Raw genomic sequence first — 57,671 nt, forward strand, 5'->3', positions numbered from 1 at the left:
AGGCAACACCAATAACAATCACTAATCACAAGTGATTTGTGATTAATCACTTGTGATTTACAAGGTGTAACGATATAATTAAATGGAAAACGTGCAAAATATTTACATAAACAGGAGGGAGAAACTTGGAACTAGCATTTAGAGAAAGCTTAAAAAAGATGAGAGGTACCAAATCAAAAGAAAAATTCTCCCAAGAATTAGAAATGAGTAGATCAAATTATTCATTGATTGAATCAGGAAAATCAGATCCGACATTAAAAACATTGGAACGAATTGCAGAATTGACAAACTCAACCTTAGTTATTGACTTAATTCCTAATGAATTAGAACAAGTAGAGTTGCAAATAGAAGAAGAGAAGCAACAATTTCGTTAATATATTTAACGAAATTGTTGCTTATTTTTTTTAAAAGCGGTATACTAGATATAACGAAACAACGAACTGAATAAAGAATACAAAAAAAGAGCCACGACCAACTTATTTTCCGCCAAGAAAATAAGTTGCGAGCCTTAATTGATTACCACCAATCAATTAAAGAAGTCGAGACCCGAAATTTGGTAAAGTATTTAATTACTTTATTAATCAGATACTTAAATATCTGTAAACCCATTATATCGGGTTTTTGAGGGAATTTCAAGTCTTTAAGAAGATACCAGGCAATCAATTAAGAAAAACTTAGTTGATTGCCTTTTTTGTTGTGATTCAACTTTGATCGTAGCTTCTAACTAATTAATTTTCGTAAGAAAGGAGAACAGCTGAATGAATATCCCTTTTGTTGTAGAAACTGTGCTTCATGACGGCTTGTTAAAGTACAAATTTAAAAATAGTAAAATTCGCTCAATCACTACCAAGCCAGGTAAAAGCAAAGGGGCTATTTTTGCGTATCGCTCAAAAAAAAGCATGATTGGCGGACGTGGCGTTGTTCTGACTTCCGAAGAAGCGATTCACGAAAATCAAGATACATTTACGCATTGGACACCAAACGTTTATCGTTATGGTACGTATGCAGACGAAAACCGTTCATACACGAAAGGACATTCTGAAAACAATTTTTAAAAATTAGTATATTTTAAAATCCGCCCATACCGGCAGCATAAGGATCATCACAAGTACCATCGCTATACCAATGAGTAGATCCGATATAGTTACCAGCTGCTTCATATTGATCTAATTGACGAATGACATACTTACCACCACTATTATTGGAAGAAGAAATACTGCTAGAAAATCCACCAGAATTATTATCAGAGTAGTTACTACCGCTAGAATAATCGTTCTGCTGAGAACTCTGCTGTTGAGCTTGTGCTGTTACTTCCTCTAGAGCCTTCGCTTCAGCTTCAGCTTTTGCCTTGTTCACATCATCAATACGAGTTTGATAACGACTGATCTGTTCATTGATTTGATCAATGAACTTTTTAGAATCCTTTTTGGCATCTTCAAAAAAGAGCTTCTGATTATCTTTGTTAGAAATATCATTAAGAAGGCCATTGAGGCTATTAATATGCTGTTGGAGAGAGTCAGTATCTTCAGTAGAATTTACATCAAAGTCAACATGGTCAGCTAGAGAAGTATTCCACTCATTATTTTGAGCATTACGGCAGTCTTTAATTATGGAATCGTATTCATTAAGCAACTTCGTCCAATCAGGGGAAGTGCCATCAGCATACTTATAGCTGTCATCAGAGATTTCTTTATTCAATATCTCTTTATTATTTTGAGCATTTTAATGGCATCAAGACGTTGCTCAAAAGTTAGCAGCCTAGGATCAGCTTTAAAGGCAGCAACACTATCGCTAGCCTTTGAATACAAAACTTCAACCTGCTGATTATGTTCACTACATGCTTGTTCGTAATTGTAACCAGCATAACCACCGACACAACAAGCAATAAGCAGAGCAACAATACCGGCACCAATAATTACTCGCTTTTTATTCGAAGAATTCTCAACCTCTTCATTTTCCTGAGTTTTATCTTCAGGATTGTCAATCTTGTCATTGTTAAGATCGATCATTTTAACCCCTCAATATTAAATCTGCGAGCAGTTCATGTAACCATAAACTTACCGAATCCAACCGCCCACTTTAATGCCCGATTTATTAATCCCCGTCCCAGAAAAATCCTGAGTTGCGGTGAAATAAGGACTGTTTAGCGGGTAGAAGCGTCTTTCAATCCCTATTTCAACGCAGCTTAGTTGTTACATGTGAGCCAGGCGGGCGCAGAAGTGGCCGTCGTAGGAGTCGGCGTTTACGGGGACGCTTTGGAAAAGTCCGCGGTCGTTTTGACGTACGGAGACGAGCTTCTTGGCTTGTTCGAACTCGGGTAACTGCAGAATCTGCGCCTCGGAGAGGGGTGCCAAGCTAAAACCTGCGCCCTCGGGAGAAGCCAAAAACGCATCCACGACTTGCGTGTTCTCTTCATCAAAGACCGAGCAGGTGGCATAGATAAGCTCGCCGCCGGCAGCCACGCGGGCAGCAGCCTCCTTGAGCATCGTAAGCTGCAGTTTGGGCAGCTCAACCGTCACATCTTTTTCGGTCAGGCGCCAAGGGATCTCGGGATGACGACGCATGGTGCCGGTGCCAGAGCACGGCGCATCGATAAAGACCGTGTCGAACTTAACCGGCTTGCCAAGCATGGCATCAAACGACGTCAGTACTTCATCAAGCTCGCAGGCATCACCCGAAACCGTACGAACGCCCTGAATACCGGCCTTATGCAGGCGAGCGAGATTCAGATCGCACTTGCGATCATGCAAATCGAGCGCCGTATGCTGACGCTCATAGCCCGCACGCTTGGCCTGGCACATCATCACATAGGTCTTGGTGCCACGACCGGCACCAATCTCAAGGCAGCTTCCAGGGCGCGTGGCAGCTGTGGCGATGAGCTGGGCGTTAAGATCCGAGGCCACGGCAGCAGCGCGCTCAAATACGCCCGACGAAACGGTAACCTGGGCATCAACCGGGGCATGACAGCCCGGGAAGACAGGCGCGACGCGCTGCGAGATATACGGATCGGGATTAGTCGCAAAGGCGTTCTCATGCAGAGCCAGCGGCGCGGGCGCCAGATTGCCGGCAAAGTTGAGCGTACCCTCTGGCGTGTCGAAGGATGCCATAATGCGAGCGCACAGCCAGCGCGGCAGACCCATCAGACGCGACAGACGAACCAATCGTCGCTCAGACTCATTCACATCGGACGCCGTAGCAAAGTCCTCAACGTTATCCGCAACCTTATGCAGTACAGCATTGGCCAAGCCAGCGGCAGACTTAGCACCGCAGCGAACCAGCTCAACTCCCTGACTTACGGCAACGCGGCCAGGCGTATGCAGGTAGAGCATCTCGAAGGCAGAAATACGAAGCGCCATGCGAACGCGCGGCGCAACCTTTTTGGGCTTATCGAGAAACTGATCGAGCAGCTCGTCCAAAATACCCTGAGTGGCGGCCACACCCAGCGCCAAGCGGGCGGCAAAAGCGGAATCGCGCTGGTCAATAGCCTTGGCCGATGCGCGAGAGGACAGCACGTCGCGCGCATACATGCCGCGGCGATCAGCCTCCATCAGCACATCGAGCGCAAGCTTGCGCGCGGGAGACAGCTTGCTCATGACAATACACCCCACGAAAGATCGGCACCCTGCAAGCCAGCAGCCCAAGCAGAAGCGGCCATAGCACGCTTGCCATCAGGCTTAACCTTGAGCAACTCAACCGAGCCATCGGAAAGGCCAAGGTAAACACGCTTGGTCTTAACAAGAACCTGACCCTCGTCAAGTGACACATCAGCCGGCGCAGCATCGAGCACACGCACAGTCTTGCCGGCAATCACGCAACGGGCAGGCGCGGTATCGGACGAAGCAAGCACATGGCGCACGCAATCGAGCGCCGCCATTTGCGGATCCAAGCGCATCTCCTGCTTAGAAATCTTGGCAGCATGGGTAACGAGCGCCTCATCCTGTTCAGTCCACACGGCAGTGCCATCGGCAAGAGAGGGAAGCGTATCGGCAAGCAGTTTGCCGCCGAGCTCAGCGAGCTCCATAGTCAGCGCCTCGGCATGCTTACCGGCAACCGACGTGGAAGCCTGAGCACAATAAGCACCAGTATCCACGCCATGCCCAATGCGCATGATAGAAACGCCAGCAATCTCATCACCAGCAAGAATGGCACGTTGAATGGGAGCCGCGCCGCGCCAACGAGGCAGCAAGGACGCATGAACATTCACAATGCCGAGCGGCGCCATATGCAGTACCTCATCAGGCAAAATGCAACCATAGGCAGCCACACAGAAAATATCAGCCTGCGCAGCCTGGAGCGCCGCAACAACCTCGGGCGTCATACGACTGGCCTCAACAACCGGCAACCCCAGCTCAAGCGCCTTGGCCTTAACAGGAGAAGGCTCAAGCTTCTTACCACGCCCACGAACAGCATCGGGACGAGTAATAACAAGCGCAATCTCGTTCCCAGCCTCAACAAGCGAAGTCAGCGAAGGCACAGCAAAATCAGGCGTACCCATAAACACAATACGCATAATAATTTCTCCCCTCAAACAAAACCGAGACGGCTACAAACAACAGCGCCAGGACAAGTCGCAATCTCGACGCCAAAACAATTCAACACGTTCAAATATACCCAAAAACAAAGAAAGAGCCGCATAAAAGCAGCTCTTTCAGCAAAGCACCCATCAGCGAAGACGCCCATCCCTGGCCCGACGGCACCCGGGCGAGTCAAGCAGCGTCAACGTAGTCCCCGGGGCGCCCGCCTATATCGTCCCGCGCGCAGTTTCGCAGCGCAGCGAGAATGTTTGAGCACGGGATGATATAGGCGGGAGCCCCGGGGACGGACAAACCTACTCCGTCTCGCCCGGTCGAGCGCCGCGGGCCAGGGCGTCCTGGTACTCCTTGACGGCCTTGAGCCTCTGCATCGGCTTCAGTCGCTCGAACATGGTGTTGCCGTGCAGGTGATCGATCTCGTGCTGCAGGCACACGCAGAACAGGTCGCCCGAAGCCTCATAGCGAATCAGGTTGGCATCCAAGTCGTACGCCTCGACGGCGACATGGTCGGGACGCTCGATCTCGCAGCTAATCCCGGGGATAGACAGGCAGCCCTCGCTAAACGGCACCAAATGGTCACTCTGCTCAACAATGACAGGGTTGATGAGCACGTACGGGTCGTAGTCGTTCTTGTCGCTGTAGTCGCAGTCGATGGTGACGAGCTGAATAAGCTCGCCGATCTGCGGAGCAGCCAGGCCGCAGCCGCCGTTCTCGAACATCATCTTCTTCATCTTCTCGGCAAGCGCCTCGATCGCCGGGGTGATCTCCTCGATGACGGCGCACTCCTGGCGCAAACGAGGGTCGGGCGACAGTACGATTCCGTTGGCTTCCATGGCCATCCTTTCAGGTTGTTACATCAAATCATAGGCGTCGACGTCAACGCTCACGCTCACGCCGCGCACGGAGCCCACCTCTTTGAGGCAGGCGTCGATATCATCAGAGACATGGTACCCCACGGGCGACTTCACAAGCAGATGGAAGCGGTAACGGTCCTTGGCTCTCTCGATTACACACGAAGCCGGGCCCAGCACCTGCGGCACGGCACTCCCTGCCCGCAAAAAATCGGGCGCGGCGGCATGCCAGCGACGCTTGAGGAGCTTGGCGATGCGGCCGATGTAGTCTTGCGCGTCGTCTCGGTTCGCCGACCACACCAAAATGTTGACCAGACGCACGAACGGTGGATACAGGGCGTCGCGGCGCTGGTCCAGGTCGTAGTCGGTAAAGATCGAACGGTCGTGCTTAGCGACGGCGCGAATGACCGGATCCTCGGGCAGGTAGGTCTGGATGATCACCTCACCGGGACGATCGCCGCGACCGGCACGGCCGGCGACCTGCTCCAGTAAATCGTAGGCGCGCTCCCCTGCGCGGAAATCGGGCAGCTTGAGGGCGAAGTCGGCATTGACCACGCCCACGAGCGTGACCTCGGGAAAATCGAGACCTTTAGCGATCATCTGGGTACCCAGCAACACGGCGCAATCCGCCGCATCGAACTGCTCGAGCAGCTTTTTGTGCGCATCCTTGCCACACGTGGAATCGGCATCCATGCGAATGATGGCAACGTCCTCGGGAAGCAACTGGTGCAGAGCGTCCTCGATCTGCTGCGTGCCCAGGCCCATTTTTGCCAGGTAGCGACTGCCACATTTGGGGCAACGGCTCGTGGGCGCGGGATACGGCCGCACGCGCCAAGACGAACCGCATGTGTGACACTGCAGCGTGTGTGTGCGCTCGTGATACGTAAGCGCTGTGGAGCAGTGGTTGCAGGTGGGGACGCAGCCGCACTCGCGGCACATCAGGAATGGCGCAAAGCCACGGCGGTTATGCAGCAACACGGCCTTCTCGCGGCGCCCGACCACACGCTCCAATCCCTCCATCAAGGGTTTTGAGAACATGGAGCGGCTGCCGTGCGAGAACTCGCGACGCAGGTCAGCAATGCGGACCGTAGGCAGCACGGCGTGTCCGGGGCGCTCGGGCATCTCGACACGCGTCCAGGTGGCACCGTTATACATGCCGCGGCGGCAGCGGTCGAGGGCCTCGGCAGAAGGCGTGGCCGACCCCAGCACGAGCGGGCAGCGATAGCGGCGCGCCATCTCGGCTGCCACCTCGCGCGCATGGTAGCGCGGACTGGACCCCTGCTTGTAGCTGGTCTCGTGCTCCTCGTCAATGATGATGAGGCCCAGGTCGTCAAGCGGGCAAAAGAGCGCCGAACGTGCGCCGACGACCACGCGGGCCGCACCGCTGGCAACCATATCCCACTGGTCCAGGCGCTCGCCGGCCGAAAGCCGCGAATGGAACACGGCGACCGTCTCGCCAAAGCGCGAACGGAAGCGGCCGACGGTCTGGGCCGTCAGCGAAATCTCGGGCACCAGCACGCAGGCCGAGCGACCGGCTGCAAGCACGCGCTCAATGGCGGAGAGGTAAACCTCGGTTTTGCCGGAGCCGGTGACGCCGTCGACCAACACCACGTCGCCATGAGCGTCCAGACGGGCGCGCTCAATCTGCGCGAGCGCCTGTTGCTGGCCGTTGGTAAGGGAGACCGGCGCCTTGCCGCTTGCCGAGGACAGCGTGGTCTGCTCGCTGCAGCCACGCCACGCACGGCGTTCCTCCACCACCACGACGCCGCGTTTTTCGAGCGCCTTGATGGTTGCCGACATGCTGTTGTAAAGCAGGTTGAGGTCGCGCGTCGTAACGGGGCCGCACTGAAGCGCCTCGATGAGCTGGCGCTGGCGGACCGCGGTCTTGGGCGGCGTGTAGTCAAAGCCTTCGGGCGTAAGCATCACCCAGCGGTTTTGGATGGGTTTGACGGCGGGACGCTCAACCGACCATGCTCCGTCATCGCCCTTGACCACGCGCGGGCTGCCGCCCGGAGGCAAGAACAGGCGCAGGCACTCGGAAAGCGTCGCGACGTACTCGCGGCTCATCCAACGTGCGATACGGGCGGCCTCGGCGGTAAAGAGCGGCTTGCTGAGGATAGCCTCGATAGGCTTGACGCGCGCGGGGTCGAGAGCGTCGTTACCTTGCAGGTCGCCCAGCTCGGGCGCGATGTCGACGATGTAGCCCGCGGCCGCACGGTTGCCAAAATGAACTAGGACGGTGGAGCCGATCTGGGCATCGTTGGCAAGGGGCTCAGGGATGCCGTAAACAAACGGTTCGGACAGCGCACGGGTAGGGATGTCCAGGACCACACTCGCATGGGCGGCAACGGTCTCAGGCTGCGCCGGGGCGACGGCAGGGGCCGCGGACTTCGGAGCTTCCTCCGGTTCCGGCGAACCAAACAGCGACAGTTGCTCGGCCATGGTCTCTGTACCTCCCATCCCATACGTCTTTAGAAACAAGAGCCCCGCTCGGGTGAACGGGGCTCGGATACATGCGTTTACGCAGCTGCTACAGCGCCATCGTGCGGGCGCGGTCGATGCGCGCCAGGCAGTCGTCGCGGCCGACGAGCGCCATGGTCTCGCCCAGCGGAGGGCTCACCATGTTGCCGCAGACGGCGACGCGCACGGCCTGGAACACCACGCGCTTCTTGAGGTCCATCTGCTCGGGAAGCGGCTCAAGCGCGGCGTCGATGTTCGCGGCTGTCCACTCGTCCACGCCCTCGAGCGCGGCCTTGGCGGCGTCCAGAATTGAACCCATACCCTCCTTGGCCAGGCCCTTGTTAACGGATTTCTCGTCATACTCGAGCGTCTCGGCCGTAGCGAAGATGGGAGCGGCGACGGTCACGGCGTCGGCCGGCATCTTGGTGCGCGGCTTAACGATGGCAGCAAGCGCATCGATCCAATCCTCGCCGTACTCGACATTACCCTCGATAAGACCCGCCTCGTGCAGCTCGGGGACCATGATCTCATCGGCAAACTGAGCGTCGGACATGCCGTTGATGTACTCGGCATTAACCCAATCAAGCTTCTTGGGGTCGAAGGTCGCCGGGTTCTTGGAGATGCGGTCGAGCGAGAACTTGCTGGCCAGGACATCGCGCGGGATGATTGTGGTCTCGCCGTCGAGCGACCAGCCGAGCAGCGCCAGATAGTTGACGAAGGCGTCGGACAGGTAACCGGCGTCGCGGTACTCCTCCACCGAGGTGGCGCCGTGGCGCTTGGAGAGCTTCTTGCCGTCGGCGCCCAGGATCATGGAGATGTGGGCGAACGTGGGCACGGGCGCGCCGAGGGCCTCGTAGACCATGACCTGGCGCGGGGTGTTTGACAGGTGGTCGTCGCCGCGGATGACATGGGTGATCTTCATCATGGCATCGTCGACGACGGTCGCGAAGTTATACGTGGGCGTGCCGTCGGAGCGGAAGATGACGAAGTCGTCAAGCTCCTTGGCGTCGAAGGTCACCTCGCCGTGAACGGCGTCGTGGATAACGACGTCACCGCGGTCCTCGGGCACCTTGATGCGCAGGACGTAGGACTCGCCGGCCTCAATGCGACGACGGGCCTCCTCGGGATCGAGATCGCGGCAGCGGCGCTGATAGCCCTGGAAGGGATCCTTGCGCTCCTGCGCGGCCTTACGGTCGGCCTCGAGCTGCTCCTTGGTGCAGAAGCAGGGGTAGGCCTTGCCCTCGTCCCAAAGCTTCTGGGCGGCCTGCTTGTACAGGTCCAGGCGCTCGGTCTGGGCGTAGGGGCCAAAGTCGCCGCCCACCTCGGGACCCTCGTCCCAGTCCAGGCCCAGCCAACGCATGGCGCGCAAGATAATCTGCGTGTTCTCGTCGGTGGAGCGGGTGGGGTCGGTGTCGTCGATGCGCAGGATGAACGTGCCGCCGTTTGCACGGGCGAAAGCCCAGTTATAGATAGCGGTGCGGGCGCCGCCGATGTGCAGTTTGCCCGTCGGTGAGGGTGCAAAGCGGACGCGAACGTCTGATGCCATGGAAATCTCCTCGATTGCAGGATGGATGTCTAACCGCATCAGTATAAAGCATCAAAGCAACCTCCGCACAAAGGGCACCGACCCAGTCATTGGGGACTACTCATTGGGGACAGACTTAAATGACCAGTCGTTGTAGTCATTGGGGACATTCTTGGTTTAAGACTGGTCATTTAAGTCTGTCCCCAATGAGTAATTAAGTCTGTCCCCAATGAGTAGGTGCGGAAAGGGTGTGAATGTTTGATTTACGCGCTATGATGTGCCCTTGCATAGAGAGCCCGGCGGAATGGTAACGGTCGCTGGGACACGTTTTTGAAAGGACAATCATGTCAGAAGAACTTCGTTCCATCCCACCCCAACACGGGTCCTTTGTTTTTACGTCGGAGTCGGTGACCGAAGGTCATCCCGATAAGATCGCTGACCAGATTAGTGACGCCGTCCTCGACGCAATCCTCGCCAAAGAAATAGAGCTCCAGGAGCAGGGCTACATCGCCCCCAACGGCGTGCCTGCCAACGTGGAGAACGTCCGCTGCGCCTGCGAGACCCTCGTGACCACCGGCACTGTCATCGTCGCCGGCGAGATTCGCACCCAGGCCTACGTCGACGTACAGGAAATCGCCCGCGGTGTTATCCGCCGCATCGGCTACAACCGTGCCAAGTTCGGTTTTGACTGCGACACTTGCGGCGTTATGAGCCTCATCCACGAGCAGTCGCCCGATATCGCCCAGGGCGTTGACGAGTCCTTCGAGACCCAGACCGGCGCTACCACCGACCCGATCGACCTGATCGGTGCCGGCGACCAGGGCATGATGTTCGGTTGTGCCTCCAACGAGACCAAGACCCTCATGCCCATGCCACACTACCTGGCAAGCCGCCTGGCCGAGCGCCTGGCCGCCGTGCGTCACGACGGTACCCTCGCCTATCTGCGTCCCGACGGCAAGACCCAGGTCACCGTGCGCTACGAGGAAGGCAAGCCCGTCGAGGTCACGACCATCGTCATCTCCACGCAGCACGCCGCCGAGATCGAGGACATGGGCAAGATCAAGGCCGACCTCATCGAGCACGTCATCACCCCGGTCATGGCCGCCGAGAACATGCCGTGGGACAACGCGGACATCTATGTGAACCCCACCGGTCGCTTTGTCGTAGGCGGCCCCATGGGCGACACGGGCCTCACCGGCCGCAAGATCATCGTCGACACCTATGGCGGCTACGGCCGTCACGGCGGCGGTGCCTTTAGCGGCAAGGACTGCACCAAGGTCGACCGTTCCGCCGCGTATGCCGCGCGCTGGGTCGCTAAGAACGTGGTCGCCGCCGGTCTGGCCGACCGCTGTGAAGTCGAGCTCGCCTACGCCATCGGCGTTTCCAAGCCCCTCTCAATCATGGTCGACACCTTCGGTACCGCGCATGTTGCCGAGGACAAGATCGTCGAGGCCGTAGAGAAGACCTTCGACCTGCGCCCGGGCGCGATCATCCGCGACCTGGACCTGCGTCGACCGATCTACGAGAAGACGGCAGCCTACGGCCACTTCGGCCGCGAAGACGCCGACTTTACCTGGGAGAAGACCGACCGAGTCGAAGAACTCAAAGCAGCCTGTGGCCTGTAGGCTTACGAGAAAAGCCACAGCCAAATAGAAACACGCCAAAAAGAGGTACCGGAACAACCGGTACCTCTTTTTTATTAACCGGTGGCGAAGATGAGTCGACATGGGACGCAGAATAGGTTCCCAGCTGATGAATTTTGCAGCAAGCGTGCCCCTACCATGTATCCTAAGTTCCGAGGGCTTTGGTATTTGGTCGATCGCGAGTTCCGCACGAGCCGGAGGCCACTTAATGTGGCCTCCGTGCGAGCCAGGACTGTAGAGCAGGCGACCAAATACCAAAGCCCTCGGAACGACGGGATAGAACAGGAGCGCATATGGCAGGCAAGCCGCAAACACTAGCTACGACCTCGGCATTCGAGATTTTGGGGCCCGTCATGGTCGGCCCCAGCTCATCGCACACCGCCGGCGCCCTGCGCTGCGCCCAAGTTGCCGCCAGCCTGCTGGAAGGCCGCATCACTAAGGTCACCTTTGGCCTGTGGAACTCCTTTGCCCACACCTACCGCGGCCACGGCACCGACCGCGCTCTCGTCGCGGGCATTCTGGGCCTCGACACCGATGACGAGAACATCAAGCAGGCCTTTGACCTCGCACGTGAGCAGGGCCTCGAATATCACTTTGACATCAAGGGCGACGACGCCTCCATCCACCCCAACACCGTCGACATCGATATGGTCGACGCCACGGGCGCCACGGCGCAGGTCCGCGGCGAGAGCTTGGGCGGCGGCAAGATGCGCATCAGCCGCATTAACGGCGTCGGCGTCGACATCTCGGGCATGTATTCCACGCTCTTCGTGGCGCACCAGGACGTCCCCGGCGTGCTCGCAGCGCTCACCAACCTGCTCGCCTACGCCCATGTGAACATCGCCTTCTGCCGCACCTACCGCACCGAAGTGGGCGGCCAGGCCTACTCCGTCTTTGAGACCGACGGCGCGCCCGACGACACTGTTGTCCCGATGCTGCGTAAGCTCGACAATGTCGATTACGCGACCTTTATCGAGCTCCCCGGTTCTGCTTCGTCGCTCTCCCCCGGCGTCTCGGCCAAGGAAATCTTCGACGACGGCGAGCAGCTGCTCGATGCGTGCGAGGAACTGGGGCTCAGCATCGGCGCCGTCATGGCCGTTCGCGAGGCGCGCCTGACCGGCGAGGCCCACGCCGTCGCCGCCATGCGCCGCGTGCTCGACGTCATGCGCGAGGAGACCACGGCCCCTATCGTCAATCCGCAGCGCTCGCTCGGCGGGCTTATCGGCGGCGAGGCCAAGCTTGTCGATGCCACCGGCCGCAACGACCTGAGCTCCAATTTAATGGGCGCCGTCCAGACTGACGCCGTGGCCCGCGCCATGGCCGTGCTCGAGCGCTCGGCCACGATGGGCGTAATCGTCGCAGCTCCGACGGCAGGATCCGCGGGCGTCGTCCCCGGCTGTGTGCTGGCACTCGCCGACGACCTGCAGCTCGACGACGAGCAGGTGATGGACGCGCTCTACTGCGCAGCAGCCATCGGCCTCAACCTCACCACGAGCGCCTGCGTCGCCGGCGCCGAGGGCGGCTGCCAGGCCGAGGTGGGAAGCGCCGCCGCCATGGCTGCCGCCGCGCTGGTGCAGATGCTCGGCGGCACACCCGAGCAGGCGCTCGACGCCAGTTCCATCGCGCTAAGTAATCTGCTGGGCCTCGTTTGTGACCCCGTCGGTGGCCTCGTGGAGGTGCCCTGCCAAAACCGCAACGCCATCGGCGTGGCAGCCGCCTTTAGCTCCGCACAACTCGCCCTCGCCGGCATTAAGAGCCTGGTGCCGTTTGACCAGATGGCACACGTCATGCTCTCGGTTGGCCACGCCCTGCCGGCCACGCTGCGCGAGACGGCAAAGGGCGGCATCGCACAGGCTCCGGCCGCACTTTCGGCCTGTGCAAAATGCGGTGTGTGCGGGTAGTGACCAAGAACGACTCGATAGTGGGACAAATGTCCCACCTCTTTTGAATGCCACCGTTTCCGTACCACAAACAACTAGGTAATCGCTATAATGCAAGCCCAGTAAAAACACGATGAGCCGCAAGGCGAAATTCGAAGGATATGCATACGATGTCGCAAAACGATCGAACTCAACTGATTCCCGATCCGCAGCAGCCGAGCAGGCACACCGGTGGCGTTCAGTCGCCGCGTCCTATCGCGCCGAGCCACGGTCAGGAGCGTGGTGCGGCAAACGCTTCCCAACGCCCGAACCAGCAGCGTCAGCCACGTCAGCAGCGCCAGGCAAACAGCAATACGCCCAAGCAGCCCCCCAAGCACGGTCGAGGCGATCGCGACCCCGCGCGCAAACCCGCCGAGAACAATAAGTCGGGCAAAAAGACGACGCTCTTTGTCGTCCTGGGTCTTATCGTCATTGTCTATATCGTAGGCGTCGTAGCGTTTTCCCAGCTAGCCTACCCCAACACCACCATCGCCGGCGTCGACGTCTCGTTCTCCAACGCTTCGTCTGCCGCCACCAAGGTCAACTCGGCATGGAAGCACTATAAGCTCACCGTGACAGGCGATGACTTTAGCTGGACGTATCAGCCCGAGTCCGATGAGCCCATCGTCGACGGCGAAGCTGCCGCAAAAGAGATCATCAGCCACAACGAAGCCTTTGTATGGCCGGTCCGCCTTGTGGAATCCTTAAGCGGAAAGACCAAAACAACCGCTACCTCCAACGAAGTCGATCTTGATCAAGACGTCGACCTGTCCATGCTCTCCGACACTTTTGACCAAAAGAAGTTTGAGAAGGATCTGGGCGCCGCCATCGACGAGTTTAACGAGGGGCGCTCGGGCACGTTCGAGGCCAATAGCTCCTATGACGAGCAGGCCGGCAAGTTTACCGTCGAGAAGGCGCGCTCCAACGAAAAACTCAACCGCGAGCATGTCATTAAGTATGCCGAGCTCGAGCTTGCCTCGCTGGCCGAGACCGTAGATCTTTCCAAGCTCGGCAACGATGCCTATGAGCCGCTCAATGGAACGCTGACCGATGATCAGATTCAGGCCGCATGCGATGCCGCCAACAACTTCTTGGGCGTCAACGTGACCCTCAAGCTCAACGGCGAGGATGCCGGAAAGGTTGATGGCAGCTCCGTGTTGCAGTGGATCAGCTTTGCCGATCCTGCCAACCCCACGCTCGATACGTCGCAAATCAGCAGCTGGGCAGCCGAGCTCGCGAACGGCTTTAATACCGTGGGCTCCACTCGCTGGTGGACGCGCGCCGATGGCAAGCAGTGTGCCGTCGAAGGCGGTGACTTTGGTTGGTCCATTGACAGCAGCTCGCTCGCCAAGCAGGTCGAGGACGCCATTAACAACAAGCAGACCGGCGAAATCGAGATCAAGTACTCCCAGAAGGCCGACACCTTTACCGCAAAGGGAGAGCCCGACTGGAAGGCGTATATCGACGTCGATCTGTCCGAGCAGCACGCGCGCTACTATGACGAGAACGGTAATATCGTTTGGGAGGCCAACTTTATTTCTGGCAAGCCGGGAGAGGACGCCACCCCCGAGGGCGTATGGCAGATCAACAGCAACAATGGCGCCAGCAAGCTTATCGGTGCCAAGGACCCCGAGACCGGCAAGCCCAAATACGAGAGCCCGGTCAGCTATTGGATGCCGTTCGAGGGCAATATGGTCGGATTCCACGACGCCACCTGGCAAAACGACAAGAGCTTCGATAATGCCGAGTCGTACAAGTGGTGCGGCAGCCACGGTTGCATCAACCTGCGCCTGGCCGATGCAAAGGCACTTCACGACTGCATCAAAGTCGGCCTGTGCGTGGTTGTCCACTCGTAGTGCAACGCGCGCATTCCCACAACGTGGAGCCGCTGCGACCAATCTAACAGTTCCGAAAGAATCCGCCATATGCGCCCGCCTTACGCGACGGGCGCATATACTTATTGAGGAACTTTCTATAAAGGAGACGCTATGCCGAATGTCCCCACCATCACCCCAGGCCCGGATGATGCCGAGTACACGCCCGAAGGTGCCACCGAAACGATTCCTTTGATTACAAACGTACATGCCGAAAAGCAGAGCGGACGCACGAACGATACCGCCGAGATTTCCGATGAAGAAGCCTATGCAAAGCTCAAGGCAAAGCGTGCCGAGCGTCGGCGCAAAAAGCTCATCCGACGCGGTATCGCCGTCGGTGTCGTTGTTGCCATCGCGCTCATTGCCATCATCGCAACGCTGGTCATCAACGCGCAACCCGCAGGCACCAACGGACCGGTGACCGACATGGTCACCGAAGGCACGTTTACCACCACAGTCGAAGCCAAGGGACAGCTCAAGCCTATTTCAGCCTCGGTCGTCTCCCCTTCCGTCGATGGTACGGTGGCGCAGATCAACGTGCAGGCCGGACAGAGCGTCAACGAGGGCGACGTGCTCATGACCATTAAGAACGACGCGCTCGATAGCGCTGTTTCCGAGGCGCAGCGCGCGGTCGCGGCCGCCCAGGAAGACCTGAACAATGCAAAGGCGACGCTCGCGGCCGCACAGGCCGCACCGACAACGGACAGTGACGGATCGACCGGCCCATCGGACGCAAACGCCAACGCAAATGTCGTCTCGACCGCCCAGCGCAACCTCGCCTCGGCCCAGGCAACGCTGGAGCAGGCAACTGCAAAGGCGACCGAGCGCACCGTAAAGGCCCCCAGCTCGGGCAACATCGTCGAGCTCAACGCCAAAGTCGGTGCCACGGTGACCGGAGGCACGATCATGGGCGAAGGCGACACGAGCGGCGGCAAGCAGTGCATGCAAATCGCCGACCTGTCCAAGATGAAGGTGACGGTTCAGGTGGGCGAAAAGGATATCGCCAAAATTGCCGTGGGCCAAAGCGCCAACGTGACCTATCCCGCGTTTCCCGATATCGTGAGTCAGGGCACCGTCACGGCTATCGCCTCGGTGGCAAACTCTGACTCCGGCTCCGGTAGCGGCGGCAGCGTGACCTTTAACGTCGACATCCTCATCGAAGCACCCGACAGTCGCCTTAAGCCGGGTATGACTGCCGAGGTCTCGGTAGTGACCGAGAAGCTCGACGACGTGGTTATGGTGCCGACCATGGCGCTGATGACCGAAGACGGCGAGCACTATTACGTCAATCTGGCCACCGATTCGGAAGGCAAGAAGACGCGCCGCGTGAAGGTGACCGTCGTGACGCAAAACGACAACGAGGCTGTAGTCGGTAAGACGCAGGTCAAGCGCGACGACCAGGGCAACGAGATCAACCCAGACGTCCCGGTTACCAAGTTACGCGACGGCGACACCATCGTGACGGATACCGGCACAGGCATGACGGCAGACGGCGGCGACAATATGTCTGCCGACGAGGGCAAGTAATGCGTCCCGTCATCGACATCCGCAACGTGCACCGCATCTTTGAGAGCGAGGCCGGTTGCGCCCACATCCTGCACAACGTGAGCCTGGCGGTGAACCCCGGTGAGTTCGTCGCCATCACCGGCCCCTCGGGCTCGGGCAAGTCGACGCTCATGAACATCCTGGGCTGCCTGGACAAGCCGACGGCGGGTGATTATTTCCTGCAAGGGCTCAACGTCGCCGAGCTCGACGATGATGAGCTCACCGAGGTGCGCGCGCTGAGCATCGGCTTTGTCTTTCAGAGTTTTAACTTGCTGCCGCGTCTGACGGTGATCGAAAACGTCATGCTGCCGCTGTCCTACACCAATGTGCCGCGTAGCCAGCGCGAGATGCGCGCCGTGCACGCGCTGCAAGCCGTCACACTGCCGGTCGACCATTGGGACCACCGCATATCCGAGCTCTCGGGCGGCCAGATGCAGCGCGTCGCCATCGCGCGCGCCCTTGTCAACGATCCACCCATCATTTTGGCCGACGAGCCGACGGGCAACCTGGACTCCGCCACGGGAGCGCTCGTCATGGAAACCTTCCACAAGCTCCAGGAGCGCGGCAAAACCATCGTGCTTATCACACACGACCCCGGCATCGCCGCCGAGGCCGACCGTGCCGTGACCATCCGCGACGGTCGCATTCACGACGGCGCGTATATTCCGCATGCACCGCGGACCCTACGCAGCGCCGTAGATAACCTGCCCATGATTTCCGCCTCCGCCAACCCGCCGAAAGGAGTGATGGCATGAGCGCCCGCGATCTTATCCAGGAAGCCCTTCACTCGCTCGAGGCCAACAAGGGGCGCAGCCTGCTCACCATCCTGGGCATCGTCATCGGCATCGCCTCGGTCATTGCCATGACTTCGCTCATCGGCGGCATCCAAAACAGCTTGGTCAACAGCCTGGGCCTCAACGCAGCTCGCATGGTTCAGATCTATTCGTCCCAAGAACTCTCTGATTCTGACGCCCAGAAGCTTAAAAAACTGGTGCCGCAGATTGAGCAGATCGGCATCGTCGATAGCGCGTATTCCGAGTACAAGGTCGGGGATAAAAGCTATACCGTCATGGCACACGGCGTCGATAGCGACATGCTCGATGCCGTGGGCGCCAGCAAGCTCGTTGCGGGACGTGTCTATTCACAGGCAGAGTCTCAATCAGGCTCGCGCGTGGCGCTCATCAGCCGCGGCGGCTCCGATCAGCTTTACGGCAACGAACAGGACGCACTGGGGAAAACCATCAAGGTGTCCAACGGCGAGGTGCAGATTGTAGGCGTGATTGATGGCGGCAGCGACTCCATGGGCTCACTCACGCTGTATATGCCACGCGAAACCATCTCCGGCCTGTTTGGCGACGAGAATCCTTCATTTCCCAGCGTGACGGCACTTGCCGCCGAGGGCACAGACATGGACGAGCTCTGCAAGACCATCGAGTCTAAGGTGCGCGCGATGAAGGGCATCTCGGAGGATGATGAGTACGACAGCGTATCGGCGACCTCCATGAAAAGCGCCATCGATGCACTCAACTCGTTTATGGGCGCCTTCTCGCTCATCATGGGCGCTGTCGCCAGTATCTCACTGCTTGTCGGCGGAATCGGCATTATGAATATGATGCTTACCAACGTGACTGAGCGCATCCGCGAGATCGGTATTCGCCGTGCCTTGGGCGCCAGTCGCCGCGATATCACCGCGCAGTTTTTGGCCGAGTCCTCGGCGCTGTGCGTCACCGGTGGCCTGCTGGGTGTCCTGATTGGCTATCTGCTGGCCTGGGGCCTCGCGATGTTTGCCGCAGGATCAGGGGTTCTCAACGAGCTCGGTGCCAGCGGGGAGATCACACCGAGCTTTTCAATCGCCACGGTGCTGCTGGCCTTCGGCGTCTCCGTCGGCATCGGCGTAATCTTTGGCTTCTACCCCGCTCGCCGCGCGGCAAAGCTCAACCCGGTGGAGTGCCTACGCTACCAGTAAGCCACCACCAACAAGTTGCGGCGAATTAGGGACCGTTTGGGGGTGCGGACGCCGGAAACGTAGAGATCGGCCTCGCCGAAGTCGGCCTGGGCCCGGCAGGGCCTGCGTCAGCATTGCCAAAAACGCCTATCGAAAGGGCGAATCCTTCTTGACAGAACTACAGGAACCCCCCCCACGCGGGCGGGAGGGCGCGCAGGTGCGGCAAGCGCCTAGCGCGCGAACTCCCGTAAGAGCGCGTCTTCCACTTCCCGAAGCGAAAGGGCCCCGCCTCCCTCGGCGGGACGGGTGACCACGATGCAGCGCGCTCCCACGTCGCGCGCGGAGGCGAGCTTCTCGGCCGTGCCGCCTACGGTTCCCGAGTCCTTGGTCACAAGCCACTGGGCGCCCACCTGCCGAAGCATCGCCTCGTTGAGCTCGCGGGTGAAGGGCCCCTGCATGCCGATGACGTGCGACGGCGAAAACCCCGCGTCGATGCACTTCGTTATAGCACTGGGCAGCGGGAGCACGCGCACGAAGAAGCGCTCCGCGAAATCGGCGACGCGCGTGTAGGGAGCAAGCTCCTTGCTCCCCGTCGTGAGAAGAGCGCGACCCGGGTTCTCGGAGAGAAAGCGCGCCGCGCAGGCGATCGACGCGACCGACACGACGCCTTTGGGCAGCGCCTCGACCGGGCGCGCAAGGCGCAGGCATCGTGCACCCACGGCGAGCGAAGCGGCCCGGATGTTGCCGCTTGCGAGCGTAGCGAAGGGGTGCGTGGCGTCGACAACGATGCGCGCGCCGGAAAGCTCGCGCTCCATGTCAGCCTCGTCGAGCCTGCCCGCATGCACCTCGATGCCTGGAAGCTCGCCCAAAAGCTCGCCTCCGTACTCGGTTGCCGCATAGGTACGGGCGGGGATGCCCGCCCCGCTCGCCCATTCGCACAGAAGGCGGCCCTCGGTGGTGCCGGCGAAGATGCGCAGCGCCGGCGCGGATGCGGGCGCCGTCACTTCGGGCCGCCTGGGCGCGTGATCTGGTAGAGCAGCGCGTTCATAATGGCGGCCGCCACGTTCGAGCCGCCCTTGCGACCCCTCGCGACGATGGCCGGCACGCGTCGCGCGAGTAACTCCTCTTTCGCCTCGACCACGTTCACAAACCCGACCGGCACCCCAACGACGAGCGCGGGCGCGATCTTCCCCGCGTCCATGAGCTCGGCGAGGCGCAGAAGTGCTGTGGGAGCGTTGCCGACGGCCACGATGAGCGGACCCTCGATGCCGCTAGCTTTGTCCATGCTCGCAACGGCGCGAGTCGTGCCCGCGGCGCGCGCAGCCGCGGCGACATCAGGGTCGGCCATGTAGCACACGGCCTTGCAGCCGAGCTTCGCGAGCGCGGGCTTGCTTATGCCTGCGAGCGCCATGTTCGTGTCGGTGAGCACCGTGGCCCCTGCGCGCAGTGCGTCGAGCGCACAGTGTGCGGCGTCATGGGTGAACACGAGGGAATCGGCGTACGAGAAGTCGGCAGTGGTGTGGATGACGCGCTTCACGACGGGCTCTTCGAGCGGCGGGAACGTGCGGCCGCCGAGCTCTTCGGTGATGATCTCGAAGCTGCGCCGCTCGATGTCGCCGGGCGCCATCTCCTTGGAATCCATCTAGTACTCCACTCCTTCCCTTGCACATATCCCCTGCTCGTAGGGATGTTTCTCGCACCGCATCTCGGTTATGTAGTCGGCCTTCTCCACGATCTTGCGGGAAGGCGCGCGCCCGGTGAGCGCTACTTCGACGCCGCGCGCGGACATATCGAGCGCGCGGTCCACGAGCGCCTCGTCGACAAGCCCCTTCGAAAGCGCGTCGAGCGCCTCGTCGAGCACGAGCAGCCCCTCTTGCGCGCCCTCGAGCTCGGCGAGCGCGGAAGCGAGGTTCCCATCGTGCAGCTCGCACGTCGCGGCAAGTTCTTCCGACGTCATCGACCAGGTAAACTTGTCCGACGCCTTCCCCGCGAACACGGGCACGCCGAAATGCTCGGCGAGCAGGCGCACCTCCCCGCTTTCGCCGTCTTTCAGGAACTGCACGACGACGACGCGGCGGCCTGCAGCGAGCATGCGAAGGACGAGGCCCATCGCCGCCGTGGTCTTGCCTTTGCCGTCGCCATGATACACGTGGATCATACGCCCTCCTCGATAATGCGGTAGACATACTCCATGTCGAGCGCCCCGCGCACGACGTCGGCCAGGCGGTCGAACTCGCGCGCACGGTGATCGGCCGCGGACGCCGCGCCCGCAGCACCCACGACGTTCTCGGGCAGGCCGCGCATGCGCGCGAGCGAGCGCGCGAGGGCGAGCGCCACCCCCGGTTCGTCGAACAGGCCGTGGAGATAGGTTCCGAACACGTTTCCGCAGGCCGCGCCTTCTGGTTTGCCGCCAATCGTGCCCGCAGGAGCGCAGGAGACGGTCGTTTCGCCGTCGTGAATCTCGTACCCGCGCGCCGTCATGCCGTTCCACGCCGAGAACGCGCCTTGGGCGCCCGTGATGCGCAGCTCAGACTGGGCGAGGCGCTTTTCCTCCTTGAACACCGTACTTGCAGGGATGAGCCCGAGCCCGCGCGCGGTGCCAGCGCCTTCCCTGCCGTGCGGGTCGGAAAGCTCGTCTCCCAAAAGCTGGTAGCCTCCGCATATGCCGAGCACCGGCGTGCCCGCGCCCGAAAGCGCGCGTACACAGGCTCCGATGCCGCTAGCCGCAAGCCAGCGCGCGTCGTCGAGCGTGGTCTTCGAGCCGGGAAGCACCACCAGGTCGGGTCGGCCCAGATCGGTCGTCGAGGAAACGTAGCGCACGCCCATGCCGGGCACGCGCGAAAGCGGGTCGAAGTCGGTGAAGTTCGACAGATGCGGAAGGCGCACGACGGCGACGTCGATGACGCCGCGCGCCTCGCGGGCAGATAGGCGCGGCGCGAGCGAGTCCTCGTCGTCCAGGTCAAGCGTAAGATACGGCACGACCCCCACGACGGGAACCCCGCACATCTTCTCGAGCGGGGCCAAACCCGGGCGCAGGATTTCCACATCGCCGCGGAACTTGTTCACCACAAGCCCCCGCAAAAGCGCGCGGTCCTCGGGCGCAAGGAGCGCGACCGTGCCGTAGAGCTGGGCAAATACCCCGCCCGGGTCGATGTCGCCCGCAAGCAGCACGGGGGAGGACACGGCGCGCGCGAGCCCCATGTTGACGATGTCATTTTCGGCAAGGTTGATTTCGGCGGGGCTGCCGGCGCCCTCGATGACGATGACGTCGTTTTCCTCCGCGAGCGAATCGAACGCCTCCAAAATCTGCGGCATGAGCGCCTTCTTTCGCGCGAAGTAGTCCCTCGCAGCGAAGGCTCCCTGCGCCTTGCCGGCCACGATGAGCTGGCTTCGGTGGCCGCTTTCGGGCTTGAGCAGGATGGGGTTCATGCGCACGTCGGGCGCGATGCCGCACGCCTCGGCCTGCATGATCTGGGCGCGCCCCATCTCGAGCCCGTCGGCCGTGACACCGCTGTTGAGTGCCATGTTCTGGCTCTTGAAGGGAGCCACGCGCAGGCCGTCCTGCGAAAGCACGCGGCACAGCCCAGCCGCAAGCAGGCTCTTCCCCGCGTTCGACATGGTGCCCTGGATCATGATGGGCTTCGCCCTACCCACGGGTATCGACCTCCTTCGCCGAGCCTCGGCCATCCGCGCCCGCCATAGCGCCGCTGAAAGAAGCGCCGCCCCGTTCGTCGGGTTCGCCTTCGCCCGATGCGCCTTCCGCCCGAAGCGCACGGCCGAACGCCATCGCAAGCCGGGCATTCTCCTTGCGCGTGCGCACCGCGACGCGGCACCAGAAACGGGACAGTACCGAAAACGAGTCGCACGTGCGGACCAAAACCCCCTGTTTATACAGGCGCTCGGGGATGTCTTTCGCCGGCGTGCGGACTAAAAGGAAGTTCGCATCCGACGGCACGACGGAAAGCCCGAGCGAGGAGAGCTCGTGGGAAAGCCACGCTCGCTCGCCCGCCAATACATCGCGCGTGCGCGAGACGTATTCAACGTCCTCCAGGGCGGCGATGCCCGCGGCCTCGGCGACCGAGGAGACGGGCCACGCCTGCCCCGCCCGGCGAATCCCCTCGATGAGTTGGGTGTTTCCGCTGATCAGATATCCCAACCGCAACCCCGCCATTCCGTAGAGCTTGGTGAACGCGGAGAGCACGGCCACATGGCGCGAACACGCGGCGCGTGCGGCCACGCTCCTTTCGCGGGCGTCGGGCGCAAATCCGAGAAAGCACTCGTCCACGACGAGCAGCGCGCCCACCTGCTCGCAGCGACAAGCCGCGGCATCGATCACACGGGGGTCGACGAGGCGCCCCGTCGGGTTGTTCGGATTGCAGAGGTACGCCACGTCTCTCGGCCCCTCGATCGCGCGGGCGAAGGAGGCAGGCACGTCGAAGTCGTCCGCTTCGGAGAGCGGGAACTCCTGCACGCATGCGCCGTAGTACGATGCCGCCTCCGCATATTCAGAGAACGTCGGCGCGCACACGACGAGGCGTTTCGGGCGCACCGCCGCGGCGAGCCGCCAGATGATGTCGGACGCGCCCGCGCCGCAGACGATAGTATCTTCGGGAATGCCCTGGGCGCGCGCTAGGGCGCGAACGAGGGCGAGGCTTTCCCTATCGGGGTAGGCGTCGATTCGAGAAAGCGCCTTGCAAGCTGCGGCGACGGCGCGCGGCGAGGGGCCTGCCGGATTCACGTTCACCGAGAAGTCAATGAGGTCGGAGGCGCCCCCTTCGCAAGCGATGCCGAGCGATTGCGCGCTGCCCCCATGCGTACGGGCGCGCAGGATTCCCCCGGCAGCCCGGGGCGCGGCGTGGTCTTCCCTCATGCCATCGCCCCCACGGCGAGCACGACCGCCGCGCGCGCGGCGCCGAAGACGACGAGCGCGCATACGGACGCAGCGAGCATGAGCCTTGTCGCCCGGGCGATGTCGCCCCACTCGATTTCGCGGGACGCGTCTCCTATCGTCGGTTTCTCAACGAGCTTGCCGAAATACACCGCGGGTCCCGCCAGGCGCAGCCCGAGCGCGCCCGCGCACGCTGACTCGGTCTGCGCCGCGTTCGGGCTCGCATGGCGACGCCTGTCGCGGCGCCAGATGCGCGCCGCCCCGCGCGCGTCGAGCCCGACGATCGGGCACACGGCGATCATGAGCAGGGCCGATAAGCGCGAGGGGATCCAATTCACCGCATCGTCGAGGCGCGCCGAGGCGCAGCCGAAGTCGATGTAGCGCTCGTTTTTGTAGCCCACCATGCTGTCGAGCGTGTTCACCGCCTTATACGCCATGCCCAAGGGCGCACCCCCGATCATAAGGTAGAAAAGCGGCGCGATGACACCGTCGCTCGCGTTCTCCGCCACCGTTTCCACGGCGGCGCGCGCGACGCCCTGCTCGTCGAGAACAGACGTGTCACGTCCCACGATGAGCCCGACGGCTTCGCGCGCCGCGACAAGGCCGCCCTTCGAGAACGCGCGGGCAACGGCCAGGCTCTGGCGGCGCAGCTCGCATGCCGCGAGAATCTGATAGCTCGCCCATGCCTCGGCCACGAAGCGCAAGCCGGAGTAAACCATGCCGCAAAGATGCAGGATTACCCAGGTCAAAAGCCCACACGCAAGCGGAAGCGCCACGGCGAGCACAAGCCCTGCGGCGCGCGTGCCCGCGGACGTTTGCGGGAATGCGCGCCGCAGGCGGCCTTCGGCCCACGTGATCGCGCGCCCCATGGCGACGACGGGATGGGGAAGCCAGCGCGGGTCGCCGAAGGCAAGGTCGGCCGCGAACCCGGCGGCGACGGCAAGAATCGTCATCACCGGGCATCGCCCCCCGAAGCGGGGCGAACGTCGCGAAGGCAGCGCCCATCCCAAGTGGCGGCCCATGCGCCGCCCGGCTCGGTATGCACGTCGAAGTATCCCATTTTCGGGACAGCTAGCTCGGAGAGCAGCGCTTTCACGGTACCCGCGTGAACGACGAAGACGGCGCGCCCACTCCCCTGGGCGCGCTCCGATTCGCACGCCTCCCGAAACGCCGCGATGACGCGGCGGGTGAAATCGCTCTTGCCCTCGCCATGCGGGCAGCGCGTCTCGCACCAGGAGTCTACCCAGGCGCGATAGCGCGCATCCTCTTTAAGCTCGGCGGCGCTTCGCCCCTCGAAGTCGCCGAAATCCATCTCGCGCAGACCGGGGCACGCCATAAGCTCCGCGTTCGGGAAGAGGATGCGCGCCGTCTGGTCGGTGCGGGCCATGCCGCTCGTGATAACACGGAACACGTCACGATCGCACGCGAGGTCGCGCAAAGCGCGCTCGCCCGCACTCGACAGGGGCTCGTCGGTGCCCGCCCCGCTGTAGCGATGGTCTTCCGTGCCCGCCGTGGCACCATGGCGCACGAAGACGACTTCCAAAAGCGCACCCGCGCCCTGCGTCCCTCGAGGTGCATCGGCAAGGTTTCCTTTGATGACCTGGGGAATCCCGCACGTCATGCGCACGACGACGTCGGCGCGCGCAGCGAGCGCGCATCCCAGGCGCCCCGCGCGCTCGCGCCATTGGGCGTCTTCCGCACTCATGGGGACGACCCCCGAGCCGACCAAGGGCAGAATCACTGCGTCGAAGCCGATCAGCCGCTCGAGCGCCCGGTCAGCGTCGAGCGCGCGTACGAGTTCCTCAGCACGGTATGCGACGCGGCCGGCAAAAGCCGCGGGCACGCCGCCCTCCGCAAGCTGCGCCGTATCGACGAAATCGTCCGCCGCGAACCCGAGTTTTTCGCGCACGAAGGTCCTCTTCCCCGAATGCGCGCCACCTACCACGAGCATCATAGGAGCATGCCCCCCACCACCAGCATGGCAAGCATCGCGAGCTCGGCCCATTGCAGAAACCATCCGGCCAAATCCCCCGTCACCCCGCCGAAGCGGGACAGGGCAACATGGCGGTACCACGCGAGCACCAAAAGCCCCGCCACCGCCATAAAGGCGCCGACGGCCTGAGCGCACGCGACCATCCCTGCAGCCGAAGCCGCAGCGAAAGCGCAAAGCGGCACGACGATCGCCGCGCGCTTCTTCGCAGGCGAGAGCCCCGCGGCCATGCCGTCCGCCCGCGCGGCAGGCCAGCATTCAACGGCGAGTCCCGAAAGCGCGCGGGAGAACACGAGCGAGCACAGAAGCGCGAGGAACGCCCCCGCCGTAAGCGGCAGCGCGGTGAACAGGGAAAACTGCAGAATAAGGTACACAACAACACCGATGACCCCGAAGGCGCCCGCCCGCGGATCGTGCATGATCTCGAGCTTTCGCTCGCGCGGGGCCCAACTTGCAAGCGCATCGGAGGTGTCGCAGAGCCCGTCTAGGTGGATGCCTCCCGTCACCGCCACAGGCAGCGCCGCGAGCACGGCCGCGACGATGGTCGCGGGCACGCCGAGCAGGTTCGCCACGTGCCCCCACGCCGTCATGAGGAAGCCTTCCGCAAGGCCCACCAGGGGAAACGCGGCAAGTGCATGGGTTGACCCGAAATCGGTCCAGGCCGATTTCGGGACGGGGATGCGCGAGAACGTTCCGAACGCCGCGCCGATTGCCTCTGCTATCTTCACCTTGTAGGTCCTTCGCCTTTCATCCACACGGGAATCCCGCATACCACTTCGACTGCATGGTCGGCCAGCGCCGCCACGCCCGCGTTCACGCGCGCGAGCGCGCGCCTCCATGCCTCGGTCCCTTCATCGTAGCGCATCCCATCGGCGAACACGTCGACGGTGACCACCACCGTATACGCAGCGGCCTGAGCGAGCCGTTCGATGCCTCCGAGTACCTCGCGCGCCGCAGCGTCGGGGTCACGCGGGGACAAGCCGCCTTCCGCGAAGAGCTCGTTCGCAACCAGGTTGCCCACGTCCTCCAAAAGAAGTGTGCAGCCGCGCGGAAGCCCGGGCGCTGCGGCGCCCACGTCACGCGAGCACTCGAGGGTGGAAAACCCTTTGCCTTCGCGCAGCGCCCGATGGCGCGCGATGCGGCGGGCGCCATCTTCCCCGAAGGGCTCCATCGTTGCCAGGTACACGCGAGGGCCGTCGTGCCCGAGGCACAGGGACTCGGCGTAGGCGCTCTTGCCGCTCGCGGCGGCGCCGATGACGAGCGTCACCGTCATTTCCCGGCCTCGAAATGCTCGTAAGCAGCCATGCCAGTCGCCGTGAACGTCTTCCCATCCCGGTACACGCGCAGCGCCGAATCCAGAAGGGGGAGATACGCCATGGCGCCCGCGCCCTCGCCCAAGTGCATGCCTGCGTCGAGGGGCGCCTTTATGCCGAGCTCGCGAAGGAGCTCCCGGCTTGCGGGTTCGCTTGATGCGTGGGTGCCCACGAGGTAGCCCAAGGCGTTGGGGCACAGGCGCGCCGCGCACAGGGCCGCCGTGCAGGATATGACCCCGTCGAGGAGCGCCGGCGCCTTCGAGACCGCGGCCCCCAGGTAGAAGCCGCACAACGCAGCGATGTCGAAGCCGCCCACCTTCGAGAGCACGTCGATCGGGTCGGCGGGATCGGGCGAGTTCGCGTCGATAGCGCGCTCGACCACGTCGCGCTTGCGCGCGAGCGAGGCGTCCGAGAGCCCCGCGCCGCGCCCGACAAGGCTCCGCGCGTCCGCCCGGATGAGCACTGCGGCCACCGCCGCCGAGGTGGTCGTGTTGCCGATGCCCATCTCGCCCGCGGCGAGAAGGCGCACGCCGGCGCGGGCAAGCCCGCACGCGACGGCGATTCCGACCTCGATCGCGCGCACGGCCCCATCGCGAGACATAGCGGAGCCGAGAGCGATGTTGCCGCTCCCCCGCCGCACGTTCGCGCGCACCATGCGCGCGTCTTCTATGCCCCGGGCCATACCCACGTCGACGGGCACGACCTCGGCACCCGCGAACGCCGCCATGCGGCAGGCGCTCGCGGCCCCCTCGCACATGTTGCGCGCGACGGCTCGCGTCACATCTTGCCCGCTTTGCGACACGCCTTCGGCAACGACCCCGTTGTCGGAGAAGAATACCGCGAGCGCACGGGGAAACTCGGCCACCTCGGCGCTCCCCTGAGCTGCGGCGATACACGCGACGGCGTCTTCAAAGTCGCCCAATCCCCCCAAGGGGTGCGCGATGGAGTCCCACGCGGCGTACGCGGCGGCACGGGCGCACTCGTCTGCGGGCTCGATCCGGGAGAGCGCGGCTTCGAGCACGGCGCCCGGCGCCGACGAGAACGCGCGCTCGACTTCCTCGCGGATGCAGGCAAGCGCGGTTTCGGTTGCTTCAGCCATGCCGCCTCCTCTCTGCGAACGACGCTGCGGCAGACGCGAACGCGCGCGCAACGTCGGGGTTCGCAGGATAGTACACATGCGGGAAGCCCGCCACCAGGGACGGGGTGGTCGTCATGCACGGCCAGCCCTTGTCGCGCCGGGGCTTCTGCGCCCAAAAGTCGCCGCCCGGGCAGGTGGACTGCCAGTAGTGGAACTCGTGCGCGCGGATGCGTGTGCCGCGCGGCCCGTAGAGCCCGTCGCGTTGGGAAGTAAGCTCCACGTACCCGAAATGGGACAGCCTTCCCCCGTTCTCGCTTGCGCCCTCAAGGGCGCCCGCAACAGGCCAGCGCCGCCCCTCGCTATCGGCGATTTCGCGCTGCAGGTAAAGAAACCCACCGCATTCGGCGACCGTCGGCATGCCGGATTCCACCGCGCGCCGCACCGCCTCGCGCATCGGCGCGTTCTCGGAGAGCTGCCGCGCATGGAGCTCCGGGTAGCCGCCCCCCAGATAGAGGGCGCTTGTCCCCCGGGGCAACTCGCTATCACACAGGGGGCTGAAAAAGGCCAGCTCGCAACCCAGATCCTCGAGCGCACGCAGGTTCTCCTCGTAGTAGAACGAGAACGCCTCGTCACGCGCGACGGCGACGATGGGCCGCGCTCCCGCGATCGGCTCCAACCGGTAAGGTTCCTCGCGGATATCGGGTGCCGTCGCCGCTATTTCGAGCAAGCGGTCGACGTCGACGCTCTTTTCCACCAGCTCGGCCATCTTGTCGATGCGCGCGGAGAGCTGCTCGACCTCGTCGGCGGTCACAAGCCCCAGATGCCGGCTTTCGAGCGAGAACGCCTCGTCGGCGGGGATATTCCCCAAAACCGCGACGCCCGTGTGCTTCTCGATCGCAGGCGCCGCGTAGGCGCAGGCAGCGGCGCTCGTCTTGTTCAGCACGACGCCGCGCACGTTCGCACAAGGCAGGAACTCGGCGATGCCGCGGATTACGGCGGCGAGCGATAAAGACGCCCCGCGCCCGTTCACCACTAAAACGACCGGCGTTTCCGTGTCGCGCGCAACCTGATAGCTGCTCGCGTCGGCCACGCCGGGCGCCATGCCGTCATAGAAGCCCATGACCCCCTCGAGCACCGCGACATCCGCGCCCGCGGCGCCGCATGCGAGCAGTGCGCGCAGCGTCGGGGCGTCGGTGAAGAAGCCGTCTAAATTGCCCGAGCGCGCACCCACGACGCGGCGATGAAAGAGCGGGTCAATGTAGTCGGGGCCGCATTTGAAGGCCGCGCATGCAAGGCCGCGGCGCGCGAGCGCGCGCAGGAGCGCGCACGTTACGACCGTCTTGCCGCTCCCGCTCGAGGGCGCAGCGACCATGAAGCGCGGGATGGACGTGCTCACCGGGCGCCGCCTTCCCCACCTGCGGCGCTGCAGTTAGCAAGCGAGACCACCTCAACGGATGGGTTCCCCTCGACAGAGAGGTCCTCCCCGACAGGCGACTCAGCAAGCGCGCCGACTTCGGCAAGCTCCTCGGCATCCGCGCCCGCACCACGCGCGCTGACGAGGAACACGGGGTTTTGCGCCTTCATAAGATGGTGCGAGCCTACAGCCTCGGCACGGGCGGCCGACACCTGGCACGCCTCGAACCCCTTAAAGCGCGAACCCGAGAGGAGCGCGAACGCCTCGGTGAGCGTCTCAACGGTGACGCATGGCACGCACAGGCGAACCTGCGAGTTCTTCTCGAGCGCCGCCTCCACGATGGAGGGAAGCTCGCCCGCGCTCCCGCCGACGAACACGGCGTCGGGGACGGGCAGTTTCGCGAGCGCTTCGGGGGCGACACCGGGGACCGCATGCACGTTGCCGCACCCGAATGCATCCGCGTTCTCTCGGATGAGCCGCACGCCGGTCGCGTTGCGCTCGACCGCCCATACCGACCCCGCTCGCGCGACGAGCGCCGCCTCGATCGAAACGCTCCCCGTGCCGGCGCCGACATCCCACACGGTGTCGGTCGCGGTAAGGCGCAGCTTCGCGAGCGCGACGGCGCGCACCTCCTGCTTGGTCATGGGAACGTCGCCGCGGATGAAGAGCTCGTCGGGAATGCCCGAGGAAGCGTACGGCCAGCGGGAGCTCGCGGCGCGGGATGCGCCCGCAGAGTCCGCCGCGAAAGAAGCCGCCGCGGGCGCAGACGCGCCGGCCGGCGTCTCGGAGGCTGCGCTAGAGCCCGCAGGCGAACCGGCGCAGCCTGCGAACTCGATAAGCATCACGTTCAAGTCGTCGAACGTCTGACCTGCGATTTCACTTGCGGTCGCGCAGGTGATGCGCTCGTCGGGGTACGACAGGCGCTCGGCCACCGTCACGCGCGCGTCCCCGAAGCCAGCCTGCACAAGCTCGCCCGAAAGCCGCGAGGGGTCTTCCCCGCCCGACGTGGCGAGGAAGAGCTCACCTGCGCGCTCGGCCTCGGCCACGATGTCGCACGCCACGCCGTGAGCGCTCGCGAAGCGCCAATCCTGCCATGGACGCGCGAGGCGCGCGGCGAGATACGACGCTGAGCTTATGCCGGGAATGACGCGCACGTCCACCTGCGCGTCGCCGGAGAGCGCCTCCACCAGGCGGCGCGCGCCGCTGAACAGCCCCACATCGCCCGTCATCACGACCACGGCGCGCTGCCACGACGCCGCATCGGTGAGCGCGGCGACGATGTCCGCCGTCTTCACGAGCTCGCATCTCACCACGTCGGGCGGCACGTCGATGCTGACAAGCGCGCGATGAGCGCCGATGACCACGTCGGCGATGTCAATCGCGTCGAGCGCCGCGCGCGAGAGCAAGTCGGGGTTTCCGGGCCCCGCCCCGATGATCGTTACCTTTCGCATGGAATCTCCCGATACCCGCGCGGCGTGACCATACGGCCGCCTACGCGCTTCGTGTCCGCGTTGCCGACGAACACGGTGGTGAACATGTCGGCGTCGAACTCCCCCAGCTCGGAGAGCCTGCACATGCCCGACTGCTGCCCCTCGCGCCCGATGTTGCGTACCCAGCCGCAGAGCGTGTCGGGGGCCTTCCATTCGAGCATAATCTTCGCCGCGCGCGAGAGCCTGTCGGCGCGCTTTCTGCTGCGCGGGTTGTACAAACAGATGCAGAAGTCGGCGCTCGCCACGGCGGCGAGCCTGCGCTCGATGACCTCCCACGGCGTGAGCAGATCGGAGAGCGACACGACCGCGAAGTCGTGGGCAAGCGGGGCGCCGAGCACCGCCGACCCGCTCTGAGCCGCGGTGGCCCCGGCGATAACTTCCACGTCTACATCGGGGAAGTCCTCAGCAAGCTCCAGCACGGGGCTCGCCATGCCGTACACGCCCGCGTCACCGCTGCACACAAGCGCCACGGCTTCTCCGCTCTGCGCGCGCGAAAGCGCCAGGCGGCACCGTTCGACCTCGTGCATCATCGGCGTCGCGAGATGCGCCGCGTCGGGCACGGCGGCGAGCGCGAGCTCCACGTATTTCGTGTACCCCACAACGATGTCGGCCGCCTCGAGCGCGCGCCGAGCCGCAATCGTCATGCCGTCGGGGCCGCCCGGGCCGATCCCCACCACGAAGAGCTTTCCCATCACAGCTCCTTAAACGAAAGTTCGATAGTTACCTTGGAAAACGCGACGGTCACGCCGCCGTGAGCGAGCTTCGGGAAGATAAGTTTGCCCCCGTCCGCAAGCGCCGCGCGCTCGCACACGTTGTCGACCCCCACCGTCGCGCGCACGAAATCAGATGGTGAAACGCTGCCTTCGACCTGCGACAACTCCTCTACGGAATACGTCGCAAGCGGAATCTTGCGCGCGCGGCAGAAGGCGAGCAGACCCTCCTCGTGCGCCTTCACGTCGATCGTCGCCGCCTCGCGCACGGCCGAAGGCGAGATACCCGCCTGCCCGCACGCGAGAAGAAACGCCTCCCCGATCGCTTCGGCGCACGCACCGCGACGGCACCCTATGCCCGCAACGATGCAGGGCACGACAAGGCGAAGCGGCTCGGGCGCAGGCGCCTGCGCCCGCACGCCCGCCGGCTTCCCCGTCTCACCGGCGGGCACGACATCGCCCGTCGTCTCCGCTGCGCGAACGGACGCACCTGCATTCGCGCCAGCGAACGGCGACACGACGATATCGGCCCGAGCGCGGTCGGACGCAATGTCAACCCCCTCAGGCGGCTGTCCCGAAATCGGCATGTCGGAATAGAGCGCCACGCGCCCGCCCGAAAGCAGCCGCGCCGACACTCGCTTGATGGCCTCGGGATTCGAAACGGCGAGCCCCGCACAGCGCGCCCACGTATCCACCGCCCACACGCCGCGGACGTCGGTCGCCGTGGTGATGACGGGGATGGCCCCTGCCGCGCGTGCCACAGTTTGCGCAAGCTCGTTCGCACCGCCCAAATGCCCCGACAAAAGCGGGACGGCAAAGCGCCCCGCCTCGTCGATCGCCACAACCGCGGAATCGCTTGCCTTCGAGGCGACATGCGGCGCGATCGCCCGCACGGCGATGCCCGCCGCGCCCACGAACAGGAGCGCGTCCGACGCTTCCCACGCGAGCGCCGTCCATGCGCGCAGGTCGGCCTTCCCCTCGCCGAACCCGCGCGAAACGGAAACGTCCCAGCCAGGGTCATCTTCACCTGTCTGCGCACAATCGGAAAGCGCGCGTGCGGTGCGCTCCGCCAACGCATGCCCCCTCTCGGTGAACGCTATGCAGGAAACCCTCATCTAGCGCACCACCATCGTCGAGAAGTAGCTGCCCCGATCGGGCACATCGTCGAGCGAGCGGTACACGCGCTCGCCCGGAAGCCCACAGTCCTCTACGAGCTCGGCACCGTCGAAGGCGCCCTCCTCGCGAAGGATGCGCTTCGTGTCCGCAAGCGAGCGGCGCGCCTTCATGACCACCTTCGTCCCCGGCCAGCCGATTGCGCGGCGCACGTCGTCGTAGCCGCCGGGCACGATGTGCAGAGGCAACGACATCTCGGGCGTGAGGTCGCGCTCGAGCGCTGCGGCGACCGCGCAGAAGCTCGGCACGCCGGGAATGGCGCGCGCCTCGAACCCGCGGGCGCGCACGTCGGGCGCTATGCGCTGGAAGGTGGCGTAGATGCTTGGGTCCCCCAGGTTCAGCAGCGCGACGTCGCGGGCCGCATCCAGGTGCGCGACAAGCTCGTGAACAAGCGAGGCATGCTCGGCCGCGCGGCGCTCGGCGTCGCGCGTCATCGAGAATCGCACGGGGATCACCGTCTTGCCTGTAAGGTCGACGGCGCCGCGCACAATGTCAAGCGCGACCATGACCCCGTCCGCCGTTTGCGGTGCGGCGATGACCGGACACGATTCGATTGTGCGGACGGCCTTGATCGTGAGCAGCTCGGGGTCGCCAGGCCCCGTGCCCACCCCGTACAGCACGCCTTTACTCATACGTCGCCCCCAATTCCCCGATAACAGCATCGGCGCCCGACGTGCGGAAAAGCTCGCGGCGCCCGGCGTCGAACACGACCGCGGCGATGTCGCATGCGCCCGCCGCGCGGCGGCGCAACCTGTCCTCGATTGCCGCAGCGAGCGAGGCGCGCACAGCGTCCCCCACGCCAGCGGCCTCGATTACCTCAAGCGCCGTCGTGGTCGTGACCGACGACATGATCTCGTGCACGGTCTTCGCGCCCGCGCCGGCCAAGGCCGCGTGGGCGGCCAGAATCTCCGCGCGGCAGTCGGCGGTACGCGAATGGGTGTCCATGATGCCGCCCGCGACCTTCACTAGCTTGCCGATGTGTCCCACAAGAAGGACATTGGTAAATCCCTCGCGAACGCAGCAATCAATCGCATCGCCCACAAAGTTGGAGATGAAGACCACCGGCGCACCGTTTAGGTGGAAATGCCCCGAGATGAACTGCCCGCCGTAGTTGCCGGGCGTGAGCACGACTCCGCGCCGCCCCATAGCCGCATGCTGCCGGATCTCGAGCTCGATGCTGTCGCGCAAGGCAGCGAGGCTGCGCGGCTCGACGATGCCCGTCGTGCCCAGGATGGAGATGCCGTCCTCTATCCCCAGGTGCGGGTTGAAGGTCTTTTCGGCAAGGGCAACACCCTCGGGTACCGAAATCGTCACAGCAATATTTCCAGAAAAGCCGTGCGCGGTGCACACCTCGCGCACCGCCGAAGTGATCATCGCGCGCGGCGTCGCGTTGATGGCGGCCGCCCCCACCGGCTGCTCGAGCCCGGGCAACGTCACGCGCCCCACGCCCACGCCGCCATCGACGGAAACTTCCGATTCGCGCGCGGGCACGCCCTTGCTGCCCGCAGCGCCCGTGCCCGGCCCCGCATGTTCCACGAGCGCGTACACGAGCACGCCGTCGGTCACATCGGCATCGTCGCCTGCGTCCTTTCGCACGGCGCACTGGGCGCACCCCTCGCCGATGCATACGTCGACCACGTCCGTCTCGACGGGCAGCCCGCCGGGGGTGACGATCGACACGCGGCCCACGGTCTTTCGTGACAAGAGCATCTCGCAGGCCGCCTTCGCCGCGAGAGCGGCGCAGCTCCCCGTGGTGTAGCCGCAGCGCAGGCGGGTCGTCCCGGTATATATGTAGTGCTCGAAGGCCACGCTAGCTGCTCGCCTTCCGATACCCCGTGGCAAACGAAGGGTCGTAAAGCTTGCTGCGCTCGTACGACTCCGCCTGCGCGCCGTTGTGCGCAAGCCCGCCACGAGCTCCGAGCACGCGGCCCACCACCACGAGCGCCGTGCGGTCGATGCCCTCTCGCGCGCCCGCATCGGCGAGCGTGCCCACCGTACATCGCACCACGCGCTCCTCAGGCCAGGTCGCCTTGTACACGAGCGCCGCCGGCTCGTCGGAGCTGCGGCCCGCGGCCAAAAGCTCGGCGGAAAGCTCGGCGAGCATACCCGAGCTCAGGAAGATGACCATAGTCGAGCCGCTTTCCGCCATGGTGCGCATGCCCTCGCCCGCGGGCATGGGGGTGCGCCCGGAAAGCCGCGTGATCACGACCGACTGGCTGATTCCCGGCAGCGTATATTCCTGGCGAAGCGCCGCCGCGGCACCGCAAAAGCTCGACACGCCGGGCACCACCTCGTAGTCCACGCCGCGCGCGTCGAGTGCGTCCATCTGCTCCTGGATGGCGCCGTACAGGCACGGGTCGCCCGTGTGCAGGCGCACCACTTCCTCGCCCCGCGCATCTGCCGCGCACATCACGTCGAGCACTTCCTCCAAGGTCATGTGCGCGCTGTCGTAGACGACGCAGGATTCCTTGCACTCGGCGAGCAGCTCGGGGTTCACAAGGCTTCCCGCCCAAACGACCACGTCGGCCGCGCGCAGAAGGCGCGCCCCGCGCAGCGTGATAAGGTCGGCGGCGCCCGAGCCTGCGCCAACGATATGAATCATCCGAGCCTTCCCTTCCCGTTTCTCATCGCAACCGTTTACGCCGCCATTCGCGCAGCGGGCAAAACACGGCGCCTGCGGCGGCAATCGGCGCAAATACGCAGGCAGGAGGCGCAATGCGGCCCGCCCTGGCTTTGACACGTTCACAAGTGCCCACTATCATAGTAAAAGTTTCGGCAACGAGCATATGACAATCGGATAAAAGGAAATGACCGGCGCGGCGCCCGCACAGCCCGCGCTGGCTTGCGGAGGGAACCAGGTGGGAATCCTGGGCAAGGGACATTACTGTATAGGACGCGCGGGCGAACCGCCTCGCGCCCCAAGCCAGACTGCTTCGCCTTTTCCTCACGGCATCGCCGTGGCGTTAGCTCCTTGTGAACCCCGAGGGGTGCGCTTTTCTTTCGCTTGTGCCGACAAGCAACTGTCGCCGGGGGACCGGCAAACCGAGGAAAGGAAAAACCATGTCCGACCAGATGTCACGCCGCGGCTTCATGGGCGCCGCAGCAACCGGAGCCGTCGCGCTCGCCGGAGTCGCGCTCGCGGGCTGCTCCAACACCTCCGCGAGTTCCGAGAAATCGAGTGAAAAGGAGAAGGCCGCGAAGCCGGTCATCCTCGTCACGAGCTTCGGCACGAGCTACAACGACTCGCGCCACATCACCATCGGCGCCATCGAAGACGCTATCCGCGAGAAGTACTGGCAGGACTATGACATCCGCCGCGCCTTCACCGCGCAGATCATTATCGACAAGCTGAAGAAGCGCGACGGCATTACGATCGACAACATGACCGAGGCGCTCGACCGCTGCGTGGAAGACGGCGTGAAGGAAATCGTCGTGCAGCCGACGCATCTCATGGCTGGCCTGGAATACTCCGACGTGAAAGACGAGCTCGACAAGTACGCCGACAAGTTCGACAAGATCTCGCTCGGCGACCCGCTGCTCACCTCCGACGACGACTACAAGAAGGTGGCCGCAGCCATTAAGGAGAACATGGCGTCCTTCGACGACGGCGAGACGGCGCTGTGCCTCATGGGCCACGGCACCGAAGCCGATTCCAACGCCGACTATGCCAAGATGCAGGAAGTGTTCAAGAACGAGGGCTTGACGCAGTTCTTCGTCGGCACCGTCGAGGCTGAACCGACCTGCGAGGATGTTATCGCCGCCGCGAGCGCCGCAGGCTACAAGAAGGCCGTGCTCGCGCCGTTCATGGTGGTCGCGGGCGACCACGCGAACAACGACATGGCAGACGAGACCGACCCCGACAGCTGGGCTGCGAAGTTCGTTGCCGCCGGCTTCGAAGTGACGTGCCTGCTCCAGGGTCTGGGACAGAACGCCGCGGTCGACGACATCTACGTCTCGCACGTGGACGACGCCATCGCCAAGCTGTAAACTCGCCGCGCACGGGGGCGCCGGTCGTGTCCCCGTGCAACGGGCATGCGCCTTTCCCCGACTGACGGCGCATGCCCGTTTCATTCGCATCCCGCCTGCCCACCGCACGACGCGGGCGGTCGAACCGATTGAAAGGAACCCCTCCTTGTTGAAGAAAACCCTCGTCTTCGCCCTGTCGGCGGCGCTTTGCGCGTTCTCGCTCGCCGGCTGCGGCGGAAATTCAATCGACAGCGCAAAGGCAAGCGATGCCGATTCCCAGGAAAAGACCGAACAGGCGGCCGATGCGCCCGAGGGCGCAAGCGCTGCCCCCATTACCGCCGACAAGGTGGCTGACGGCACCTATCCAATCACCGTAGATTCCAGCTCGAACATGTTCAGGATTGTGGACGCCCAGCTCATCGTGGAAAACGGCTCCATGCACTGCGTGATGACACTTTCCGGCACGGGCTACGGCAAGCTCTTCATGGGCACGGGCGACGAGGCTGCCGCCGCGAGCGAGGCCGACTTCATCCCCTATGTGGAAAACGCGGAAGGCAAGTACACCTACGACGTGCCCGTTGATGCGCTCGACGAGGACACCGCCTGCGCCGCGTGGAGCATTAAAAGGGAGCGGTGGTACGACCGCACGCTCGTATTCGAATCCGCCGGCGTCGATCTGCGCGCCGACGCACTGAAGTAACGCCATGCGGTCGATTCTTCCCAAGGGGGAAAACAGGAAGCGCCACAGCATCGCGGCGCGCGTAATCGCCTGCGTTCTCGTCGCCCTGCTCGCGCTTCCCTTCGCGGGGTGCAGTGCGAGCCCAAACGCGACCGGTGCCACGGCGGGCTCTCAGGAATACACTGTGAGCGTCTCGCTTTCCGGCGGGTCAGGGCGCGCAAGCATCGCCTCACCAACCACAATTGTGAAGGATGGCGACACCTACACCGCGACCATCACCTGGTCGAGTTCGAACTACGACAAGATGACCGTCGACGGCGTGGACTACGCGCCCGTAAACGACGGCGGCAACTCCACGTTCGAGATACCCGTCACACTCGACGAGGACATCGCCGTGTCGGCCGAGACCGTCGCCATGTCGACGCCGCACACCATCGACTACACGCTCCACTTCGACTCATCCACCATGAAGGAGAAATCGGGCAACGATGCAAGCGGCGGCTCCCCTGCGGGAACGGCTTCAAGCGCCGCGGCCGACTTCCACAACGCCGATTTGGGCTGCGGCTGGGAGCCGACGGGGGCGCTTCAGCTTGAATACGCCAAGCACTTCACTGTCGACGAGTACGAAGGCGGCCTGCGGCTTATCTGCATTTCGAACGGGGAGCGCTTCCTCGTGGTGCCGCAAGATGCGAAGGTACCTGATGGGTTGAGCTCCGACATCGCGGTCATAAGGCGCCCCGCCGACAAGGTGTACCTCGTGTCGTCGGCAACGATGTGCCTGGTCGACGCGCTCGATGCGAACGACAATATCTTAATGTCGGGCACGAAGGCCGACGATTGCTCGGTCGCGGGCTTCAAAAGCGCACTCGAAAGTGGGGCGATCGCCTACGGCGGCAAGTACAGCGCGCCCGACTACGAGCGAATATCGACCTCGGGCTGCACGCTCGCCATAGAGAACACCATGATCAACCACACGCCCGATGTGAAGGAAAAGCTGCAGAAGCTCGGGCTCGTCGTGCTCACCGAACAGTCGTCGAGCGAGCCCGAAGCACTCGGACGCGTCGAGTGGATTAAGCTTTTCGGCGTCCTGTTCGACAAGGAAGACGAGGCCACGCACCTGTTCAACGAGCAGAAGGCCCGCGTCGAGCAAACGTCGGGGCTCGCGTCGTCAGGTAAAACCGTGGCGTATTTCTACATTAACTCGAACGGGGCCGCCGTCACGCGGCGGGCGGGCGACTACGTGGCGCAGATGATCGAGCTTGCAGGCGGCAGCTATGCGCTCGATGACGCGCAGACGGCGTCGACGTCAGGTTCGTCAGTAACGCTCGAAATGGAGCGCTTCTACGCGACGGCGAAGGATGCCGACATCATCGTCTACAACGGCACCATCGACGAATCGGTTGCCACCTTGAACGACTTCGTAGGCAAAAACGCGTTATTGTCGCAGTTCAAAGCCGTGAAGAACGGCAACGTCTGGGTCACAAGCGCCGACATGTACCAGCAGATGACTTCTACCGCCGACATTATCGACGAGCTGCACGGGGCGTTCACCGGCGATGACGCGAGCGACTTCCATTATCTGAGGAAGCTCGGCTAGCACCATGAGAAGCCGGATTTCCATGGCATACGACGAATCGGGGCGCGCCGCGCGGTATCGCGTCGTGACGGCGCTGCTCGCTGTTGCCCTCATCGTGCTCGTCGGGGCCAACCTGTGCATCGGGAGCGTGCTCGTGCCCGCAGACCACATCCCCGGCATCCTTTCGGGCGGCGCGGCAAATTCCATGGAAAGCCAGGTAATCTGGGAGATTCGCCTGCCGCGCGTGCTTTCAGCCGTGCTTCTCGGCGGGGCACTTTCGCTCTCCGGGTTCCTGCTGCAGACGTTTTTCAACAACCCCATCGCCGACCCGTTCATCTTGGGCGTCTCCTCGGGCGCAAAGTTCGTCGTCGCGCTTACGATGATCGTACTTCTGGGCGCAAACCAGGCCATGTCCTCGCCAGCCATGGTGGCCGCAGCGTTTCTGGGCTCGCTTATCACCATCGGCTTCGTGCTCCTCATTGCACGGCGCATAAGTTCCATGGCCATGCTCATCGTGGCGGGCGTCATGGTGGGATACATCTGCTCGGCGGCGACGAACTTCCTCATCGCCTTCGCCGACGACCAGTCCATCGTGAACCTGCACAACTGGTCTTTGGGTAGCTTCTCGGGTTCGAGCTGGGACGACGTAGCGGTCATCGCGGTCGTGGTGATCATCATGAGCGCATGCGTATTCGCGATATCGAAGCCCCTTTCCGCCTTCCAGCTGGGTGAAGCCTACGCGAAAAGCGTCGGCGTGAACGTCGAACGCTTCCGCGTGGTGCTCGTCCTTCTAGCGAGCATGCTCTCCGCCTGCGTGACCGCGTTCGCTGGTCCGGTGTCGTTCGTAGGCATCGCGGTTCCGCATCTCGTGAAGTCGGCGCTGAAGTCGTCGAAGCCCATCCGCGTGATTCCTGCGTGCTTCTTGGGAGGCGCCATCTTTTGCGCGGGCTGCGATTTGATCGCGCGCACGCTGTTCTCTCCCGTCGAGCTTTCCATCAGCGCCGTCACCGCCATCTTCGGCGCGCCGGTGGTCATCGCGCTCATGTTGAAGAAGCGGGTGAGGTAGATGGGGGAATTCGTGCCGCGGCCCAAAACGCTCGGAGGGGACATTCCATGCTTAGACAGTCCTGAGCTCGCACGAAAGCGCCAGAAGGCACTTTCGGCTCGTGCGGAACTGCGCGCGGAACGCCTCCTCCGAGCGGAGCCGAACCTCGAAACTACGGTCGAAACGCAGGCTGACGGAGCGCCGCTTTTCCACATAAGCGACCTGTCGGCGGGCTACGACAAGAAGGTCGTAGTCGAAGGCGTCGATCTGGAGGTTCGCGCGGGCGACGTCGTGGCGCTCATCGGGCCGAACGGCTCGGGCAAGTCGACCATCTTGAAAACCATCACACGCCATCTGGCACCGCTTGCCGGCGCGGTCGAGCTCGACGGGCGGGAGATTTCCCGATGGAAGACGGCGGAGTTTGCAAGGAACCTTGCCGTTATGCTGACAGATCGCCCCCGGACCGAGCTCCTCACCTGCCGCGATGTCGTAGAGGCGGGAAGGCACCCCTACACCGGGCGAATGGGCACACTCTCGCCCGACGACCATAGTCGGGTCGACGAGGCCATGAAAACCGCACATGTGGAAGAGCTCGCCGAGCGCGACTTCATGCAGATAAGCGACGGGCAACGCCAGCGCGTCATGCTCGCACGCGCCATCGCGCAGGATCCGCGTGTGCTCGTGCTCGACGAGCCCACGTCATATCTCGATATCCGCTACCAGATCGACCTGCTGCGAATACTTCGCCACCTTGCGAAATCGCGGAATGTGGCTGTCATCATGTCCATCCACGAACTCGAGCTCGCGCAGAAAAGCGCCGACAAGGTGATTTGCGTGAAGGACGGCCGGGTCTTCCGCGCCGGCGCACCCGAGGACATATTCACGCGCGAGACGATTGGCGAGCTCTACGGCCTTCAACATGGCACCTTCAACGAGCGCTTCGGCAGCGTGGAAATTGGACGCCCGCACGGCGATGCGCACACGTTCGTCATCGCCGGCGCAGGTACGGGGTCGGCTGTGTTTCGCCAGCTCATCCGGCAGGGCAAGGCGTTCTATACGGGCGTTCTGCACGAAGGGGACATCGACTGCGAGCTCGCGCGCGACCTGGCGGCGGAATGCGTGGTCGAGCGCGCCTTCGAGCCGATCGGGGATAGAACCATAGCCCGCGCCAAAGAGCTCCTCGTCCACTGCGCGCGCCTTATCGTGTGTCCCGCCGCCTTCGGCACCATAAACGCCCGCAACGCAGAGCTCGTAGAGTTCGCACGCTCGCACGGTATCGAGGTCATGCGAGCGTGCGAAGGCGCATCGGAGGATTCCCAATTGGGGTGGAAAGGATAAACTGGACTTTCTTTTAAGGATCCTCAGGCTACAGCTCCTACGCCGGCGAGGTCTACAAGGCGCCGGAGAACCTCGTAAACAGGAATTTCCACGCCGACGAGCCCAACCTGCTGTGGCTCACCGACATCACCGAGTTCAGGCTCCCGGGCGGCGAGAAGGTCTACCTGAGCCCGGTCATCGACTGCTTCGGCGGGATGCTCGTCGCCTGATCGATCGGGCTGCACCCCGACAAGCGCCTCACGAACTCGAGCCTGCGCCTAATCCAAGCGAGATTCCAGACTCGACAGGCCATTGAGAGTCAGGTCGTTGGCGACCTCCGAGACGCGCTCGATAGGAACCAAGCCGTCAGACAGCGCCCATGTGCGATAGATTCCGATAATACCCGACAGCAAAAACGCCAGATAGTAGTCGAACATCTCGTCCTTGAGACCTTGGGGCAGCAGATCGCGCTCGGCAATCTCATGCTCGAGCGGCACGCGTAAGCGCGTCATAAAATCGTCGAGCGGGATATTTTCAATCAGCTGGCGATTGAGCACGAGGTTATTGCAAAGTGCCTCGTTGATGGTCTTAAAGAAGGTAGCCGCCGCTCCAAGGGCGCGCTCGTTGGGGTCACTGCCCATAGTGGAAAGCGTCTTTTCGACAGAGTCGACGATCATCTCCACCACATCGGCGGCGATGGCATCGAGCAGGCCGTCGACCGTGCCAAAATGCACGTAGAAGGTCTTACGATCGACATTTGCCTCACGCGCGATGGCACTCACGGTAATATCGGCAAGCGGTTTATCCATCAGCAGGCGCTCAAACGCAGAAAGGATGGCATTGCGGCTGCGAACGATGCGGCGGTCGAGGCGCGGTTTGCTGGTGTCCATGGACGTGTCCCTCCGGAATGCAAGCATTCTTCAACAGATGAGAGTTAATCTACGTAAGAGGATTATCCCCCATCCGGCACAAAAAAGCCCGGCAACATGAAGAACGCACGACCAACTCTTACGCCTTAGGGAGCTTCTTTTTGTTCAAAGCAGCCGGGGACACACGGATGCCGTCGCCTGTCTGGCGCACATAGGCCTTATGCGACGGTTTGGCGGCCCCAGAAGCCTTCTGAGCATGCTGTTTGGGATCCACGGTAACCGCGTTCACAGGATGGGGCTTTGCCGGCTTAGAGGACGTCTGAGGCGATCGTCCGAGCTTGCGCATCGCGCGATCCCAGCGTGCGTGGATACTCTCGTTGTGAGCGCTCTTAAGACCCAGCAGGGGCGCGGCCAAAATCGTCGGCGCGATAAACGTAATGAGGCGCCACAGCAGATAGCCGGCGGTCGAAGCCGACCCAAAGAAATGACCCAAGAACAATGCAAAGCCGCCCTCAGCGCCACCAGTTCCACCGGGCAAGGGAACCGCAGAGCTCAGCAGCTGGACAAAGGCGCTCGCGGCCATGACCGAGAAAAAGTCGACCTCGTGGTGGCCAAAGGCGAGCATCAGGAAATACGGAACCAGATAGAAAAACGCGAGCTGCAGCATGGTGATAAACACGGTGAGCAGCATGGAAGAAAAATGTCCGGCCGAAAGCTTGAACTTCTCGGAGAAGGAGTAGATCTCGCCGTCGACAAACGTGCGCCATCCCTCGATCTTAGTGGCCGAGACACCTATGCGCTCGAGCCAATTGATGATGCAATGGGCAACGCGCGTGACGGTCTTGGGCATGAGCGCGACGGCAAAGATGCCAAGCAGAATGCAACAGTGACCGCCAAAGCTAAAGACGCACAGCAGCGTCATGTCGCCATAGCGCTCAGCGAAAAACGGCATTCGGGCAAGCAGCAGAATGGCGCCCCAGGCAACGAGGCCAAACTGATACACGATAAAGCGCGTGAACTGCGTGGCACCGGCCTCGCCGACATTTTGGCCTGCCTTGGTCAGGCGGTAGATCTGGGCAGGAGTCGAGCCCATCATCATGGGCGTCAGGTTGCCAAAGAAAATACCGCTCGCCTCGACCGAAATGAGGTCGCGGATACCGACGGGCGAATTGGGGTCGAGCCAGACGGCGATCGCATAGGCCACAATGCCAAAGAACAGATACATGAACATGCAAAGACACGCGACAACGAGCCAGGGCGCCTGAACGCTCGACATAGCAGCCCAGAACTGCCCCATCTGCCCGGTTACCACCAGATAGACGATATAACCCACCAGCACAACGCCGATAAAGATTGCGCCGCGGCGTGCGCTCTTATTGTCATCGCCGCCCGAGGCCTCAACCTCGACCTGGGGCTTGGACGTATGCTGAGAGGACTCCGTCATGAGACTCCTTCTAACAGTCAAAATATCTTGGTTATTGTACCCGTAAGGGCCATAAGCAGAACGCAAAGCTCTTGTTCAAACGGGAATGACAGACAGTTGTTTGATAATAAAAAACCCGGGCTTCCGTGGGAAGTCCGGGTCTCAAATTCAAGGTAGCCCGTACCAGATTCGAACTGGTGATCTCCGCCTTGAGAGGGCGGCGTCCTAAACCGCTAGACGAACGGGCCATAAGCCTCAGCAGAAAAGAAGTGGTAGCCCGTACCAGATTCGAACTGGTGATCTCCGCCTTGAGAGGGCGGCGTCCTAAACCGCTAGACGAACGGGCCATATGACATCTGCACTGCCGTGCTGCGAGGAAATATATTACGGGACAAAAAACGCATGCGCAAGAAGAAATTCCAAATTGCCGAAATTTTGTCGCGAGGTTATGGAACGCGCAGGTCAACAAGGTAGTTAATTTGGAACGGGGCTATTTTAGCTACCCTAGGTGGAGATGAGTCAGGAGGGCTTCGCGGTTGTTGGGGATGTTGTCCTCGATCACGGCGTCGAGGGCGGCGTTGAGAAGCTGTCCCAGCTCCGGCCCCGGCTTGACGCCGGCGCGGATCAGGTCGCCACCATTGATGGCAAGCATCTTGAGTGTATAGGGCTCCCCCGCCTGCAGCAAATCGTGGGCGAGCGTACGCATCTCCTCGATCGTCTCGACGTAATAGAAGCACGAGGGCGCCTTGCCGAGCGTGTCGGCACGCTTAAGGTCCATGAGCTCGTCCATCAGACGCGGCGTATCGACACCCTCGCCCGAAAGCGCGCGCATCATATTGAGCAGGCAGGAGCGCTCGGGGCGCAGCGGCTTGTCATGGTATTTGATCAGCAGGCACACATCGCGCACCAAATCGTGCGAGAGCGCCAGGCGATCCATGATGACACGCGCCTTCTTGGCGCCGAGCTCGGGATGACCGTAGAAGTGGCCGCTGCCGTCGTGATCGACCGTAAAGCACTCGGGTTTGGAAACGTCGTGCAAAAACGCCGCCCACATAAGGCTCGACGAGGGCGCGACGCCGTCGCACAGCGCCAGCTCCCCTGCCACCGTCAGCACGCGGGCGATATGCTCGTAGACGTTAAACGCATGATAGACGCTGCGTTGATCAAACCCGCGAGCGGACGCGAGCTCGGGCACGGCGGCGCAAACAAGCTCGGGGTAGCGCAGCATCGCGTCTCCCCCGTGGCCGGTCGATAGAATGCCCTCGAGCTCAATACCCACGCGCTCGCGCGCCACGGCATCGAGCAGCGGCGCGCACTCGGCAAGGGCACACTTGGTCTCGGGCTCAATCACAAAGTCCAGACGGCAGGCAAAACGCACCGCGCGCAGCATGCGAAGCGCGTCCTCGTTAAAACGACGCTTGGGATCTCCAACGGCGCGGATGAGCTTGCGCTTCAGGTCGCCCTGACCATCGTAGCGGTCGACAAGACCACGCTCGGGATGCCAGGCCATAGCGTTAACGGTAAAGTCACGACGCGCCAGATCGTCCTCAAGCGACGCTGCACGCTCCACACTCTGGGGATGGCGGCCGTCGGTGTAAAAGCCGTCTAGGCGGTAGGTGGTGACCTCAATGCGCTCATCATCGCAAATAGCCGTGATGCCGCCAAATTTTATGCCCGACTCAACCACGGCAATATCCGCCGCTTCGAGCGCCTCTTTGGACTCCTGCCACAGGCCGCTGCAGCACATGTCAACATCGTGGCTGGGGCATCCCATCAGGGCATCACGTACCCAACCGCCCACGTACCAAGCCTCAAGACCTGCTGCCTCAAGCGCACGCAGGACACGGATAGAGGCATCGGTCGGCTGCGTACCGTTGAGCGAAACATTGCACATGCCTATGGCCTCCTGCGACTATCAAATTGGCTATCGATTGCGTCTGCAAGAAGTCTAGCAAGAAACAGCCTCCACTGCACACGCAAGTCCGATAAACAAAAACGCATCCGTCCTGGTCTAAGACGGATGCGAAATAATTGAACTATTCAGGCAAGGTGCCGGAACTAGCAAACCTGACGGATTGCAATACCCTTCTGATACTCATCGACCTTGGAAAAATCGCCAAGACCCGGGCACTCGACCACGTTGGCGCCGGTGGCCATCGAGAGGCGCAGGGCATCCTCGACGCGCTCCGGGGCGTCGTGCCACACGGACAGGAAGGCGGCCAGAGAGGAGTCGCCCGCGCAGACGGTCGACAGCAGCTTGACGTCGAAGGTGCGGTTGGCAAACCAGATGTGCTCGCCGTTGGAGAAGTACGCGCCGTCGCCGCCGAGCGTCAGCAGTACATTCTTAGCGCCCTTGGCGTGCAGCTCGGCCATGGCGCCCTTGACGGACTCGTCGTCGCCACCGCCCACCTTAATGCCAAAGATGTCGAGCAGCTCGTCGTCGTTGGGCTTAATGAGCAACGGCTCCATAGCAATGAGGTCGGCCAGCTGATGGCTCGAGATATCGAGCACGAACTCGGCGCCATTCGCCTTCACGCGGCGCAGGACCTCTGCCAGGAAGCTCTCGGAGGTGTTGGGGGGCAGCGAGCCGCTGATAACCAGGCAGGTCATGTCATCGAGCGAATCGATAAGCTCAAACATCTCCTGCTCGTTGGCTTCGTTGATGGCGGCACCGGCGTTGACCATGTTGTACTCGGTGTCGGGACCGGCGTTGAGGAACACGTTGACACGCGTGATGCCGTCAGTCCACACGGGCTTGACGGGCACGCCCAGGGCCTCGGCGCCCTTAACGATATACTCACCCGAGAAGCCGGCGAAGAAGCCCAGGATCGTGGTGTCGACGCCGTAGTGGTCGAGCGTAAACGAGACGTTGAGACCCTTACCGTTGGGCGTGTAGACGGCGTTGCGGGTACGCGTGACGGTGTTGGCAGCAAGACCGTCGCAGGAGATGTTGTAGTCAATGGCGGGATTTGCAGTAAGCGTGTAAATCATGAATGTTCCTTTCACGAAGCAACGTGTTAATGAAAGTATATTCCACGCTTCGGTAAAAGGCTACAACAACTCGGTGAACGGTGTGGAAGCGATGAAGTACGGAAGGACTCCTCTCCCCCGTGGCGGAACAAAAAAGGCGCCCCGGCCGAAACCGGAGCGCCGCATGCGCACGAATATGTCGCGTTTCGCTTACTTGCGATCGAGCTTGCGGACAGCAACGCGCTTGCTGTACTCGTCGACGTGACCAAAGTCGCCGATGCCGACGGACTCAGCAACGTTGGCGCCGGTGGCCATAGCGAGCTTCATGGCCTCCTCGACGTTGTCGCGATCCCTGTACCACTTGTGCAGGAACGCAGCGAGGGTGCAGTCGCCGGCGCAGACGGAAGAGACAAGCTTGATGTTGAACTCACGCTTGGCGTACCAAATGTCCTCGCCGTTGGAGAAGTAAGCGTCACCGCGGCTACCACGGGTGAGCAGCACGTTCTGGACGCCGGCCTCGTGAGCCAGCTTCATGGCAACGCGGACCTCGTCGTCGGTGTCGACCGGCACGCCGAAGATAGCCTTCATCTCGTGATGGTTCGGCTTAATGAGCAGCGGCTTCTTGTGAGCGAGCTCCTTGAGCTTGTCGGAGGACAGGTCCAGGACGACGTCGGCGCCACGGGCCTGAGCGTGCTCCATGACCTGAGCCAGGAAGTCAGGCGTAGCTTTGGGAGGCACGGAGCCGGAGACGATCAGGCACTCAAGGTCGCCCGCGGTGTCCAGGATGTTGTAGAGCTCCTCCTGGTGCTGCGGCGTGATCGGAGCACCAGGGTTGAGGATGCCGTACTCGTGCTGGCCATCGTTGACGTAGGTGTTAATGCGCGTGATACCGTCGGTCCAGACCGGGCGGCAGAGGCAACCCAGGTTCATGACCTCCTCGACGATGAACTTGCCCGTGAAGCCGGCGAAGAAACCGAGCGCGACGGTGTCGACGCCCATCTTCTTAAAGGCGAAGGACACGTCGAGGCCCTTGCCGTTAGCCGTGTAGCTGGCCGAGCCGGTGCGGACGTTCTCGTCGGGCTCGAGCGGAGAGCTCGAAACCGTCATGTCGACAGCCGGGTTAGCGGTTAGCGTGTAGAACATTTACAGTACCCCCTGTATATGTGAGGGCCGCGTGGCCGGCCCATTCCAACCACGCGGTTACCTCTGATACCAAATTAGCGAGCTGCGGACTCGAGCAGTGCCTTGACCTCGGCAGCGGTGTTGCAGGCGAGCGCCTTCTCGGCGAGCTCGTCGCACTCGGCCTTGGTCCACTGGCTGATGGTCTTGCGGGCGCGCAGGATGGACGGAGCGCTCATCGAGAACTCCTCCAGGCCCCAGCTGATCAGCAGCGGCTCAAGCAGCGGATCGGCAGCGGCCTCGCCGCACATGCCGACCATGATACCGGCCTTCACGCCGCTCTCGATGATGTTCTTGAGCGAGCGGAGCACGGCGGGATAGTAAACCTGGTACAGGTTGGAGATGGTGTCGTTGCCACGGTCGGCGCACATGGTGTAGCCGATCAGGTCGTTGGTGCCGATGGAGAAGAAGTCGGCGACCTCGGCCAGGCGGTCAGCGAGCAGCGAGGCTGCAGGCGTCTCGACCATGATGCCGACCTCGATGTTCTCGTTGAACTTGCGACCCTCTTCGGTCAGCTCGGTCTTGCACTGCTCGACGAGCTCCTTGACAGCCAAGACTTCCTCGACGCAGGTGACGAGCGGGATCATAATCTTGACGTCACCGAAGGCGCTGGCGCGCAGCAGGGCGCGGAGCTGGACCTTGTACTGGTCGGGGTTGGCCAGGCAGTAACGCACGGCGCGGAAGCCCATGAAGGGGTTCTCTTCCTTGACCATGTGCAGGTACGGAATCTCCTTGTCGCCACCCACATCGAGCGTGCGGATGATGACCGGAGCGCCCTTGAGCGCGCTGGCGACCTTACGGTAGGCGTTGAACTGCTCCTCCTCGGAAGGAAGCTCAGCAGAATCCATGAACAGGAACTCGGAACGGAACAGGCCGATAGCCTCGGCATCGTGATCGAGCGCGTTGGGCACGTCATCGGGGTTGCCGATGTTGCAGGCAATAATCTTCTTGATGCCGTCGGCAGTCACGGACGGCTTGCCGCGGAAGGCCTCGAGAGCCGCCTTCTCGGCAGCGAAAGCCTCGGCCTTGGCAGTGTAAGCGGCGAGCGTCTCCTCATCGGGATCGGCCTCGACGATACCCTTGCCACCGTCGACGACAACGGTCATGCCGTTACGCAGTGCGGTGCAGCTGTTGGAAACCGAAAGGACAGCCGGGATCTCGAGGGCGCGCGCAATGATTGCGGAGTGCGACGTGCGGCCACCAGTCTCGGTGACGATACCGGCAACGTGGGCCTTATCGATCGTGGCGGTCATGGACGGCGTGAGGTCGTGCACGACAACGACGGTGTTCTCGGGCAGGACGGAAAGGTCGACGACCTCCTTGCCCAGCAGCTCGGCCAGAATACCGGTGCGGATGTCGGCGATGTCGGCCGCGCGCAGACGGAACATCTCATCGTCCATGGACAGGAACATGTTCTCGAACATGGTCGAGGTGTCCATGAGCGCCTGCTCGGCGCAGGTGCCGCCGTCAATGGCGGCGTTGATGGCGTCGGTCATGCCCGGATCCTGAGCCAGGACAATGTGTCCGCTCATAATCTCGGCCTCGGCCTCGCCCACCGTCTCCTTCATGTGGTCGGCCTGAGCCTGGGTCTTCTCGCAGAAGACCGAAAGAGCGGTCTGATAGCGCTCCTTCTCTGCTGCCGAATCAGCAACCTCGTGCGGCTCAAACGTCAAGTCGGGATCGACGGCGACCATGACGGTGCCAATACCGATGCCCTCGGAAGCGTTGACTCCCTGATACATTCCCATTCCTCTCTCCGTGTCATGTGATAAAGCGTTTTGCCATATCCATGACAAAAGAGCGCAGCTACCTTAAGACAGGTCACTGCGCCCCCAAATATGAACTTAGTTGTTCAACATGCGACCCGTTTGAGTTCTACTCGCCAAGACCGCTCTTGATGAGCTCGATGGCAGCAGCCAGAGCCTCGGCCTCGTCGGCGCCGTCGCACTTGACCTCGACCTCGGTGCCGCAGGGGATACCAGCAGCCATGAGGGCCATCGGGGACTTGCCGTTGACCTCCTTCTCGGGGGTGACGACCGTCACGTCACAGGCGTACTTGCCCATGGTGGAGGCGAACAGACCAGCCGGACGCATGTGCAGACCCTGAGGATTAACGAGGGTAGCCTTCTCAGAAACCATAATTGACTCCTTTTTTGTGTTTAACCCCTGTCATGCATGTGGCAGGAGTCAGATTCACGACGTTGTTTATATTAACTCACATCAAACGGTTTTTCATTGTGTTTCGCACGAATTGTTGGACAGTTGTCTGTTCTGTCCGCTTGCTCGCCCCGTACCCCGCGCGCGGACCCATGAGATTTCCTGCTCTACAGTCCTGCTCGCACGAAGAGCACATTAAGTGCTCTTCGGCTCGTGCGGAACTCGCGATAAATCTCATGGCCCCCGCGCGCGGGGTCCGGGGCGAGCAAGCTGCGGAAACTCGGTCGGTCCAAAGTAATATCGTGCGAACAGAATTCTGGCTGATGACTTGTTCGCGACAAAGACTCGATAGGCAGCCCACTCTATGCCCTTTTGTAAGTTGCGGTGAAATAGGGACTGAATTTGGGGTTGAATCGTTTAAACAGTCCCCATTTCACCGTAACTTATGGGAGGGCATAGAAAAAGGCGGGGGCTCCTGATGGAGTCCTCGCCTTTGTTACAGGGGGCGATGTTATTCGCGTACTGTGGGATTAGACCAGGCGGGCGTTGATCGTCTTGGCGATCTCGGCGGCGTCGGTGGAACCCTTGACGGTGGCACGGAAGTCCTCGTCCATGAGCGCCTCGGCGACCTTGGACAGGATCTTGAGGTGCGTGGTGCCAGCCTGTGCACCAGGGATGAGCAGAGCGATGGCCACGTTGACGGGAGCGCCGTCCATGGTATCCCAACCGGTCACGCCGGACTCGTCCTTAACGACGATGACGGCAGCCTCGGTAATGGCGTCGGACTTGGCATGCGGGATGGCGAAGCCCTCCATCATGCCCGTGGTGCCCTCGGCCTCGCGGGCCAGGAAGGCGTTCATCACGGCGTCGGCGTCGCTGGCGATACCGGCCTTGACAGCCTGGTTGGAAACGAAGCTCAGAGCCTCGTCGCGAGAAGCGAAGTCCTCGGCGACAAAGACATTCTCGACCTTCACGAAGTCGGCAGCATCGGCCTTAGGGGCCTCAACGGCAGCAGCCTTGGAAGCCTCAACCGGCTTGGCTACAGGAGCGGCCTTCTGATTCTTCTCGAAGTCGTACTTCTTGAAGGCCACGAACAGGATGCCACCGATCACAGCGCCGATGAGGATCGCGAGGACCCACAGCGGACCGTTCTCGACAACGGGCAGGACCAGGAAGCCACCGTGAGGCGCCGGATCGTGAACGTTGAACATGATGGTCAGGATCGAGGCGATGGAGGAACCGAGCATCATGATGGGCATGACGGGCCAGATGTTCTTGGTCATGAACGGAATGGCGCCCTCGGTGATGTGGGTGCAACCAAGAATGAGGTTGACGATACCGGCGTCATGATCCTCCTGGCTGAAGTACTTCTTGCCAACGACGACGGCGAAGGTGGTGATCAGCGGCGGAACGATGCAGGCGGCGGAGACGGCAGCCATGAAGTTGGTGCCGAAGTTGTAGGTATCGGTGCCAACGCCAGCAGCCAAGGCCTCGGTGAGCATAGCGGTACCGGTGACGTAAGCAGCCTTGTTGACCGGGCCGCCCATGTCAACGGCGCACATGCAGCCGATGGCAAGGCCCAGGACAATGGCGCCAGAGGCGGACAGACCCTTGAGGAAGTCCATCATGGCGGTGTTGATGGCAGCCATGGGGCCGGAGATGCCGAGCATGACCAGGCCGACGATGGCGGTCGAGAACAGCGGGTACAGGAAGATAGCCTTGAGGCCGTCCAGATTCTTGGGCAGCTTGGAGAAGACCTTCTCGAGCAGCAGGATGACATAGCCAGCGAGGAAGCCGCCGACGATGCCGCCCAGGAAGCCGAAGCCCACGCCGGCGCCGCCGGCGTCGATCATGCCGGTCTCGGCGTTAACGGGCAGGCCCTGGATGGCGATCATACCGGCAACGAAGCCGGGGACGAGCGCCGGGCGCTTGCCGATGGACTCGGCGATATAGGCGGAAAGCACGGGAACCATGAGGTTCATGGCGATACCGCCGATGATCTTAAGCATAGCGGCAAAGCTGTTGTAGTCAGACGCCGTCGAATCGAAGGACGTGATGCCCCACAGGAACGAAACGGCGGTCAGGACACCACCGGCGACGACGAAGACCAGCATGTGGCTGACGCCGTTCATGAGGTGCTTGTAGATGATGTGGCCGATAGATTCCTTCTCCTCGACCTCATCTTCGACATCGGCAGCAGCCGCAACCGAGTCGTCACCCTTGGCGGCGAGCGCGCGGTCGATCAGCTTACCGGCTGCCTCGACGGACAGGGCCTTGGAAACACCAACGGAAACCATGCGCTTGCCGGCGAAACGCTCCGCCTGGACATCCTTATCGGCTGCGACGACGACGGCCTTGGCACCGGCGATCTCACTCTTGGTGAGCTCGTTCTCGACACCGACCTGGCCATGGGTCTCGACCTTAATGGTCAGACCGCGCTCGGCAGCTGCCTTCTCCAGCGCTTCCTTCGCCATGAAGGTGTGCGCGATACCGGTCGGGCAACCGGTGGCGGCGATGATGTCAAACTTAGCCATGTGTCCCTCCTTTTTAAGTTTTGCGCCCGCAGGCGCTCCCCTACACGCGCGTCCTTGCGCGCTTTTCCACAACTGAAAGATACCAACCTACCGTCCGCGTGAGAAGAGACAAGGAGCAATTCTCCGGTGAAAGGTTCTTTCATAACCGTAAACGGTAGGTGAAAGTTTACCATCAACACTTGAAACGGCAAGGTGTATCTTGTAATTGAAAATCCCCCTATACTATGACAGTACAAAACGAGTCCGATTATCATGCCAACCAGGAGCCATCCATGACCGATAGTAGCAAGAGCGCACTTTCCCTCATTAGTACCCATCAGGGATACAGCGAATCCGAGCAGCGCATTGTCGACTATATATTGGAGCACCAGTCCGAGGCGCCACGCCTCACGGCGGCTCAGCTCTCGCGCGCCGCCGCCACGTCCGAGGCGACCGTTTCGCGCTTCTGCCGCAAGCTTGGCTTTGGCAGCTTCCGCAGCTTTCAGTTTTCGTTGGCGAGGGATTTGGAAAGCCAGCGCAACGAGGGCCTGACTGACGAAGTCTCGCTCGACAATATGGAGCAGAGCCTTAAGAACATCCTGGCTGCCAAGGTGAGCGAGCTTAATGCGACCATCGACGGGATCGACCACGATACGTTGGCGGCTGTTGTGCATGCCCTTAAGCATGCAGGGGTTATTGAGTTTGCGGCTGTGGGAAATACGAACGCGGTCGCGCTCGATGCGACGTTTAAGTTTTCGCAGCTGGGCCTGCGCTGCATGGCGAGCACCATTAGCGAGACATCAATCGGCTTTGCGCTCACGTTGCGCCCGGGTGACGTCATCGTGCTCATCTCAAACTCCGGCAAGTCGCGCCGACTGAATCGCATGGCAAAAGCGGCTCGCGACTGCGGTGCCACCGTAGTCGTCATCAGCAGCGACAGCAAGTCTCCACTCGCGCGCCTGGCAGACTACACTTTTAATACCGTCAACCACGAGGCGCTGCTGACGACGGGTGACTTTGCGTTCTCCAAGATCAGCGCCACGATGATCATCGAAGTTATCTACAACTTCCTGCTGCCCGAGATTGAAGACGCTCGTGAACATATCAGCTACTACGAGGAGCTCATCCAGCCGGACAAGGTCGTTGAGTAAAACGCGTAGTGGGACAAAAATTTCAGTCTATTTTGTCCCACCAACACCGCTGATACGACCTAGCCTCGAACTTCTTCGAGCATCTGCTTTGCGTGGGCCAAGCTTGCCTCGGACTGATCGCCGCTGAGCATGCGGGCGATCTCGGCAGTACGCGCTTCGCCGGTTACCTCGTCCAAATGCGTCTGGGGAACATCGCCCGGCTCCTTGCTGACAACATAATGCTTGTCGGCCATGACGGCGACTTGCGCCAAGTGGGTTACGACAATCACTTGATGCGTAGCGGCAAGATCGGCCAGCACACCAGCAAGAGCACGAGCCGTGGAGCCGCCGACACCGGCATCGACCTCGTCAAATACCAGTGTGTCGACGCCGTCAGCATTACCCAAGACCACCTTGCTCGCCAGCATGACGCGGCTGAGCTCGCCGCCCGAGGCAATGCGGCGCAGGGGACGCGGCGTCAAGCCGACACCGCTGCGATACAAAAGCTCGTAGCTTGAAGGACCCGCCGGCGTCCACTCGGCGCGCGGAAGATCACGCGACTCCCAAACGAGCTCGGCGCCGCCCATCTCCAGGCGCGCCATTTGGCGGCCAACCTCGTGACAAAAACGCGGAGCAGCGGTATTACGCGCACGCTTGAGTGCCTTGGCGGCAGCAAACAGCTCGCGCTCGGCGCTCCCGAGTGCCTCACTCGCCTTTTTGATCTGTTCATCGCCATCATCGACCAGGGACAGCAGCTCTTGCGAGCGATCGCGCATGGCAAAAACATCGTCCATGGTGGGACCCCACTGACGCAACAGGCCCTTGAGGTCGGAATACCGCTCACGCATGCGAGCGAGCTCGCGCGGGTCGAAGGCGACGCCATCGCGATAGGCACGAAGCTCGTTCGCGCTATCCTCAAGGGAGATGCAGGCATCCGAAAGCGCATCGGCAATGTCGCCCAGTTTGCGATCGACGGTAGCCATACGGGAAAGCTCTGCCACGGCGCTGTTCACGGCATCGAGCGCTCCACCTTCGGCGGCAAGCGATGCATGGGCATCGTTAGCTGTGGCAACCAGTACCTCGGCATGTTCGGAGCGCGGCAGCAGCTCCTCGAGTTCCTCATACTCACCCGGCTTGGGGTCGACCTCGGCGATACGCTCCAGGGCGAAGCGCGCCTCCTCGACGCGACTCCCCTGCGCGCGTGAGGCTTCCTCCACGCGACGGACCTCCTTGGCAGCCGCACGCGACGCCTTGAAGCAGGCACGGTAACGGTCGAGCGCCTCGAGCGCAGAGCGACCAGCCCAGGCATCAACCATGGCAACATGATGCGCCGGATCGAGCAGACGCTGATGTTCATGCTGGCCGCACAGATCCATCATCACGCCGACGCGCTCGGAGAGCTCGCGCACGCTGGCGAAGCGGCCGTCAATCTTGACGCGGCTGCGACCCTCGGCAGAAAGGCTGCGCTGCACGGTAAAGCCCTCCGTGTCGTGCGGGCCGTCGAACAAGCGCGCCTCGACGCTCGCCAGCGCCTCTCCCTCGCGCACCGTCGACGAATCTGCACGCCCGCCCAAAATGAGCTTGAGCGCCGAGAGCAGCGCGGTCTTGCCGGCGCCGGTCTCGCCGGTCAAAACCGTTAGGCCCGCACTCGGAACCAACGTCGCCTCGCGAATGAGCGCGATGTTGGAAACCTGCAGCTCATCGATCATGGCGCACTCCGTAGAACACGCGGCTCACCGAGTTATAGAAGCTCTCGGGGCCGTAATCCAGCAGCAGCACATCGCCGGGACCGCGACGCACGGCCACGCTCTCGACCGTGCCGTCGCAGGTAATAAACTGTCCATCGATAGCGATCGCCGGAACACTCGGACGGTCATCGGACATAAAGATCTCGACGACATCACTCGGCGAGGTCAAAAAAGCGCGAGCCTGAATGGTATGCGGAGCGATGGGCACACAGACCATACCCGTGTAATCGGGGCTGACAATGGGGCCGCCGGCGGAAAGCGCGTAGCCGGTGGAGCCGGTCGCCGTCGAAACAACGACACCGTCGCCGCGAAGGCGGTCGATATGATGGCCGGACACCGTGATGTCAAATTCGACCATATCGGACAGGGGGCCGCGCGTAAGTGCCATATCGTTGAGGGCAAACGTGCGCACGACATCCTTCGCGCCGTCTTCGCGCACGGACACGATATCCGCGGCGATGGTGGCGCGGCGGCTCACGTGGAGCTCGCCGGACAGAGCATCGCTCACAACCTGCAGAATGTCGCGCTCCTCGGGGCTCGCAGCAGTTAAAAAGCCCAGGTGACCATAGGAAAGACCGAGGATAGGAATCTCGCGATGGTTGAGGATGCGGGCAGCGCGCAGCAACGTACCGTCGCCGCCGAGCGTAATGACCAGATCTGAGCCATCAATATCAGGCGTGCTTTGAATCTTCGATCGCTGGTCGGCAGCCCATGCGACCTCGTAGCCCTGGCGCGAAAGCCAAAGCTCGAGCATCAGGCCGCTCTCGACCGCCTCTTGCTTGTAGTAATTGGGAACCAGAAAGACCTTCATAGCGTTGCAGCTTTCTCGCTCAAAGCCGATACCTGGGATTGCAGCTCATCGTCGGTGCGTTCACCAGGGGCAAACCTTGTGCCGTACAGGAAAAACTCAACGTTGCCCTTAGCGCCATGGATGGGCGACACGCACACGTCAAGCGGAAACAGGCCCTTGGCGGCAAAAAGCTCAATCGCCGCCACGAGCGTATCGCGGCGGACGGCGGGGTCGGTCACGATACCGCGCTCGCCCACCAGCGCAGCCGGCGCCTCAAACTGGGGCTTTACGAGCGTGCAGAACGAACCCGAAGGCTTCAGGCACGTCAGCACCGCATCGATAATGTTCGCGATGCTGGTAAACGAGACATCACAAACAGCCAGGTCGATGGCGCCGGCATAGCCAAGCTCAGGCAGCTGCGTCACGTTGGTGCGCTCATGCAGCGTCACGCGATCGTCCTGACGCAACGACCAATCGAACTGTGCGCGACCAACGTCCACCGAGACAACGGTCGCAGCTCCGCGCTTGAGCAGGCAATCGGTAAAGCCGCCGGTAGAGCAGCCTACGTCCAGGCAGGCAAGGCCCGTGGGGTCGATACAAAACGCATCGAGCGCACCCTCAAGCTTAAGGCCGCCGCGCCCAACGTACGGAATGCGCCCCTTCACGTGCAGCGGCAGGCCCGGGATCACCTTAAGGCCCGGCGAAGTCAAACGCTCACCGCCACTCGAGACCAAGCCGGCCATAAGAGTGCGAAGGGCATCCGCGCGATCGGCGCAGATGCCCTGTGAAATCAGTTCGTCATCAAGACGCACGCGTTTCATGAATGCCATCAACCATTCGTATCCGGAGATGCGGCCTAGCTATCCTGGGATTCGTTTGCCGCATCCTCATCGTATTCCTGCTCGAGCTTGTCGGCCTCACGCGGCGTCAGCTCAAACTTATCGACCATGTCGACCGCGCGGGAGCCCAGCTCAATCGCCTCGTCAAACAGATCGAGTGAACGCTCCAAGGATGTATCCTTGGAGCGAACGGTAGCGATGATCTGATCCAGACGGTCCGAGATCTCGTCAAAGTTGCGGACGGAACCCTCTGGCATGGCTACTCCTCGACGGAGTCGGACTCGACGGCCTCAGCAGCGTCCACATCCTCGGCAAGTACACCGGCGGTAGCCTGAGCGGCAGCGACCTTGGCGGCAGCCTCAGCAGCCTGGGCCTCCTCGCGAGCGCGATCCTCGGCCAGCAGTTCCTGGTACAGGTCCTCGCCCGGCAACTCCTCGCTGCGCGCGATCTTGCCCAGCACGCCGTTGACGAACGACGCGGACTGGTCGGTGCCATAGGCCTTGGCAAGTTCGACGGCCTCGTTGATCACGATAGCGTCCGAGACCTCTTCGTCGGTGAGGAAGCGCATCTCGTAGACGGCGATACGCAGCAGATTGCGGTCGGCGCCGGGCATGCGCATAAGATCCCAGTTCTTGGCGACGGCGCGCAGGGCACAGTCGATGCGATCGATATGCTCGTAGGCACCGCGGCACAGCTCCAGCGCATAGGGGTCGAGGGGGCCCTTCGAGATCAGGAAATCGCCCTCGAGGACGCGCTCGAGCGGACTGTCCGTGGCCTCGGCCTGGAACAGCAGCTGCAGCGCCTGACTGCGGGCAAGCGTACGCCCGCGATAAACCTTAAGGCTCAAAGGTTACTCCTTGGGGAAAACGAGGCCGTCGATGCAAACGTCAACGCGCTCGACCTCAACGCCCACCTGGGCATCGATGGCAGCGACCACGGCAGCGCGAACGGCCTCGGCGAGTTTCTTGAACGGATAGCCAAAGAACACCACAACGCGCACGGTGAGTGCGAGCTTGTCGCCGACGACCTCGGTCTCGACCGCCGGCTCGGAAGCCGGGGCCTTGGACGAGAGCATCATGGAGACAAGGTTGGTGGCAAGGTCCTTGACGCCAACGGAGGC

The 57,671-nt window shown here is 62.2% G+C and carries 52 protein-coding genes, 2 tRNA genes and 1 pseudogene (1 of these 55 running past the window's edge); 15 read left to right on the top strand and 40 right to left on the bottom strand.

The annotated features are described in order from the left end of the window. Nucleotides 1-125: 125 nt before the first annotated feature. Both DW171_RS02210 and DW171_RS02215 read left to right on the top strand, forming a co-directional pair. Entirely contained in the window at nt 126-374 is a 249-nt protein-coding gene (locus tag DW171_RS02210; RefSeq protein ID WP_118270288.1) for a helix-turn-helix transcriptional regulator, read from the top strand. Between the two features lie 384 nt (nt 375-758). Then, on the top strand, nt 759-1,055 hold the full coding sequence (locus DW171_RS02215; protein ID WP_233539070.1) for a hypothetical protein: 297 nt from the start codon (nt 759-761) through the stop codon (nt 1,053-1,055). Nucleotides 1,056-1,068: 13 nt separating this feature from the next. Here DW171_RS02215 and DW171_RS10060 read toward each other — a convergent pair whose 3' ends face one another. From DW171_RS10060 to gltX, 7 genes are all read right to left on the bottom strand, one after another. Continuing rightward, a complete protein-coding gene (locus DW171_RS10060; protein ID WP_147357333.1) occupies nt 1,069-1,698 on the bottom strand; it encodes a hypothetical protein in 630 nt (209 codons plus the stop codon). Next, nucleotides 1,695-2,009 (bottom strand): hypothetical protein, encoded by a 315-nt coding sequence (locus tag DW171_RS02225; protein WP_118270290.1) that lies wholly within the window; start codon nt 2,007-2,009, stop codon nt 1,695-1,697. Before DW171_RS02225 ends, DW171_RS10060 begins: the two co-directional genes overlap by 4 nt. 183 nt (nt 2,010-2,192) lie before the next feature. Continuing rightward, nucleotides 2,193-3,593 carry an RsmB/NOP family class I SAM-dependent RNA methyltransferase gene (locus tag DW171_RS02230; RefSeq protein WP_118270291.1) on the bottom strand — a complete coding sequence of 467 codons (1,401 nt, stop codon included), beginning with the start codon at nt 3,591-3,593 and terminating at the stop codon, nt 2,193-2,195. Next, on the bottom strand, nt 3,590-4,510 hold the full coding sequence (gene fmt / locus DW171_RS02235; protein WP_118270292.1) for a methionyl-tRNA formyltransferase: 921 nt from the start codon (nt 4,508-4,510) through the stop codon (nt 3,590-3,592). The genes DW171_RS02230 and fmt overlap by 4 nt, the downstream gene beginning before the upstream one ends. Before the next feature lie 318 nt (nt 4,511-4,828). Then, nucleotides 4,829-5,365 (bottom strand): peptide deformylase, encoded by a 537-nt coding sequence (def, locus tag DW171_RS02240; protein WP_118270293.1) that lies wholly within the window; start codon nt 5,363-5,365, stop codon nt 4,829-4,831. Nucleotides 5,366-5,383: 18 nt separating this feature from the next. Beyond that, entirely contained in the window at nt 5,384-7,843 is a 2,460-nt protein-coding gene (gene priA, locus DW171_RS02245; protein ID WP_118270294.1) for a primosomal protein N', read from the bottom strand. A 70-nt stretch (nt 7,844-7,913) separates the two neighbouring features. Beyond that, nucleotides 7,914-9,389 carry a glutamate--tRNA ligase gene (gene gltX, locus DW171_RS02250; protein ID WP_118270295.1) on the bottom strand — a complete coding sequence of 492 codons (1,476 nt, stop codon included), beginning with the start codon at nt 9,387-9,389 and terminating at the stop codon, nt 7,914-7,916. 323 nt (nt 9,390-9,712) lie between these two features. Between gltX and metK the strand changes: the two genes are divergently transcribed. The 6 genes from metK (at nt 9,713) to DW171_RS02280 (ending at nt 18,315) form a co-directional block, all read left to right on the top strand. Beyond that, nucleotides 9,713-10,993 carry a methionine adenosyltransferase gene (gene metK / locus DW171_RS02255; protein ID WP_118270296.1) on the top strand — a complete coding sequence of 427 codons (1,281 nt, stop codon included), beginning with the start codon at nt 9,713-9,715 and terminating at the stop codon, nt 10,991-10,993. 311 nt (nt 10,994-11,304) lie between these two features. Further along, complete coding sequence (gene sdaAA, locus DW171_RS02260) at nt 11,305-12,912, top strand: L-serine ammonia-lyase, iron-sulfur-dependent, subunit alpha (RefSeq protein ID WP_118270297.1); 1,608 nt, start codon at nt 11,305-11,307, stop codon at nt 12,910-12,912. A gap of 149 nt (nt 12,913-13,061) precedes the next feature. Continuing rightward, nucleotides 13,062-14,786: a L,D-transpeptidase gene (locus DW171_RS02265; protein ID WP_158548922.1), complete on the top strand. Its 1,725-nt coding sequence runs from the start codon at nt 13,062-13,064 to the stop codon at nt 14,784-14,786. Nucleotides 14,787-14,918: 132 nt separating this feature from the next. Beyond that, the gene (locus tag DW171_RS02270; protein WP_118270298.1) at nt 14,919-16,331 is read left to right on the top strand and encodes an efflux RND transporter periplasmic adaptor subunit; all 1,413 of its coding nucleotides are present in this window, start codon (nt 14,919-14,921) and stop codon (nt 16,329-16,331) included. Beyond that, nucleotides 16,331-17,104 (top strand): ABC transporter ATP-binding protein, encoded by a 774-nt coding sequence (locus tag DW171_RS02275; protein WP_118270299.1) that lies wholly within the window; start codon nt 16,331-16,333, stop codon nt 17,102-17,104. The genes DW171_RS02270 and DW171_RS02275 overlap by 1 nt, the downstream gene beginning before the upstream one ends. Continuing rightward, on the top strand, nt 17,101-18,315 hold the full coding sequence (locus DW171_RS02280) for an ABC transporter permease (RefSeq protein WP_118270300.1): 1,215 nt from the start codon (nt 17,101-17,103) through the stop codon (nt 18,313-18,315). The genes DW171_RS02275 and DW171_RS02280 overlap by 4 nt, the downstream gene beginning before the upstream one ends. Before the next feature lie 209 nt (nt 18,316-18,524). Here DW171_RS02280 and cobK read toward each other — a convergent pair whose 3' ends face one another. From cobK to cobM, 17 genes are all read right to left on the bottom strand, one after another. Beyond that, nucleotides 18,525-19,298, bottom strand: coding sequence for a precorrin-6A reductase (gene cobK, locus DW171_RS02285; RefSeq protein ID WP_117639413.1), 774 nt, complete (start codon nt 19,296-19,298; stop codon nt 18,525-18,527). Beyond that, entirely contained in the window at nt 19,295-19,936 is a 642-nt protein-coding gene (locus tag DW171_RS10210; RefSeq protein WP_199586801.1) for a precorrin-8X methylmutase, read from the bottom strand. The genes cobK and DW171_RS10210 overlap by 4 nt, the downstream gene beginning before the upstream one ends. After that, nucleotides 19,937-20,452 carry a cob(I)yrinic acid a,c-diamide adenosyltransferase gene (locus tag DW171_RS10215; protein ID WP_199586803.1) on the bottom strand — a complete coding sequence of 172 codons (516 nt, stop codon included), beginning with the start codon at nt 20,450-20,452 and terminating at the stop codon, nt 19,937-19,939. Then, nucleotides 20,449-21,948, bottom strand: coding sequence for a cobyric acid synthase (locus DW171_RS02295; protein WP_233539071.1), 1,500 nt, complete (start codon nt 21,946-21,948; stop codon nt 20,449-20,451). The genes DW171_RS10215 and DW171_RS02295 overlap by 4 nt, the downstream gene beginning before the upstream one ends. After that, complete coding sequence (locus DW171_RS02300; RefSeq protein WP_158566033.1) at nt 21,941-23,164, bottom strand: histidinol-phosphate transaminase; 1,224 nt, start codon at nt 23,162-23,164, stop codon at nt 21,941-21,943. The genes DW171_RS02295 and DW171_RS02300 overlap by 8 nt, the downstream gene beginning before the upstream one ends. Further along, a complete protein-coding gene (gene cbiB, locus DW171_RS02305; protein WP_118270303.1) occupies nt 23,161-24,135 on the bottom strand; it encodes an adenosylcobinamide-phosphate synthase CbiB in 975 nt (324 codons plus the stop codon). The genes DW171_RS02300 and cbiB overlap by 4 nt, the downstream gene beginning before the upstream one ends. After that, nucleotides 24,135-24,887, bottom strand: a complete 753-nt coding sequence (locus DW171_RS02310; RefSeq protein ID WP_233539072.1) for a histidine phosphatase family protein — start codon at nt 24,885-24,887, stop codon at nt 24,135-24,137. Before DW171_RS02310 ends, cbiB begins: the two co-directional genes overlap by 1 nt. Nucleotides 24,888-25,132: 245 nt before the next feature. Further along, nucleotides 25,133-25,900: an adenosylcobinamide-GDP ribazoletransferase gene (locus DW171_RS02315; protein WP_158564339.1), complete on the bottom strand. Its 768-nt coding sequence runs from the start codon at nt 25,898-25,900 to the stop codon at nt 25,133-25,135. Then, on the bottom strand, nt 25,897-26,445 hold the full coding sequence (locus tag DW171_RS02320) for a bifunctional adenosylcobinamide kinase/adenosylcobinamide-phosphate guanylyltransferase (RefSeq protein ID WP_117564099.1): 549 nt from the start codon (nt 26,443-26,445) through the stop codon (nt 25,897-25,899). Before DW171_RS02320 ends, DW171_RS02315 begins: the two co-directional genes overlap by 4 nt. Continuing rightward, nucleotides 26,442-27,584, bottom strand: a complete 1,143-nt coding sequence (locus tag DW171_RS02325; protein ID WP_118270305.1) for a nicotinate-nucleotide--dimethylbenzimidazole phosphoribosyltransferase — start codon at nt 27,582-27,584, stop codon at nt 26,442-26,444. Before DW171_RS02325 ends, DW171_RS02320 begins: the two co-directional genes overlap by 4 nt. Beyond that, nucleotides 27,577-28,959: a cobyrinate a,c-diamide synthase gene (locus DW171_RS02330; protein ID WP_233539073.1), complete on the bottom strand. Its 1,383-nt coding sequence runs from the start codon at nt 28,957-28,959 to the stop codon at nt 27,577-27,579. The genes DW171_RS02325 and DW171_RS02330 overlap by 8 nt, the downstream gene beginning before the upstream one ends. Continuing rightward, nucleotides 28,956-30,428, bottom strand: a complete 1,473-nt coding sequence (gene cbiE / locus DW171_RS02335) for a precorrin-6y C5,15-methyltransferase (decarboxylating) subunit CbiE (protein WP_118270306.1) — start codon at nt 30,426-30,428, stop codon at nt 28,956-28,958. The genes DW171_RS02330 and cbiE overlap by 4 nt, the downstream gene beginning before the upstream one ends. After that, a complete protein-coding gene (cobJ, locus tag DW171_RS02340; protein WP_118270307.1) occupies nt 30,416-31,159 on the bottom strand; it encodes a precorrin-3B C(17)-methyltransferase in 744 nt (247 codons plus the stop codon). Before cobJ ends, cbiE begins: the two co-directional genes overlap by 13 nt. Beyond that, nucleotides 31,159-32,292, bottom strand: coding sequence for a cobalt-precorrin 5A hydrolase (locus DW171_RS02345; RefSeq protein ID WP_118270308.1), 1,134 nt, complete (start codon nt 32,290-32,292; stop codon nt 31,159-31,161). Before DW171_RS02345 ends, cobJ begins: the two co-directional genes overlap by 1 nt. Beyond that, complete coding sequence (gene cobI / locus DW171_RS02350; RefSeq protein WP_118270309.1) at nt 32,293-32,982, bottom strand: precorrin-2 C(20)-methyltransferase; 690 nt, start codon at nt 32,980-32,982, stop codon at nt 32,293-32,295. It lies immediately after the preceding gene. Then, nucleotides 32,975-34,159 (bottom strand): cobalt-precorrin-5B (C(1))-methyltransferase CbiD, encoded by a 1,185-nt coding sequence (gene cbiD, locus DW171_RS02355; protein WP_233539074.1) that lies wholly within the window; start codon nt 34,157-34,159, stop codon nt 32,975-32,977. The genes cobI and cbiD overlap by 8 nt, the downstream gene beginning before the upstream one ends. A 1-nt stretch (nt 34,160) precedes the next feature. Then, nucleotides 34,161-34,952, bottom strand: coding sequence for a precorrin-4 C(11)-methyltransferase (gene cobM, locus DW171_RS02360; RefSeq protein WP_089571784.1), 792 nt, complete (start codon nt 34,950-34,952; stop codon nt 34,161-34,163). A 458-nt stretch (nt 34,953-35,410) separates the two neighbouring features. Here cobM and DW171_RS02365 point away from each other — a divergent pair, with 458 nt between their 5' ends. The 6 genes and pseudogenes from DW171_RS02365 to DW171_RS10285 all read left to right on the top strand — a co-directional run. Further along, nucleotides 35,411-36,337: a sirohydrochlorin cobaltochelatase gene (locus DW171_RS02365; RefSeq protein ID WP_118205634.1), complete on the top strand. Its 927-nt coding sequence runs from the start codon at nt 35,411-35,413 to the stop codon at nt 36,335-36,337. A 145-nt stretch (nt 36,338-36,482) separates the two neighbouring features. Further along, nucleotides 36,483-37,016 (top strand): hypothetical protein, encoded by a 534-nt coding sequence (locus tag DW171_RS02370; RefSeq protein WP_118205633.1) that lies wholly within the window; start codon nt 36,483-36,485, stop codon nt 37,014-37,016. Between the two features lie 4 nt (nt 37,017-37,020). Further along, nucleotides 37,021-38,592 (top strand): ABC transporter substrate-binding protein, encoded by a 1,572-nt coding sequence (locus DW171_RS02375; RefSeq protein WP_147356473.1) that lies wholly within the window; start codon nt 37,021-37,023, stop codon nt 38,590-38,592. A 22-nt stretch (nt 38,593-38,614) separates the two neighbouring features. Then, on the top strand, nt 38,615-39,637 hold the full coding sequence (locus tag DW171_RS02380; RefSeq protein WP_118205631.1) for an iron ABC transporter permease: 1,023 nt from the start codon (nt 38,615-38,617) through the stop codon (nt 39,635-39,637). Then, nucleotides 39,638-40,954, top strand: a complete 1,317-nt coding sequence (locus tag DW171_RS02385) for an ABC transporter ATP-binding protein (protein ID WP_118270310.1) — start codon at nt 39,638-39,640, stop codon at nt 40,952-40,954. Between the two features lie 29 nt (nt 40,955-40,983). Next, nucleotides 40,984-41,160, top strand: a pseudogene (locus tag DW171_RS10285) (IS3 family transposase); the annotation flags it as partial. Nucleotides 41,161-41,211: 51 nt separating this feature from the next. Here the strand turns inward: DW171_RS10285 and DW171_RS02395 are convergent. From DW171_RS02395 to DW171_RS02440, 10 genes are all read right to left on the bottom strand, one after another. Continuing rightward, complete coding sequence (locus DW171_RS02395; RefSeq protein WP_158570997.1) at nt 41,212-41,823, bottom strand: TetR/AcrR family transcriptional regulator; 612 nt, start codon at nt 41,821-41,823, stop codon at nt 41,212-41,214. A gap of 118 nt (nt 41,824-41,941) precedes the next feature. Continuing rightward, nucleotides 41,942-43,246 (bottom strand): lysylphosphatidylglycerol synthase transmembrane domain-containing protein, encoded by a 1,305-nt coding sequence (locus DW171_RS02400; RefSeq protein WP_118270312.1) that lies wholly within the window; start codon nt 43,244-43,246, stop codon nt 41,942-41,944. 153 nt (nt 43,247-43,399) lie between these two features. After that, nucleotides 43,400-43,473, bottom strand: a tRNA-Glu gene (locus DW171_RS02405). A gap of 22 nt (nt 43,474-43,495) precedes the next feature. Then, nucleotides 43,496-43,572: transfer RNA gene (locus DW171_RS02410), tRNA-Glu, on the bottom strand. A gap of 152 nt (nt 43,573-43,724) precedes the next feature. Then, nucleotides 43,725-45,119, bottom strand: a complete 1,395-nt coding sequence (locus DW171_RS02415; RefSeq protein ID WP_118270313.1) for a CCA tRNA nucleotidyltransferase — start codon at nt 45,117-45,119, stop codon at nt 43,725-43,727. A 164-nt stretch (nt 45,120-45,283) separates the two neighbouring features. Further along, nucleotides 45,284-46,216, bottom strand: a complete 933-nt coding sequence (locus tag DW171_RS02420) for a 1-phosphofructokinase family hexose kinase (protein ID WP_118270314.1) — start codon at nt 46,214-46,216, stop codon at nt 45,284-45,286. 189 nt (nt 46,217-46,405) lie between these two features. Then, entirely contained in the window at nt 46,406-47,338 is a 933-nt protein-coding gene (locus tag DW171_RS02425) for a 1-phosphofructokinase family hexose kinase (protein ID WP_055250439.1), read from the bottom strand. Between the two features lie 74 nt (nt 47,339-47,412). Then, the gene (gene ptsP, locus DW171_RS02430) at nt 47,413-49,116 is read right to left on the bottom strand and encodes a phosphoenolpyruvate--protein phosphotransferase (RefSeq protein ID WP_055250441.1); all 1,704 of its coding nucleotides are present in this window, start codon (nt 49,114-49,116) and stop codon (nt 47,413-47,415) included. A gap of 133 nt (nt 49,117-49,249) precedes the next feature. After that, nucleotides 49,250-49,513, bottom strand: a complete 264-nt coding sequence (locus DW171_RS02435; protein WP_022094575.1) for an HPr family phosphocarrier protein — start codon at nt 49,511-49,513, stop codon at nt 49,250-49,252. Between the two features lie 548 nt (nt 49,514-50,061). Then, on the bottom strand, nt 50,062-52,065 hold the full coding sequence (locus DW171_RS02440; RefSeq protein ID WP_117816756.1) for a fructose-specific PTS transporter subunit EIIC: 2,004 nt from the start codon (nt 52,063-52,065) through the stop codon (nt 50,062-50,064). Nucleotides 52,066-52,337: 272 nt separating this feature from the next. Here DW171_RS02440 and DW171_RS02445 point away from each other — a divergent pair, with 272 nt between their 5' ends. Beyond that, entirely contained in the window at nt 52,338-53,195 is an 858-nt protein-coding gene (locus tag DW171_RS02445) for a MurR/RpiR family transcriptional regulator (protein ID WP_117806188.1), read from the top strand. 59 nt (nt 53,196-53,254) lie between these two features. Here the strand turns inward: DW171_RS02445 and DW171_RS02450 are convergent, their stop codons facing one another. The 6 genes in view from DW171_RS02450 to DW171_RS02475 are tightly spaced (at most 35 nt apart) and all read right to left on the bottom strand, a layout consistent with a single transcriptional unit that may run on beyond the window. Beyond that, a complete protein-coding gene (locus DW171_RS02450; protein WP_118270315.1) occupies nt 53,255-54,883 on the bottom strand; it encodes a DNA repair protein RecN in 1,629 nt (542 codons plus the stop codon). Further along, a complete protein-coding gene (locus DW171_RS02455) occupies nt 54,873-55,733 on the bottom strand; it encodes an NAD(+)/NADH kinase (protein ID WP_117635157.1) in 861 nt (286 codons plus the stop codon). The genes DW171_RS02450 and DW171_RS02455 overlap by 11 nt, the downstream gene beginning before the upstream one ends. Next, a complete protein-coding gene (locus tag DW171_RS02460) occupies nt 55,730-56,533 on the bottom strand; it encodes a TlyA family RNA methyltransferase (protein WP_118270360.1) in 804 nt (267 codons plus the stop codon). Before DW171_RS02460 ends, DW171_RS02455 begins: the two co-directional genes overlap by 4 nt. Before the next feature lie 35 nt (nt 56,534-56,568). Beyond that, nucleotides 56,569-56,808 carry an exodeoxyribonuclease VII small subunit gene (locus DW171_RS02465; RefSeq protein WP_006233978.1) on the bottom strand — a complete coding sequence of 80 codons (240 nt, stop codon included), beginning with the start codon at nt 56,806-56,808 and terminating at the stop codon, nt 56,569-56,571. Nucleotides 56,809-56,810: 2 nt separating this feature from the next. Then, entirely contained in the window at nt 56,811-57,398 is a 588-nt protein-coding gene (gene nusB / locus DW171_RS02470) for a transcription antitermination factor NusB (RefSeq protein WP_118270316.1), read from the bottom strand. 3 nt (nt 57,399-57,401) lie between these two features. Then, nucleotides 57,402-57,671 carry the 3' portion of an Asp23/Gls24 family envelope stress response protein gene (locus DW171_RS02475; RefSeq protein WP_118270317.1) on the bottom strand. 93 nt of this gene lie beyond the right edge of the window, so only the last 270 of its 363 coding nucleotides appear in the window; its start codon lies beyond the right edge, outside the window; the stop codon is at nt 57,402-57,404.

Origin of the sequence: Collinsella sp. AM15-2 (assembly GCF_003471985.1) — a bacterium.
Lineage (GTDB): Bacteria > Actinomycetota > Coriobacteriia > Coriobacteriales > Coriobacteriaceae > Collinsella.

Bases quoted from the DNA above. Each gene is read 5' to 3' on its own strand.
- DW171_RS02215 (WP_233539070.1), top strand. From the start codon at position 759: ATGAATATCCCTTTTGTTGTAGAAACTGTGCTTCATGACGGCTTGTTA.
- DW171_RS02225 (WP_118270290.1), bottom strand. From the start codon at position 2,009: ATGATCGATCTTAACAATGACAAGATTGACAATCCTGAAGATAAAACT.
- DW171_RS02230 (WP_118270291.1), bottom strand. From the start codon at position 3,593: ATGAGCAAGCTGTCTCCCGCGCGCAAGCTTGCGCTCGATGTGCTGATG.
- fmt (WP_118270292.1), bottom strand. From the start codon at position 4,510: ATGCGTATTGTGTTTATGGGTACGCCTGATTTTGCTGTGCCTTCGCTG.
- def (WP_118270293.1), bottom strand. From the start codon at position 5,365: ATGGAAGCCAACGGAATCGTACTGTCGCCCGACCCTCGTTTGCGCCAG.
- priA (WP_118270294.1), bottom strand. From the start codon at position 7,843: ATGGGAGGTACAGAGACCATGGCCGAGCAACTGTCGCTGTTTGGTTCG.
- gltX (WP_118270295.1), bottom strand. From the start codon at position 9,389: ATGGCATCAGACGTTCGCGTCCGCTTTGCACCCTCACCGACGGGCAAA.
- metK (WP_118270296.1), top strand. From the start codon at position 9,713: ATGTCAGAAGAACTTCGTTCCATCCCACCCCAACACGGGTCCTTTGTT.
- sdaAA (WP_118270297.1), top strand. From the start codon at position 11,305: ATGGCAGGCAAGCCGCAAACACTAGCTACGACCTCGGCATTCGAGATT.
- DW171_RS02265 (WP_158548922.1), top strand. From the start codon at position 13,062: ATGTCGCAAAACGATCGAACTCAACTGATTCCCGATCCGCAGCAGCCG.
- DW171_RS02270 (WP_118270298.1), top strand. From the start codon at position 14,919: ATGCCGAATGTCCCCACCATCACCCCAGGCCCGGATGATGCCGAGTAC.
- DW171_RS02275 (WP_118270299.1), top strand. From the start codon at position 16,331: ATGCGTCCCGTCATCGACATCCGCAACGTGCACCGCATCTTTGAGAGC.
- DW171_RS02280 (WP_118270300.1), top strand. From the start codon at position 17,101: ATGAGCGCCCGCGATCTTATCCAGGAAGCCCTTCACTCGCTCGAGGCC.
- DW171_RS10210 (WP_199586801.1), bottom strand. From the start codon at position 19,936: ATGGATTCCAAGGAGATGGCGCCCGGCGACATCGAGCGGCGCAGCTTC.
- DW171_RS10215 (WP_199586803.1), bottom strand. From the start codon at position 20,452: ATGATCCACGTGTATCATGGCGACGGCAAAGGCAAGACCACGGCGGCG.
- DW171_RS02300 (WP_158566033.1), bottom strand. From the start codon at position 23,164: ATGAGGGAAGACCACGCCGCGCCCCGGGCTGCCGGGGGAATCCTGCGC.
- cbiB (WP_118270303.1), bottom strand. From the start codon at position 24,135: ATGACGATTCTTGCCGTCGCCGCCGGGTTCGCGGCCGACCTTGCCTTC.
- DW171_RS02310 (WP_233539072.1), bottom strand. From the start codon at position 24,887: ATGAGTGCGGAAGACGCCCAATGGCGCGAGCGCGCGGGGCGCCTGGGA.
- DW171_RS02320 (WP_117564099.1), bottom strand. From the start codon at position 26,445: ATGACGGTGACGCTCGTCATCGGCGCCGCCGCGAGCGGCAAGAGCGCC.
- DW171_RS02325 (WP_118270305.1), bottom strand. From the start codon at position 27,584: ATGGCTGAAGCAACCGAAACCGCGCTTGCCTGCATCCGCGAGGAAGTC.
- cbiE (WP_118270306.1), bottom strand. From the start codon at position 30,428: ATGCGAAAGGTAACGATCATCGGGGCGGGGCCCGGAAACCCCGACTTG.
- cobJ (WP_118270307.1), bottom strand. From the start codon at position 31,159: ATGGGAAAGCTCTTCGTGGTGGGGATCGGCCCGGGCGGCCCCGACGGC.
- DW171_RS02345 (WP_118270308.1), bottom strand. From the start codon at position 32,292: ATGAGGGTTTCCTGCATAGCGTTCACCGAGAGGGGGCATGCGTTGGCG.
- cobI (WP_118270309.1), bottom strand. From the start codon at position 32,982: ATGAGTAAAGGCGTGCTGTACGGGGTGGGCACGGGGCCTGGCGACCCC.
- cobM (WP_089571784.1), bottom strand. From the start codon at position 34,952: ATGATTCATATCGTTGGCGCAGGCTCGGGCGCCGCCGACCTTATCACG.
- DW171_RS02365 (WP_118205634.1), top strand. From the start codon at position 35,411: ATGTCCGACCAGATGTCACGCCGCGGCTTCATGGGCGCCGCAGCAACC.
- DW171_RS02375 (WP_147356473.1), top strand. From the start codon at position 37,021: ATGCGGTCGATTCTTCCCAAGGGGGAAAACAGGAAGCGCCACAGCATC.
- DW171_RS02380 (WP_118205631.1), top strand. From the start codon at position 38,615: ATGGCATACGACGAATCGGGGCGCGCCGCGCGGTATCGCGTCGTGACG.
- DW171_RS02385 (WP_118270310.1), top strand. From the start codon at position 39,638: ATGGGGGAATTCGTGCCGCGGCCCAAAACGCTCGGAGGGGACATTCCA.
- DW171_RS02395 (WP_158570997.1), bottom strand. From the start codon at position 41,823: ATGGACACCAGCAAACCGCGCCTCGACCGCCGCATCGTTCGCAGCCGC.
- DW171_RS02400 (WP_118270312.1), bottom strand. From the start codon at position 43,246: ATGACGGAGTCCTCTCAGCATACGTCCAAGCCCCAGGTCGAGGTTGAG.
- DW171_RS02415 (WP_118270313.1), bottom strand. From the start codon at position 45,119: ATGTGCAATGTTTCGCTCAACGGTACGCAGCCGACCGATGCCTCTATC.
- DW171_RS02420 (WP_118270314.1), bottom strand. From the start codon at position 46,216: ATGATTTACACGCTTACTGCAAATCCCGCCATTGACTACAACATCTCC.
- DW171_RS02425 (WP_055250439.1), bottom strand. From the start codon at position 47,338: ATGTTCTACACGCTAACCGCTAACCCGGCTGTCGACATGACGGTTTCG.
- ptsP (WP_055250441.1), bottom strand. From the start codon at position 49,116: ATGTATCAGGGAGTCAACGCTTCCGAGGGCATCGGTATTGGCACCGTC.
- DW171_RS02435 (WP_022094575.1), bottom strand. From the start codon at position 49,513: ATGGTTTCTGAGAAGGCTACCCTCGTTAATCCTCAGGGTCTGCACATG.
- DW171_RS02440 (WP_117816756.1), bottom strand. From the start codon at position 52,065: ATGGCTAAGTTTGACATCATCGCCGCCACCGGTTGCCCGACCGGTATC.
- DW171_RS02445 (WP_117806188.1), top strand. From the start codon at position 52,338: ATGACCGATAGTAGCAAGAGCGCACTTTCCCTCATTAGTACCCATCAG.
- DW171_RS02450 (WP_118270315.1), bottom strand. From the start codon at position 54,883: ATGATCGATGAGCTGCAGGTTTCCAACATCGCGCTCATTCGCGAGGCG.
- DW171_RS02455 (WP_117635157.1), bottom strand. From the start codon at position 55,733: ATGAAGGTCTTTCTGGTTCCCAATTACTACAAGCAAGAGGCGGTCGAG.
- DW171_RS02460 (WP_118270360.1), bottom strand. From the start codon at position 56,533: ATGAAACGCGTGCGTCTTGATGACGAACTGATTTCACAGGGCATCTGC.
- DW171_RS02465 (WP_006233978.1), bottom strand. From the start codon at position 56,808: ATGCCAGAGGGTTCCGTCCGCAACTTTGACGAGATCTCGGACCGTCTG.